At 72.3% G+C, this 56,205-nt stretch carries 52 protein-coding genes and 1 pseudogene (1 of these 53 cut by a window edge); 29 read left to right on the top strand and 24 right to left on the bottom strand.

Features of this window, described 5'->3' with window-relative positions; translation table 11 throughout:
• The first annotated feature begins 234 nt into the window (after positions 1-234).
• The gene (locus ACZ7G3_RS11090; RefSeq protein WP_470924807.1) at positions 235-945 is read left to right on the top strand and encodes an antibiotic biosynthesis monooxygenase family protein; all 711 of its coding nucleotides are present in this window, start codon (positions 235-237) and stop codon (positions 943-945) included.
• A 22-nt stretch (positions 946-967) separates the two neighbouring features.
• Here ACZ7G3_RS11090 and ACZ7G3_RS11095 read toward each other — a convergent pair whose 3' ends face one another.
• Positions 968-2,797 (bottom strand): endonuclease/exonuclease/phosphatase family protein, encoded by a 1,830-nt coding sequence (locus ACZ7G3_RS11095; protein ID WP_470924809.1) that lies wholly within the window; start codon positions 2,795-2,797, stop codon positions 968-970.
• A 316-nt stretch (positions 2,798-3,113) separates the two neighbouring features.
• Between ACZ7G3_RS11095 and ACZ7G3_RS11100 the strand changes: the two genes are divergently transcribed.
• The 3 genes from ACZ7G3_RS11100 to ACZ7G3_RS11110 all read left to right on the top strand — a co-directional run bounded on the left by ACZ7G3_RS11100 (position 3,114) and on the right by ACZ7G3_RS11110 (position 6,947).
• A complete protein-coding gene (locus tag ACZ7G3_RS11100) occupies positions 3,114-4,541 on the top strand; it encodes a hypothetical protein (protein ID WP_470924811.1) in 1,428 nt (475 codons plus the stop codon).
• Between the two features lie 220 nt (positions 4,542-4,761).
• On the top strand, positions 4,762-6,231 hold the full coding sequence (locus ACZ7G3_RS11105) for an alkaline phosphatase PhoX (protein ID WP_426599564.1): 1,470 nt from the start codon (positions 4,762-4,764) through the stop codon (positions 6,229-6,231).
• A gap of 143 nt (positions 6,232-6,374) precedes the next feature.
• Positions 6,375-6,947: a TetR/AcrR family transcriptional regulator gene (locus ACZ7G3_RS11110; protein WP_470924812.1), complete on the top strand. Its 573-nt coding sequence runs from the start codon at positions 6,375-6,377 to the stop codon at positions 6,945-6,947.
• 49 nt (positions 6,948-6,996) lie between these two features.
• On the opposite strand, the gene ACZ7G3_RS11115 is transcribed toward ACZ7G3_RS11110, so the two are convergent.
• From ACZ7G3_RS11115 to ACZ7G3_RS11145, 7 genes are all read right to left on the bottom strand, one after another.
• Positions 6,997-8,223 carry a TerD family protein gene (locus ACZ7G3_RS11115; protein ID WP_470924957.1) on the bottom strand — a complete coding sequence of 409 codons (1,227 nt, stop codon included), beginning with the start codon at positions 8,221-8,223 and terminating at the stop codon, positions 6,997-6,999.
• A 155-nt stretch (positions 8,224-8,378) separates the two neighbouring features.
• A complete protein-coding gene (locus tag ACZ7G3_RS11120; protein WP_470924813.1) occupies positions 8,379-9,368 on the bottom strand; it encodes a zinc-dependent alcohol dehydrogenase family protein in 990 nt (329 codons plus the stop codon).
• The gene (locus tag ACZ7G3_RS11125) at positions 9,365-10,249 is read right to left on the bottom strand and encodes a carbohydrate ABC transporter permease (RefSeq protein WP_470924814.1); all 885 of its coding nucleotides are present in this window, start codon (positions 10,247-10,249) and stop codon (positions 9,365-9,367) included. Before ACZ7G3_RS11125 ends, ACZ7G3_RS11120 begins: the two co-directional genes overlap by 4 nt.
• On the bottom strand, positions 10,246-11,190 hold the full coding sequence (locus ACZ7G3_RS11130) for a carbohydrate ABC transporter permease (RefSeq protein ID WP_470924816.1): 945 nt from the start codon (positions 11,188-11,190) through the stop codon (positions 10,246-10,248). The genes ACZ7G3_RS11125 and ACZ7G3_RS11130 overlap by 4 nt, the downstream gene beginning before the upstream one ends.
• Positions 11,187-12,557, bottom strand: a complete 1,371-nt coding sequence (locus tag ACZ7G3_RS11135; protein WP_470924818.1) for an ABC transporter substrate-binding protein — start codon at positions 12,555-12,557, stop codon at positions 11,187-11,189. The genes ACZ7G3_RS11130 and ACZ7G3_RS11135 overlap by 4 nt, the downstream gene beginning before the upstream one ends.
• 78 nt (positions 12,558-12,635) lie before the next feature.
• Entirely contained in the window at positions 12,636-13,406 is a 771-nt protein-coding gene (locus tag ACZ7G3_RS11140) for a DeoR/GlpR family DNA-binding transcription regulator (protein ID WP_426599558.1), read from the bottom strand.
• A gap of 272 nt (positions 13,407-13,678) precedes the next feature.
• Complete coding sequence (locus ACZ7G3_RS11145) at positions 13,679-14,488, bottom strand: NAD-dependent epimerase/dehydratase family protein (protein WP_470924820.1); 810 nt, start codon at positions 14,486-14,488, stop codon at positions 13,679-13,681.
• A 271-nt stretch (positions 14,489-14,759) separates the two neighbouring features.
• Between ACZ7G3_RS11145 and ACZ7G3_RS11150 the strand changes: the two genes are divergently transcribed.
• Positions 14,760-15,731, top strand: coding sequence for a 5-dehydro-4-deoxyglucarate dehydratase (locus ACZ7G3_RS11150; protein ID WP_426599556.1), 972 nt, complete (start codon positions 14,760-14,762; stop codon positions 15,729-15,731).
• Positions 15,728-16,897 carry a hypothetical protein gene (locus ACZ7G3_RS11155; RefSeq protein ID WP_426599555.1) on the top strand — a complete coding sequence of 390 codons (1,170 nt, stop codon included), beginning with the start codon at positions 15,728-15,730 and terminating at the stop codon, positions 16,895-16,897. Before ACZ7G3_RS11150 ends, ACZ7G3_RS11155 begins: the two co-directional genes overlap by 4 nt.
• 37 nt (positions 16,898-16,934) lie before the next feature.
• Here the strand turns inward: ACZ7G3_RS11155 and ACZ7G3_RS11160 are convergent, their stop codons facing one another.
• Complete coding sequence (locus tag ACZ7G3_RS11160; RefSeq protein ID WP_470924822.1) at positions 16,935-17,126, bottom strand: hypothetical protein; 192 nt, start codon at positions 17,124-17,126, stop codon at positions 16,935-16,937.
• A gap of 139 nt (positions 17,127-17,265) precedes the next feature.
• Here ACZ7G3_RS11160 and ACZ7G3_RS11165 point away from each other — a divergent pair, with 139 nt between their 5' ends.
• The 16 genes and pseudogenes from ACZ7G3_RS11165 to ACZ7G3_RS11240 all read left to right on the top strand — a co-directional run bounded on the left by ACZ7G3_RS11165 (position 17,266) and on the right by ACZ7G3_RS11240 (position 34,329).
• A complete protein-coding gene (locus ACZ7G3_RS11165) occupies positions 17,266-17,862 on the top strand; it encodes a TIGR03086 family metal-binding protein (RefSeq protein ID WP_470924824.1) in 597 nt (198 codons plus the stop codon).
• Positions 17,863-18,039: 177 nt separating this feature from the next.
• On the top strand, positions 18,040-18,708 hold the full coding sequence (locus ACZ7G3_RS11170) for a GntR family transcriptional regulator (protein WP_426599553.1): 669 nt from the start codon (positions 18,040-18,042) through the stop codon (positions 18,706-18,708).
• Positions 18,705-19,613 (top strand): dihydrodipicolinate synthase family protein, encoded by a 909-nt coding sequence (locus tag ACZ7G3_RS11175; protein ID WP_426599552.1) that lies wholly within the window; start codon positions 18,705-18,707, stop codon positions 19,611-19,613. The genes ACZ7G3_RS11170 and ACZ7G3_RS11175 overlap by 4 nt, the downstream gene beginning before the upstream one ends.
• Positions 19,610-21,358 carry an L-arabinonate dehydratase gene (araD, locus tag ACZ7G3_RS11180; protein WP_470924826.1) on the top strand — a complete coding sequence of 583 codons (1,749 nt, stop codon included), beginning with the start codon at positions 19,610-19,612 and terminating at the stop codon, positions 21,356-21,358. The genes ACZ7G3_RS11175 and araD overlap by 4 nt, the downstream gene beginning before the upstream one ends.
• A 106-nt stretch (positions 21,359-21,464) precedes the next feature.
• Positions 21,465-22,400: a carbohydrate ABC transporter permease gene (locus ACZ7G3_RS11185; RefSeq protein ID WP_426519262.1), complete on the top strand. Its 936-nt coding sequence runs from the start codon at positions 21,465-21,467 to the stop codon at positions 22,398-22,400.
• Entirely contained in the window at positions 22,397-23,296 is a 900-nt protein-coding gene (locus tag ACZ7G3_RS11190) for a carbohydrate ABC transporter permease (protein ID WP_426519264.1), read from the top strand. The genes ACZ7G3_RS11185 and ACZ7G3_RS11190 overlap by 4 nt, the downstream gene beginning before the upstream one ends.
• Positions 23,293-23,505: a hypothetical protein gene (locus ACZ7G3_RS11195; RefSeq protein ID WP_470924828.1), complete on the top strand. Its 213-nt coding sequence runs from the start codon at positions 23,293-23,295 to the stop codon at positions 23,503-23,505. Before ACZ7G3_RS11190 ends, ACZ7G3_RS11195 begins: the two co-directional genes overlap by 4 nt.
• Positions 23,502-24,662, top strand: coding sequence for a Gfo/Idh/MocA family protein (locus tag ACZ7G3_RS11200; protein WP_470924830.1), 1,161 nt, complete (start codon positions 23,502-23,504; stop codon positions 24,660-24,662). Before ACZ7G3_RS11195 ends, ACZ7G3_RS11200 begins: the two co-directional genes overlap by 4 nt.
• The gene (locus ACZ7G3_RS11205; protein ID WP_470924831.1) at positions 24,659-25,504 is read left to right on the top strand and encodes a DUF6807 domain-containing protein; all 846 of its coding nucleotides are present in this window, start codon (positions 24,659-24,661) and stop codon (positions 25,502-25,504) included. The genes ACZ7G3_RS11200 and ACZ7G3_RS11205 overlap by 4 nt, the downstream gene beginning before the upstream one ends.
• Positions 25,501-27,018 (top strand): glycoside hydrolase family 43 protein, encoded by a 1,518-nt coding sequence (locus ACZ7G3_RS11210; RefSeq protein ID WP_470924832.1) that lies wholly within the window; start codon positions 25,501-25,503, stop codon positions 27,016-27,018. Before ACZ7G3_RS11205 ends, ACZ7G3_RS11210 begins: the two co-directional genes overlap by 4 nt.
• A gap of 33 nt (positions 27,019-27,051) precedes the next feature.
• Positions 27,052-28,095 (top strand): annotated as a pseudogene (locus ACZ7G3_RS11215) (pectate lyase family protein); the annotation flags it as partial.
• 145 nt (positions 28,096-28,240) lie between these two features.
• On the top strand, positions 28,241-29,605 hold the full coding sequence (locus ACZ7G3_RS11220) for an ABC transporter substrate-binding protein (protein WP_426599545.1): 1,365 nt from the start codon (positions 28,241-28,243) through the stop codon (positions 29,603-29,605).
• Between the two features lie 148 nt (positions 29,606-29,753).
• Positions 29,754-30,554 (top strand): rhamnogalacturonan acetylesterase, encoded by an 801-nt coding sequence (locus ACZ7G3_RS11225; protein WP_470924834.1) that lies wholly within the window; start codon positions 29,754-29,756, stop codon positions 30,552-30,554.
• Between the two features lie 36 nt (positions 30,555-30,590).
• Entirely contained in the window at positions 30,591-31,925 is a 1,335-nt protein-coding gene (locus tag ACZ7G3_RS11230) for a pectate lyase family protein (protein WP_470924836.1), read from the top strand.
• A gap of 192 nt (positions 31,926-32,117) precedes the next feature.
• Complete coding sequence (locus tag ACZ7G3_RS11235) at positions 32,118-33,245, top strand: pectinesterase family protein (RefSeq protein ID WP_426599542.1); 1,128 nt, start codon at positions 32,118-32,120, stop codon at positions 33,243-33,245.
• The gene (locus ACZ7G3_RS11240; protein WP_470924838.1) at positions 33,229-34,329 is read left to right on the top strand and encodes a dienelactone hydrolase family protein; all 1,101 of its coding nucleotides are present in this window, start codon (positions 33,229-33,231) and stop codon (positions 34,327-34,329) included. Before ACZ7G3_RS11235 ends, ACZ7G3_RS11240 begins: the two co-directional genes overlap by 17 nt.
• Here the strand turns inward: ACZ7G3_RS11240 and ACZ7G3_RS11245 are convergent.
• From ACZ7G3_RS11245 to ACZ7G3_RS11290, 10 genes are all read right to left on the bottom strand, one after another.
• Positions 34,310-36,517, bottom strand: coding sequence for a glycoside hydrolase family 43 protein (locus tag ACZ7G3_RS11245; RefSeq protein WP_470924839.1), 2,208 nt, complete (start codon positions 36,515-36,517; stop codon positions 34,310-34,312). The two genes, ACZ7G3_RS11240 and ACZ7G3_RS11245, sit on opposite strands and share 20 nt — an antisense overlap.
• Positions 36,518-36,746: 229 nt before the next feature.
• Positions 36,747-37,580 carry a pectate lyase gene (locus ACZ7G3_RS11250; RefSeq protein WP_470924841.1) on the bottom strand — a complete coding sequence of 278 codons (834 nt, stop codon included), beginning with the start codon at positions 37,578-37,580 and terminating at the stop codon, positions 36,747-36,749.
• Between the two features lie 86 nt (positions 37,581-37,666).
• The gene (locus ACZ7G3_RS11255; RefSeq protein ID WP_470924843.1) at positions 37,667-38,518 is read right to left on the bottom strand and encodes a hypothetical protein; all 852 of its coding nucleotides are present in this window, start codon (positions 38,516-38,518) and stop codon (positions 37,667-37,669) included.
• Complete coding sequence (locus ACZ7G3_RS11260) at positions 38,515-39,081, bottom strand: SigE family RNA polymerase sigma factor (protein ID WP_426599537.1); 567 nt, start codon at positions 39,079-39,081, stop codon at positions 38,515-38,517. Before ACZ7G3_RS11260 ends, ACZ7G3_RS11255 begins: the two co-directional genes overlap by 4 nt.
• Positions 39,082-39,247: 166 nt before the next feature.
• Positions 39,248-40,702 carry a peptidoglycan D,D-transpeptidase FtsI family protein gene (locus tag ACZ7G3_RS11265; protein WP_470924845.1) on the bottom strand — a complete coding sequence of 485 codons (1,455 nt, stop codon included), beginning with the start codon at positions 40,700-40,702 and terminating at the stop codon, positions 39,248-39,250.
• A gap of 65 nt (positions 40,703-40,767) precedes the next feature.
• Positions 40,768-41,430 carry a response regulator transcription factor gene (locus ACZ7G3_RS11270; protein ID WP_470924847.1) on the bottom strand — a complete coding sequence of 221 codons (663 nt, stop codon included), beginning with the start codon at positions 41,428-41,430 and terminating at the stop codon, positions 40,768-40,770.
• A 439-nt stretch (positions 41,431-41,869) separates the two neighbouring features.
• On the bottom strand, positions 41,870-43,129 hold the full coding sequence (locus ACZ7G3_RS11275; protein ID WP_470924848.1) for a sensor histidine kinase: 1,260 nt from the start codon (positions 43,127-43,129) through the stop codon (positions 41,870-41,872).
• Positions 43,126-44,130, bottom strand: a complete 1,005-nt coding sequence (locus ACZ7G3_RS11280; protein WP_470924850.1) for a hypothetical protein — start codon at positions 44,128-44,130, stop codon at positions 43,126-43,128. The genes ACZ7G3_RS11275 and ACZ7G3_RS11280 overlap by 4 nt, the downstream gene beginning before the upstream one ends.
• A 77-nt stretch (positions 44,131-44,207) precedes the next feature.
• The gene (locus tag ACZ7G3_RS11285) at positions 44,208-44,678 is read right to left on the bottom strand and encodes a GNAT family N-acetyltransferase (protein WP_426599532.1); all 471 of its coding nucleotides are present in this window, start codon (positions 44,676-44,678) and stop codon (positions 44,208-44,210) included.
• Between the two features lie 3 nt (positions 44,679-44,681).
• Positions 44,682-45,455 (bottom strand): IclR family transcriptional regulator, encoded by a 774-nt coding sequence (locus ACZ7G3_RS11290; RefSeq protein WP_470924852.1) that lies wholly within the window; start codon positions 45,453-45,455, stop codon positions 44,682-44,684.
• Between the two features lie 138 nt (positions 45,456-45,593).
• Between ACZ7G3_RS11290 and ACZ7G3_RS11295 the strand changes: the two genes are divergently transcribed.
• The 5 genes from ACZ7G3_RS11295 to ACZ7G3_RS11315 all read left to right on the top strand — a co-directional run bounded on the left by ACZ7G3_RS11295 (position 45,594) and on the right by ACZ7G3_RS11315 (position 50,373).
• A complete protein-coding gene (locus tag ACZ7G3_RS11295) occupies positions 45,594-47,123 on the top strand; it encodes an aldehyde dehydrogenase (NADP(+)) (protein WP_470924853.1) in 1,530 nt (509 codons plus the stop codon).
• Positions 47,124-47,280: 157 nt separating this feature from the next.
• Complete coding sequence (locus ACZ7G3_RS11300) at positions 47,281-47,889, top strand: DUF1349 domain-containing protein (protein ID WP_470924855.1); 609 nt, start codon at positions 47,281-47,283, stop codon at positions 47,887-47,889.
• Between the two features lie 37 nt (positions 47,890-47,926).
• Positions 47,927-48,430, top strand: a complete 504-nt coding sequence (locus tag ACZ7G3_RS11305) for a GNAT family N-acetyltransferase (protein WP_470924857.1) — start codon at positions 47,927-47,929, stop codon at positions 48,428-48,430.
• Positions 48,431-48,505: 75 nt separating this feature from the next.
• A complete protein-coding gene (locus ACZ7G3_RS11310) occupies positions 48,506-49,219 on the top strand; it encodes a DsbA family oxidoreductase (protein ID WP_470924859.1) in 714 nt (237 codons plus the stop codon).
• 95 nt (positions 49,220-49,314) lie between these two features.
• Positions 49,315-50,373 carry an aminotransferase class V-fold PLP-dependent enzyme gene (locus ACZ7G3_RS11315; protein ID WP_470924861.1) on the top strand — a complete coding sequence of 353 codons (1,059 nt, stop codon included), beginning with the start codon at positions 49,315-49,317 and terminating at the stop codon, positions 50,371-50,373.
• A gap of 338 nt (positions 50,374-50,711) precedes the next feature.
• Here the strand turns inward: ACZ7G3_RS11315 and thpD are convergent, their stop codons facing one another.
• The 5 genes from thpD to ACZ7G3_RS11340 all read right to left on the bottom strand — a co-directional run bounded on the left by thpD (position 50,712) and on the right by ACZ7G3_RS11340 (position 55,482).
• A complete protein-coding gene (gene thpD / locus ACZ7G3_RS11320) occupies positions 50,712-51,611 on the bottom strand; it encodes an ectoine hydroxylase (protein WP_426599525.1) in 900 nt (299 codons plus the stop codon).
• A 6-nt stretch (positions 51,612-51,617) separates the two neighbouring features.
• On the bottom strand, positions 51,618-52,016 hold the full coding sequence (locus tag ACZ7G3_RS11325) for an ectoine synthase (RefSeq protein WP_217144727.1): 399 nt from the start codon (positions 52,014-52,016) through the stop codon (positions 51,618-51,620).
• Positions 52,017-52,106: 90 nt separating this feature from the next.
• Positions 52,107-53,378, bottom strand: a complete 1,272-nt coding sequence (gene ectB / locus ACZ7G3_RS11330; RefSeq protein WP_426599524.1) for a diaminobutyrate--2-oxoglutarate transaminase — start codon at positions 53,376-53,378, stop codon at positions 52,107-52,109.
• A 132-nt stretch (positions 53,379-53,510) separates the two neighbouring features.
• Positions 53,511-54,023, bottom strand: a complete 513-nt coding sequence (ectA, locus tag ACZ7G3_RS11335) for a diaminobutyrate acetyltransferase (protein WP_426599523.1) — start codon at positions 54,021-54,023, stop codon at positions 53,511-53,513.
• A gap of 328 nt (positions 54,024-54,351) precedes the next feature.
• A complete protein-coding gene (locus ACZ7G3_RS11340) occupies positions 54,352-55,482 on the bottom strand; it encodes a pyridoxal-phosphate-dependent aminotransferase family protein (RefSeq protein ID WP_470924959.1) in 1,131 nt (376 codons plus the stop codon).
• A 169-nt stretch (positions 55,483-55,651) separates the two neighbouring features.
• Between ACZ7G3_RS11340 and ACZ7G3_RS11345 the strand changes: the two genes are divergently transcribed.
• Both ACZ7G3_RS11345 and ACZ7G3_RS11350 read left to right on the top strand, forming a co-directional pair.
• Positions 55,652-56,152 (top strand): hypothetical protein, encoded by a 501-nt coding sequence (locus ACZ7G3_RS11345; protein WP_470924863.1) that lies wholly within the window; start codon positions 55,652-55,654, stop codon positions 56,150-56,152.
• Positions 56,153-56,196: 44 nt separating this feature from the next.
• Positions 56,197-56,205 carry the beginning of an amidohydrolase family protein gene (locus tag ACZ7G3_RS11350; RefSeq protein WP_426599521.1) on the top strand. 1,083 nt of this gene lie beyond the right edge of the window, so 9 of the gene's 1,092 nt are visible here — the first part of the coding sequence; its start codon is at positions 56,197-56,199; its stop codon lies off the right edge, out of view.

The raw sequence follows: 56,205 nt of genomic DNA on the forward strand, positions 1-56,205 counted from the left end.
CCCCATGCGAGCGCGGAGAGGGCGCGGAGCAACCCGGCTGCTGTCCCCCCCCCCCCCCCCCCCCTCCCCCCCCCCCCCCCCCCCCCCCCCCCCGTACCGGTACCGGAGCGGCCCCGGCGGGCACTTGACCTCGATCTCGGCTTGACCTCAACCTTGGTCGAGGCCAAAGGGTGGTGCGTGCACCCGGAACGCACCCGGCGTGCACCCGACGACCACCGAGCAGTGGAGGCCGGCATGACCCGCCGTACCGACGCACACCCCGAACTCGTCCGCCCGGACGTCCAGGCCCCCTTCTTCAGCACCTGGCGGGTGGGCACCCCCGAGCGGCAGCGGCAGACCGTCGACGCCATCGCCCGTACCTGGGAGCGCCGCCCCTGGCCCGCCGACGACCTGCTCGGCTACCACGTCTACACCGGCCACGACGGCAGCACCCTGCTGCACCACTCGCAGTGGGCGAGCGAGCAGGCCTACGAGTCCTTCGTCAAGACGCACCGGCAGGAACGCGTCGACGAGATCGACACCGCCGTGCCGGGCATCGAGCGGCTGGGACTCGGCCGGTACCGGCGCTACCGCAGCGCCACCCGCGCCGACAACGGGACGGCGCCCGTCCCGGGGTGCATCGTGATCGTCGACGTCGAGTTCGAGGGGCCCGACCCCGAGCGGCAGCGCGCATGGGTCGACGCCGTCCTCGAGGCCCTGGAGAGCGAGCCGGAGCCGCACCCCGGCGGCATCTCCGCCCACTTCCACCTCAGCACCGACGGCACCCGCGTCCTCAACTACGCCGAGTGGGAGAGCGCCCAGGCCCACATCGACGCCCTCGCCGCACCGGGCGACGGCGTCGGTTCGGGATCGGACCTGTGGAAGCGGGTGCAGAACTGGCCGGGCATGACCAGCGGCGGCGGGGTCAGCCGGTACGACCACGCCCTCGGCCTGGTGCCCCGCTGAACCCGCCCCCACCGGCGGTCGGTCACGGACGGAACCGCAGCACCTGAGGGTCGTGGTCGCTGATCTGGTCGTGGAACTCGGCGTTGACGTGCACGCTGTCGTACGACAGGTGTCCGCCGCGCCGGATCGACGGGCTGACCAGGATCTGGTCGAGGACCTGGCTGTTGCCCTGGTAGACGTACGAGTAACGCTCACTGCGCGGCAGCGACTTGACCGCCGACCACAGGGCGCCGTCGTCCTCCAGGATGCGGGTGGTCCTCGAGAACTCGAAGTCGTTGATGTCGCCGAGGACGACGACGTCGGCGTTCTTCTGGGTGGCGAGGACGTCCTTGACGAACGTGTTCACGGCCTTCGCCTGGAGGTGGCGCTGCGTCTCCGAGCCGCGCGACGGCGGCTGGTACTGGGCGGTCAGACCCTGGTCGCCGCCCTTGGAGTTGAAGTGGTTGGCGATGACCAGGACCGTCCGGCCGCGGAAGACGAACTCGCCGGCCAGCGGCTTGCGGCTGTCCTCCCAGGCGGGGTTCGCCGGGTCCACGCGGCCGGGGGAGTGGGTGAGCGCCGCCTTGCCCCGCACCTTCGTCACCCCGGTCGCGGTGGTCGCGTCGCCGGCCCCGCGGTCGGTGAAGGAGACCCGCTCCGGGTTGAACAGGAACGCCGCGCGGATGTTGCCGCCGGGCTGGCCGCCGTCCTCGCCGTCCACCGGGTCGATGCCCCGCCAGTCGTAGCGCGGGCCGCCCGCCGCTACGATCGCGTCGATCAGCTTGCCGACCGTCGCGTCGGCGGCCACCGTGCCGTCGTCCGTGGCGCCGTTGTTGTCCTGGATCTCCTCCAGGGACACGATGTCGGGCGACGCGAGGTTGTGCACGATCGCCTCGGCGTGCGCGGCGAAGGTGCCGTCGGACGGGTCGAGGTTCTCGACGTTGTACGTCGCCACCGCCAGCTCGCGGCTGCTCTGCCGGCGCGTCGTCTCGCGCTCCAGGCCCCCGCTCTCCAGGGTGCCGATCTCGCTCGCGACCAGCGTGTAGCCGCCGTACTGGTTGTAGTCCAGCGGGCCCGCGGTGGTGCCGGCGAGGGTGTCGCCCACGTGGGCGTCGGGGAAGTCGGCCGGCTTGCCCAGGGACTGGATCTGGAGGCGGCCGGTGTTCTGGGAGTCGTAGGAGCCGTACACCGTGCCGCCGCGGCGGTTGGCGTTCTCCCAGGGCTTCACCGTGACCCACAGCTCGGTGTACGGGTCGGTCGCGCCGGCCACGCGGGCGTCGGCGACGCGGACGTTCATGCCCTCCAGGGACTCGTAGAGGTCCAGGGCGTACTTCTCCGGCCGCAGCGTCAGGCCGTTGACCGAGCCGTTCGCGGCCGCGTCGCCCTCGGGGGCGTACGCGCGCGGCACGGACCGGGCGGAGACGGTCGTCGCGGCCGGGACCTCGTTGCCGCTGGAGACGACCGTGAAGGCCGGGCGGGTGATCTCGGTCAGCGACTGGTTCCCGGAGGAGGTGCCGCCCGGGACGTACTCCGAGACCGTGCCGGACACGGTGACCGCGTCACCGACGGCGACGCCCTTCGGGGTGGAGCCGGTGAAGACGAAGACGCCCTCGCTGGTGGCCGGGTCGGCGTCCGGCCGCGGATCCTGGATCCAGAAGCCTCTGGAGGAGCCGTAGCCGCGGACACCGGTGACGATTCCGGCCACGTCGGTGACCTGCTGGCCGGCGTACGGCGACAGCCGGGTGCTGCCCTGGATGTCGTGCACGCGCACGGAGTCGGCGTGCGCGGGCGAGGTGAGGACGACCGTGGACGCCGCCGAGCAGACGGCGGCGACGGTGAGCGCGGCGAGGCGCGTGGAGGACTTGCTGGCCAACGTGATCCCTCCGGGGACGTGACGGAGCGCCGGGACGAGGGTGGGGCGATGGAACGGGGGTGGGCGCGACGGAACGAGGGTGTGACGCGAGGGGCCGCAGCGCACACGTGGACCTGAGTGAACACTTGTCCCCCCACTTCTACGCGCGTCAATCTCCTGCCTGGCCAGTCCCGTTGTCAAGGTTTCGGCCATGTACTCCACCCGTCGGGGAGATGAACCGGGCGGCATGGGTGGAAACCCGTCTAGGCTGAGCTGTTGAGCCGTACGGCGTCCGGACGGCCGTACGGTGATCAAGGCGCGCGAGGAGAAACAGCCGATGTCAGACCGCTCCACCCTGCCGCCCGCACGGCTGCGTCCCGAGGCGGAGCTGGCCCGCGACGCGCTGTCCGCGCCGGTGCTCTCCCGGGCCGCCCGGCTCGCCCGCTGGGCCGGCCCGGACACCCGCGTCGACGCCGGGGGCGGACTCGTCGAGGAGCAGTTGCCGGCGGCGGCCGAAGAGCTCGGGCTGAGCGGGGAGGACGCCGCGGCGTACGCGAGCGAGGCGTGGCGGATCGCCGTGGACACCGGGCTCGTCGAGGTCACCGACGAGGAGACGGGCACCGTCGCGACGGGCGAGGACCTCGCCCTGCTCACCGGCGGCTCCCCGCAGGACGTGCTCGGGCTGTGGCTCACCGCCCTGGAGGCGGTGCTCGCCGACGCGAGCGTGCCCGACCTCGACGACCTGGTCGACGCGATGGCCGAGGGCGGCGAGGTCGACCTGTCGTCCCTCGACTGGAACCCGGAGGCCGAGGCGGAGTTCCTCGACGGCGTGCTCGGCAACCTCTACCTGCTCACCGCCGGCGAGGACCGCCCCGGTGACGCCGCGGTGCCGCTGCCCGCGCTGGCCGCGTCCGTGATCGTGCCCGACGACATGGGCGAGCCCACCAACGACGTGCTGGAGCAGGTGTCCGACGCGATGATGCGGCTGGACGACCAGTTCCGGCTGCTGGAGCCCATCGGCCTCGTCGAGTACCAGCCGGTCGACGAGGCCCTGATGGCCGACGCGGACGAGGAGCCCGCGGCCCCCGTGGACGAGGCCGACGTCGCCCGCTACGGCATGGTGCGGCTCACCCCGCTCGGCCTGTACGGACTGCGCGCCCGGCTGCTGGAGGCCGGCTTCGACGCCCCCGCCGTCGGCGACCTCGCCGACAAGGGCGCCGACGTCCTGCTCGACGCCACGGCCCCCTTCCCGCCGGCCGCCGCCCACGCCGAGACCGAGCTGTGGCTGGCCGGCCGGAGTCCGCTCGCCGCGGCCCGCGAACTGCTGGCGGCGGCCCGCGGGACGGACACCGGCGCGCCCCTGCGCCGGCTGCGCTGCCAGCAGGCGCTGTCCCTGGTCGGCGCCGAGGCGGAGCCCGCGCTGCGGGAGGTCCTCGACGACGGCGAGCTGGGCGGCCTCGCCCGGGTCTGGCTGACCGAGCACGGCGCCCGGGACGTGCCGGCCCCGCCGCAGGAGATGGTCTTCTGGCTGACCATCGACACCGTGGCCGCACAGCTCGCGGCCGAGGGCAACTCCGAGGAACTGCGCGCCCTGGTGGAGGGCCTGGCCCGGCAGCACGGCGGGTTCTTCGACACGGCCTGGCGGGTCGACCACCCGGCCACGCCGGACGTCCTGGAGGCGATGGGGCGGCTGCACCCCGACAAGAAGATCGCCAAGGAGGCGCGCAAGGCGGCGTTCAAGGCGCGGTCGCAGCACGGCGGCTGACGCCGGGCGGGGCGGGCCGTCGGGGAGGGGCCGGCGGCGCGGGCATCCACGCTCCCGTCCACGGGGCGCGTACGGGTCCGGTGCGCGCGTGGGGAGAGCTCTCCGCCAGTTCAACTCCCGTTCAGGCACGGGCGGGATTCCCGTTCAGACGTGGGCGGAACCGTGTCGCCGACCGAGGTCCGCCACCCTCCACGGCACGTCCACCGTCACAGGAGACACCATGTCGCTCACCCGCAGGGACTTCGCCAGCCGATCCGCGCTCACCGGCGCCACAGTCGTGCTGGCGGGCAGCGTCGGCTCCCTCGCCACCGCCCCGAACGCCCTCGCGTCCACGGACACCGAGAGCGCGGGGGAGGAGCACGGACGCGGCCACGGACATGGGCACGACCACGGCGGGGTCGGTTACGGACCGCTGATTCCCGACCCGGACGGCATCCTCGCCCTGCCCGCCGGCTTCCGGTACGAGATCATCACCTACTGCGGCCGGACCAAGCTCGAGTCGGGCGAGTACACCCCGTCCAACCACGACGGCACCGCCGCCTTCGACGGCCCGCGCGGCACCACCCTCCTGGTCAACAACCACGAACTCGGCGGCCACCGCGACGACTGGCCCCACCCCGTCCCGCTGACCGAGGGCCTCGTCTACGACCCGGCCGCCGCCGGAGGCTGCACCGTCGTCGAGGTCCGCCGCGGCGGCCATGTCGCCGAGTGGGTCGGCATCGCCGGTACCGCCACCAACTGCGCGGGCGGCAGCACCACCTGGGGCACCTGGCTGACCTGCGAGGAGACCGAGGACAAGGCCGGCGAGGAGGGGATGACCAAGGACCACGGCTACGTCTTCGAGGTCGACCCCGAGGACCGGCGCGCCAACCGCGACCCCAAGCCGATCAAGGCGCTGGGCCGCTACGCCCACGAGGCCGTGGTCATCGACCCCCGGCGCGGCCACGCGTACCTCACCGAGGACGCCTCCAACCCCAACGGACTCCTCTACCGCTGGGCCCCGCCGGAGGGCTTCCGGCACGGCCGCGGCCGGCTGCGCACCCTCGCCGACGACGCCGGCGTCCTCCAGGCGTTCAAGTGCTTCGACTCCGGCGGCAAGTTCGTCGACGACCTCTCCCGCGCGACGAAGACCGGCACCGTCTACGGCGTCGACTGGATCGACGTACCCGACCGCGACGCGAGGACCACCTCCGTGCGCAAGCAGTTCACCGACGGGCAGGTCACCCGCGCCCGCAAGCTGGAGGGCATGTGGTGGGCCGACGGCGGCGCGTACATCGTCTCCTCCTTCGCCCGTGACGAGAGCCCCGGCCGGCCGCACGACGGCCAGGTCTGGTTCTACGACCCGAGGCGCCGCACCCTCACCCTGAAGGTCCTCCTCGGCGTCAACCCCGACCCGTCGGCGGACGGCGCCTTCGACGGCCCCGACAACATCACCGTCTCCCCGTACGGCGGCATCGTCATCGCCGAGGACGGCGACGGAGTCCAGCACCTCTTCGGCGCCACCGACAGCGGACGCACCTACCCCATCGCCCGCAACGAACTGAACGTCGGCTCCGAAGACGAGCCCGAGTACAGCGAGTTCACCGGCGTCACCTTCTCGCCCGACGGCCGCACCCTGTACGCCAACATCCAGGACCCCGGCATCATGCTCGCCATCACGGGGCCGTGGAAGCGGCAGAAGCGCCGGTAACGCTTCGCCCGCCCGAGCGGTGGCCGCCCTCCTCCCGGTCGCCGCCCTCCGGACGGTTCCGCTGCTCGCCGCCCGGGAAGCCGACCGGCCCAGGCCGCGCGGTAGGGTGCGCGGAAGGTTGCCTGGTGGGCAGGAGTGACGGGATGGCGCAGGTCAGGGCCATGCGTGCGGACGCCCGGCGTAACCGTGAGCGGTTGCTCGTGGTGGCGGCACAGGCCTTCGCCGAGCACGGTGAGGGCGCCTCGCTGGACGACATCGCCAAGCGCGCCGGTGTCGGCGTCGGCACGCTGTACCGGCATTTTCCGACGCGGCAGGCGTTGCTGGAGGCCGCCTACCTGGAACGGATCGAGGCCATCGCGGCGCGTGCGGACGTCATCGCGGGGGAGCTGGCGCCGGGCGACGCCCTGGTCGCGTGGCTCGGCGAGCTCGCCGCCGGGATGCTCCAGGTGCGTGGGCTCAAGGCGCTGCTGGGCACGACCGTCACGGAGGGCGGCCCGGCGGCGGACCGGGCGTCGTGCGGCGACTGCGTCCGGGGCGCGGTGACGCGGTTGGTCAGGGCCGCGCAGGACGCGGGCACGCTGCGCGCGGACGTCGAGCCGATCGAGGTGCTGCGGCTGGCGCACGGGGTGGCGACGGCGGCCGAGTCGACGGAGGGGGAGCACGGGACGTCCGTCCGGCGGTACCTGTCGCTGATGTGGCAGGGGCTGCGGGCGTAGGCCGTCGGCGGGGCGTTCCCGGAGCCGGGGGCGCCCCGCCGACCGGCTGCTACAGCGCCTGGGCCGACGGCTTCACCATGCCCCGGACCGTGCGGGACTTGACGAAGTCGCCCATGGCGGTCATCTCCCACTCGCCGGAGTACTGACGGATCAGCTTCGCCATCATCACGCCGGTCTGCGGTTCGGCGCTGGTCAGGTCGAAGCGGACCAGTTCCTCACCGGTCGCGGCGTCCATGAGGCGGCAGTAGGCCTTGGCGACCTCCGTGAACTTCTGGCCGGAGAACGAGTTGACCGTGAAGACCAGGCCGCTGACCTCCTGCGGGATCCGGCCCAGGTCGACGGTGATCACCTCGTCGTCGCCGCCGCCCTCGCCGGTGAGGTTGTCCCCGGAGTGCTTGATCGCGCCGCCCACGATCTGGAGCTTGCCGAAGTAGCAGCTGTCGATGTGGTTGCGCTGCGGGCCGTACGCGATGACCGACGCGTCCAGGTCGATGTCCTTGCCGCGGTACGCCGGCTCCCAGCCGAGGCCCATCTTGACCTGGGAGAGCACCGGCCGGCCGCCCTTGACGAGGGAGACGGTCTGGTTCTTCTGGAGACTGACCCTGCCCTTGTCGAGGTTGATCTTGCCGGCGCCCGGGGCGGGGGCGGGCGGGGCGGCCGGTGCCGCCGGGGGAGCGGAGGGCATCGTCGGCGCGGCGGCGGGCGGCGGCGGGGTGGCCGCCTGGGACCGCTGCGGGGTCGGCGGGACGGCGGGCTGGGCGGCCGGGGCGGCCGGAGCGGCGGGCTCCTCCACCGAGACGCCGAAGTCCGTCGCGATGCCGGCGAGGCCGTTGGCGTAGCCCTGGCCGACCGCGCGGGCCTTCCAGACGCCGTTGCGCAGGTAGACCTCCACGATCACCAGTGCGGTCTCGGTGCCGAGCTGCGGGGGCGTGAAGGTGGCGAGGACGGAGTTGTCGTCCGCGTTGCGGATGGTGGCGGTCGGTTCGATGCCCTGGAAGGACTGCCCGGCGGCGTCCGGGCTGGCGGTGACGACGATCTTCTCGATGCCCGGCGGGACGGCGGAGGTGTCGACCACGATCGCGTCCGGGGCGGTGCCGCCGCCGGAGCGGTAGGTCACGCCCTGGCCGGTGGGCTGGTTGTAGAAGATGAAGTCGTCGTCGGAGCGCACCTTGCCGTCGGCGGTGAGCAGCAGGCCCGATACGTCGAGCCGCACGGGCGCGGCGACGTCCACCGTCACGCGGGCGGCGGAGAGGGGGATGTTCGAGCCGGGGGTCATAGCTGTCATGCCGGGTGAACGAGCGAGGCCGTTTTACCGTTCCCTTACCCGGGGGCCAATCGGGGAGCGCGGTGGTGGGGCGGCCGGCCCGGAGGGTCTCGCCCCCGCCGCCCCTTCCCTTCCCGTCCCCGGGGCTGCGCCCCCGGACCCCCGTGCTACGGCACGACGACGATCTTGCGGCCCACGCCCGCCGCGAACTGCTCCAGCGCCTGCGGGTAGCGGTCCAGTGCGATGCGGTCGCTGATGAAGACGTCCGGGTCCAGGACACCGTTCGCGAACAGCTCCGCCGCGCGCTCGTAGCTGTGCAGGACCGCCATCGAACCCGTGATGGTGATCTCCTGGTTGTAGATGCGGTACGGGTCGATCTGTACGCGCGTCGCGTAGTCGGCGACGCCGAACTGGAGGAAGGTGCCGGCCTTGGCGACCCGGTCCAGGCCGTCCTGGATCGCCGCCGCGTTGCCGGTGGCGTCGATGACGAGGTCCCAGCCCTGGGGGCGGTCCAGTTCGTCGGGGGTCGCGGCGGAGGCCGAGACGCCGAGGCCGCGGGCGGTCTCCAGGCGGGCCGGGTTGAGGTCCACCACGTCCACGCTGGCCGCGCCGGTCCGCTTGGCCAGCTCCAGCATCATCAGGCCCATCGTGCCGGAGCCGTAGATCAGGACGTGGGCGCCGAGGCGGGACTGGAGGACGTCGTAGCCGCGGACCGCGCAGGAGAGCGGTTCGATCAGGGCGGCGTCCTGGGTGCGTACGTGCTCGGGGAGCTTCACGCAGTTCGCGACCGGTGCGACCGCGTACTGTGCCGCGCCGCCCGCCGTCGTCACGCCGATGGCCGCCCAGCGTTCGCAGAGGTTGTTGTGGCCGGTGCGGCAGTAGCGGCACTCGTAGCAGTACAGGGACGGGTCCACCGCGACCTGGTCGCCGACGGCCACCTCCGTGACCTGGGCGCCGACACCGACCACCTCGCCGGCGAACTCGTGGCCGGGCACGATCGGGAGCTTGGGCGCGAACTCGCCCTGGAGGATGTGCAGGTCGGTGCCGCACAGGCCGCAGGCGGCGACCTCGACGACGACCTCGCGCGGCCCTGGCGTCGGGTCCGGGACCTCGGTGACGACGGCACGGCCCACGGACTCGATGACGGCGGCCTTCATTTCACGGCTCCCAACGACAGGCCCTGGACCAGTTTGTCCTGGGCGGCGAACCCCGCGGCGAGCACCGGCAGGGAGATGACGAGCGACGCGGCGCAGACCTTGGCCAGGAAGAGGCCCTGGCTGGTGATGAAGCCGGTCAGGAAGACGGGGGCGGTCTCGGCGACCACGCCCGTCAGCACCCGGGCGAAGAGCAGTTCGTTCCAGCTGAAGATGAAGCAGATGAGCGACGTGGCGGCGATGCCCGGCAGGGCGATGGGCGCGACCACCTTCGCCAGGATCGTCGGCAGCTTCGCGCCGTCCACGCGGGCCGCCTCGATGATCGCGACCGGGACCTCGGCCAGGAAGGACTGCATCATCCAGACCGCGATCGGCAGGTTCATGGAGGTGTAGAGGATGACCAGCAGCCAGATGTTGTCCAGCAGGTCCGTGTTCTTGGCGAACAGGTAGATCGGCAGCAGGCCGGCCACCACCGGCAGCATCTTGGTGGAGAGGAAGAAGAACAGGACGTCCGTCCACTTCTTCACCGGGCGGATGGAGAGCGCGTACGCGGCGGGGAGGGCCAGGACCAGGACGAAGAGGGTGGAGGCGACCGACGCCACCGCCGAGTTGATCAGCGCGGGCCAGGGGCTCGCGCCGCCGCCCGCGCCGAAGAACTCGCGGTACCCGTCGAGCGTCAGCGACGCCGCGAAGGACGGCGGGTTGGTGGCCGCGTCCTCCTCTGAGTGGAAGGAGGTGAGCGCCATCCAGGCGATCGGCAGGAAGAAGACGATTCCGGCCAGCCAGGCCACCAGGCCCAGGCCGGCACCTGCCTTGCGGCGGGCTCGTCCGGGCTTGGCCCCGGTGGTGCCGGTGGCGGCGGGTCGTACGGCGGTGGCGCTCATGCGCGGCCGGCCTCCTCACGGAACAGGGACGACACCACGCGCAGCGCGAAGGTGGCGATGACGATCGAGCCGATGACGACCAGGACGCCCGCGGCCGAGGCGAGGCCGTTCTCGTGGGCCTGGTAGAAGCTCTGGTAGACGGTGTAGGGCAGGTTGGCCGTGCCCAGGCCGCCGGACGTGATGGTGAAGACCGCGTCGAAGTTCTGCACGATGTAGATCGAGCCGAGCAGGGCGCCGAGTTCCAGGTAGCGGCGCAGGTGGGGCAGGGTGAGGTGGACGAAGATCTGCCAGTCGCTCGCGCCGTCCACCCGGGCGGCCTCGATCTGCTGCTGGTCGCGGCTCTGCAGGCCGGCGAGCAGGATCAGCATCATGAAGGGCGTCCACTGCCACACCAGCGCGGCCTCCACCGCGAGCAGCGGGGTGTTGGAGATCCAGTCCGGTTGCGGGCCGCCGACGTAGTGCAGCAGGCCGTTGAGCAGGCCGTACTCGGGGTTGTACAGGACGTGCTTCCACAGCAGTGCCGCCGCCACCGGTACGACGAGGAACGGGGCGATCAGCAGGGTGCGGACCACGCCCCGGCCCTTGAACCTGCGGTCCAGCAGCAGGGCGAGGGCCAGACCGAGGACCAGGCTGGCCAGGACCACGGCCACCGTCAGCAGGATCGTCGTCCACACCGACTTGCGCAGGGCCGGGTCGCCGAGGACGTCGCCGTAGTTGGCGAAGCCGGTGAAGTGCCGGGCGTCCGGGTAGAGGGAGTTCCAGTCGAAGAAGGAGATCACCAGGGTGGCCACGAAGGGCAGCTGGGTGACCGCGATCATGAAGATCAGGGCGGGGAGGAGGGGGGCCCGGGTGGCCCAGGCCCGCAGCCGGGAGGACGGCGGCCGGACGGTGGGGCGGGCGTGGTCGGGTGCGGCCGAGGGGGCCGTTGTCGTGGCGGTCATCGTCCCTCGTACTCCTCGGAGATCTTCTCGGCGAGCTGCTGGGACTTCTTCAGGGCCTCCTCGACGGACTGGCGTCCGGCGATGGCCGCGCTGATCTCCTGGGAGACCTTGGTGCCGAGGTCGGTGAACTCGGGGATGCCGACGAACTGGATGCCGGGTGCGGGGCGCGGCTGCACGCCGGGGTCGTTCGGCCTGGCGCCCTCGATGGCCTCGCGGGTCATCTCCTGGAAGGCGGCGGCCTCCGCGCGGTAGGCGGGGTTCTCGTACGTGGAAGCGCGCTTGCCGGCGGGGACGTCGGACCAGCCGATCTCGTCGCCGACGAGCTGCTCGTACTCCTTGCCGGAGGCCCACGAGACGAACTGCCAGGCCTTGTCGGCGTTGCGCGAGGCCTTCTGGATGCCCCAGGCCCAGGTGTAGAGCCAGCCCGCGGAGTCGGTCTTCTCCACGGGGGCGGGCGCGTAGCCCATCTTGCCCTTGACGGGGGAGTTCGCCGACTCCAGGGAGCCGGCCGCGGAGGTGGCGTCGTACCACATGGCGACGTTGCCCTGGGTCATGTTGTTCAGGCACTCGGCGAAGCCGGACTGGGCGGCGCCGGACTGGCCGTGCTCGCGGACCAGGTCGACATAGAACTTCGTCGCCTTCTCCCACTCGGGGGAGTCCAGCCGCGCCTGCCAGTCCTGGTCGAACCAGGTGCCGCCGAAGGTGTTCACGACCGTCGTCAGGGGTGCCATCAGCTCGCCCCAGCCGGGCAGGCCGCGCAGGCAGATGCCCTTCATGTCGGGCTCGGCCCCGTCGAGTTCGGCGGCGAGCTCGGCCACCTGGGTCCAGGTGGGGTGCTCGGGCATCGTCAGGCCCTCTTCTTCGAACACGTCCTTGCGGTACATCAGGAAGGACGATTCGCCGTAGAAGGGCTGGCCGTAGAGTTTGCCGTCGTCGCCGGTGAGGGACTCGCGCATCGGCCCCAGGACGTCCTTCTCGTCGTACGCCGGATCCTCGGCGACGTAGGAGTCCATCGGTCGCAGCCACTCGTTGCGGGCGTAGATCGGGATCTCGTAGTTGGAGAGGGTGGCGACGTCGTACTGGCCGGCCTGGTTGGCGAAGTCCTGGCTGATCTTGTCGCGGACGTCGTTCTCCGGCAGGACGGTGAAGTTCACCTTGATGCCGGTCTCTTCGGTGAAGTGGTCCGCGGTGAGTTTCTGCAGCTGGACCATCTGCGGGTTGTTGACCATCAGGACGTTGATGGCGTCGCCGCCGGATCCGGCCCCGCCCGCCCCGACCCAGCAGCCGGAGAGCAGCGGGGCGAGCAGCGTCCCTGCGGCGGCCGTGGCGAGCGTGGCTCGCGGCCTCCGTCGGCTCTGGGTTCGCATGGATCGCTCCTGAACATATGGGGAGGTATGGGGCAAGGGAGGGCGTGCGGATGGCCTGCGGGGAGGCGAGTCGGTTTCTCAGACGCGGATGACCTGCGGCCCGAGCAGGGAGTAGCGGTGGGCCTCGGCCGTCGGCAGCAGTGTGCTGGTGACGATCGCCTCCAGGGCGCCGACCTCCGCGAACCGGCAGAAGCTGACCGCCCCGAACTTGGTGTGCGTGCCCGCGAAGACGGTGCGGCGGGCGGCGCGGATCGCCTGGGTCTTGACCTCGCTGACCGCCGGGTCGGGGGTGGTGAGGCCGTGTTCGCGGGAGATGCCGTTGGCGCCGATGTACGCCAGGTCGATGACGAAGCCGGCCAGCATCTTCGTCGTCCAGTGGTCGACGGTGGCCAGGGTGCCCGGGCGGACCCGGCCGCCGAGCAGCAGGACGGAGGTGTCACCAGCCTCGGCGAGCGCGCCGGCGACCGGCAGGGACGCGGTGACCACGGTCAGCGGCCGGTCCCGGGGCAGGGCCTCGGCGATGAGCCGGGGGGTGAAGCCCTCGTCGACGAAGACCGTCTCCGCGTCGCCGAGCAGTTCGGCCGCCGCGGCGGCGATCCGGCGTTTCTCGGGCACGTGGCTGGTGGCGCGGAACTCCAGGGTGGTCTCGAAGCCGGCACTCTCCACCGGGTAGGCGCCGCCGTGGGTGCGGCGGACCAGGCCGTGGTCCTCCAGGGCGCGCAGATCCCGGCGTACGGTCTCCTTGGCGACGCCCAGGTCGGCGGCGAGCGCGGTGACGTCGACCGAGCCGGTGGCGCGGGCGATGCGTACGATCTCGCGCTGGCGCTCTTCCGCCGTCCTCGTGCTCATGCCGAACACCTGCCTCACCGCCTCGTGTGCCGCGTCCTTGCCCGTTCGGGCCGGTGCGGCCCTTGGGGGAAGTTCTACAGCGGCCGTGCGGCACTGACCAGGCCTGTTGCGGACCCGATACTGCCCGGTTGTGCCCGTTCCGGTCGCCGGGTGCCCGTCGCGGACCTGGGAGGCGGCCGTGCGGAGGGTGGGAACGGGCAGGGCGGATGCCCGGATACGGGAGCGGGCGGGCCCGTTCGGTGCCCGCCCGCCTGGTGATCGACCGGTTCCGGTCAGTACGGCCAGATCGGGGGGTCGGTCACGAAGTGGCCGCCGAGGCGGGCGTGCGCCGGGTTGTCCGGGTCGAGGTCGCCCTGTTCGGCGATGAGCTTGGCGGCGTACGGCTCGGAGTCGTCCTGCGGTGCGTAACCGAGCGCCCGCGCGGAGGTGAGGTCCCACCACAGGCGGGTGTTGGCGGAGGAGCCGTGGACGACGGTGTGCCCGACGTTCTCGGCGGTCAGCGCGGCGTGGAGGAGGCGGGCGCCGTCGGCGGGGCTCATCCACACCGAGAGCATGCGCACGCTGGTCGGCTCGGGGAAGCAGGAGCCGATGCGGACCGAGACGGTCTCCAGGCCGTGCTTGTCCCAGTAGAGCTGGGCGAGGTCCTCGCCGAAGCACTTGGACAGGCCGTAGAAGGTGTCCGGGCGGCGCGGCGTGTCGACCGGGATGAGCGGGTCGTCGCCCTGGGGGCGCGGGGTGTAGCCGACGGCGTGGTTGGAGGAGGCGAAGACGATGCGTCCGACGCCTTCCTCGCGGGCGGCCTCGTAGAGGTTGTAGGTCCCCTCGATGTTGGCCTTCAGGATCTTCTCGAACGAGGCTTCCAGGGAGATGCCCGCGAGGTGGATGATCGCGTCGACGCCCCGGACCGCCTCCCGCACGGCCGTCCGGTCGGCGAGGTCGGCGACGATCGCGTCCGGCTCGCCCTCGACCGGGCGCAGGTCGAGCAGGCGCAGCTCGTAGCCGAGGTCGGGGAGCAGGTCCCGCATCAGGGTGCCGAGGCCGCCGGCGGCGCCGGTGAGCAGGACGGTGCGGGGAGCGGGCATCCTCGGGACTCCTAGGTCTCCTGTGGGGCTGCTGGGTCTGCTGAACGTCTGCAGGTCCGCGAGGTCGGTGACCGTGCGTGGGGGCGCCTGCCGTTCATATGCGTGGACACGCTAAAGAACCGGTGGTGACGCGTCAAGGGGCCGCCTGCTTGACGGTGTTCGCGGGGCGGCTTAGCGTGGTCGCGTTCAGAAATATAGACGCAGATCACGAATGTGATGACGACCCTGCATGCCGACCCTGTCGGCCATGCACAAGAAATGGGGAGCGCCCGTGACCTCAGCCCCTCTCGCCGCCCGGCTCGCCGCCCCCAGCGGCCCGCTGTTCTTCCCCGTCACGCCGTACGGCCCCGGCGGCGAGGTCGACCTCGACGTCTACCGCACGCATGTGCGGCGCGGCGTCGAGGCCGGGGCCGCCGCCGTGTTCGCCTGCTGCGGCACCGGCGAGTTCCACGCGCTCACGCCCGAGGAGTTCCAGGCCTGCGTGCGGGCGGCCGTCGAGGAGACCGACGGGCGGGTGCCCGTCCTGGCGGGCGCGGGCTACGGCACCGCCCTCGCCGTGCGCTACGCCCGCCTCGCCGAGGAGGCCGGGGCCGACGGGCTGCTCGCCATGCCGCCGTACCTGGTCCTCGCCGGGCAGGAGGGGCTGCTGCGGCACTACCGGGAGGTGGCCGCCGCGTCCTCCCTGCCCGTGATCGTCTACCAGCGCGACAACGCCGTGTTCACCCCGGACAGCGTGGCCGAACTGGCCCGAACGGACGGGATCGTCGGCCTCAAGGACGGGCTCGGCGACCTCGACCTGATGCAGCGGATCATCAGCGCCGTGCGCACCGAGGTGCCCGGCGACGGCGAGGCGCCCGGAGGCGACGACTTCCTCTACTTCAACGGGCTGCCGACCGCCGAGCAGACCCAGCTCGCCTACCGCGCGCTCGGCGTCACCCTCTACTCGTCCGCCGCGTTCTGCTTCGCCCCCGAGATCGCCCTCGCCTTCCACCGGGCGCTCCGCTCGGACGACGAGGCCGTGGTGCACCGCCTGCTCGACGGCTTCTACCGGCCGTTCGTCGAACTGCGCGCCCAGGGCCGCGGGTACGCCGTCGCCCTGGTCAAGGCGGGCGTACGGCTGCGCGGCCTGGACGTGGGGGAGGTACGGCCGCCGCTGCAGGAGCCGACCGAGGACCACGTGAAGCGGCTCGCCCAGGTGATCGAGCGGGGTTACGCGGTGCTCGGCGAGGAGGGCGGCAAGTGAAGGCCTCCGCGTTCGTCTACCCCTGGGACGTCAACGGCGACCCGGAAGCGCCCGCGTTCATCGCGGGCACCGGCGTCGAGCAGGTGACGCTCGCCGCCGCCTACCACTCCACCCGCGCCCTCACCCCCCGCCACCCGCGCCACCGCGTCGTCACCGCCGAGTACGCCGCCGTCCTCTACCCGCCGGACGCCGCCCGTTGGGAGGGCCGCGAGCCGCGCCCGTACGAGGCCGGCGACTGGGCGCCCGGCGACGCCTGGGGCGAGGCCGCCGCCGCGCTCGCGGACGCCGGACTGGAGGTGCACACCTGGGTCGTCCTCGCCCACAGCTCCCGCCTCGGCGCCGAGCAGCCGCACACCTCCGTCGTCAACGCCTACGGCGACCGCTACCCCTGGGCGCCCTGCATCGCCCAGCCCGCCACGCGCGCCTACCTCACCGACCTGGCCGCCGAGGCCGCGGTGCGCCCCGGGGCACGCGGCACCGAACTGGAGTCCCTCGGCTGGTACGGGCTCGCCCACCTGCACGCCCACGACAAGACCGGTGGCGTCGGCCTCGGGGACGCCGGGCAGTACCTCATGTCGCTGTGCTTCTGCCCCCACTGCCGGGCGGGCTACGGCGGACAGGGCCTCGACCCCGACGAACTGGCCGCCGCCGTACGCGCCGCCCTTCAGCCGGTGTGGCGGGGCGCGGCGCCGTCGGACGGCGGCTGGGCGGGCGTGGAGAAGCTGCTCGGTGAGGCGCCGGCGAACGCCACGCGCGCGTGGCGGGACGACACCGCCCGCACCCTCCAGGAGGCGGCCGTCACGGCCGTGCGCGCCGCCGCGCCCGACGGCTTCCAGGTCCTGCTGCACGCCGACCCGGTGTCGTACCACTGCGGCGCCAACGCCGGCGTCGATCCCGCGCACATCCTGTCCGTCGCGGACGGCGTGGTCGTGCCCTGCACGGGCGGCGCGGGCCTGCTGACGCCGTTCGCCGAGCAGGACCGTGCCGGGGCCGTCCTCGCCGCCAACCTCACCGTGGTCTCCGGCATGGGGGGCCGGCCGGACACCCTCGCCGCGGACGCGGCACGGGCGCGTGAGCTGGGCGCGACGGAACTGCGGCTGTACCACGCGGGGCTGGCGTCGGACGGGGATCTGGAGGCGGTGCGGTCGGGGCTCGCGAAGGTGTGAACCGGCGGGCCCCGGGCGGCTCGGGCAGAGGGGCGGATCAGGCCGGCGCCGCGTCCGGGGCGGGCTCCGGGGCGCCACGTCCGGCGCCCGCCGAGGGCCGCCGGGCCGGCGCCCCCCTGGACACCACCATTCCGGCGAGATACAGGCCCGCGTTGCGGTCGCGCAGGACGCGGGCCTCGGGCCAGGGCCTCCACGTCGTCTTCCTCGTAGGTGCGGTCCTTGCCGTCATGCCTGGTCATCGTGGTCCTGAGGTGCCGGGGCGGGCATCGGGCAGATGCCTTGGGTGCGGGACCGGCGACCGATGAGTTTCGCGGCCGCGATCGGTCTGCCTCCATGGAGAGCCGGCCACGCGTCCTCGGGAGAAGCACATGAGCCACGACACCCCCGCCCTCGACCTCGGACCGCAGACGCGGATCCTGGCACGCCTCGCCGAGGGTGCCGGCGACGCGCGGCTCGCGGACCCGACCCCGTGCCCGGACCTGGCGGTCCGCAATCTGCTCGGTCATCTGACCGGCCTGGCCGTCGCCTTCCGCGACGCCGCGCGCAAGGACCTGGGCGTCACCACCGACACCGACCCCGGGGCGACCGTCCCGGACATCGGCGCCGGCTGGCGCGAGGAACTCGTGACGGTGCTCGGCGAACTCGCCGAGGCATGGCGCGTCCCGGACGCCTGGACCGGCATGACCCGGGCCGGCGGCGTCGATCTGCCCGGTGCCGTCGCCGGCGCCGTGGTGGCCGACGAGCTGGTGATCCACGGCTGGGACCTGGCCCGCGCGACCGGCCAGGAGTACCGCCCCGACCCGGCCGCCCTCCAGGCCGCGTACGGCCTTCTCGCCGCCGCCGAGGAGCCCGACCGGGACGTCGGCATGTTCGGACCCGTCGTCCCCGTCCCCGCCGACGCCCCGCTGCTGGACCGGGCGGTGGGACTGAGCGGGCGCGATCCGGGCTGGACGCGCCCCGCGTAGGCGCGGCGGCGCCGTCTCAACTTCCTTTGTCAGAACCATTGACGTGGCTTCGCGTCCCTCTTACCTTCAACGCGTCGTACTCCGTACGTCATATATGAGACGCGATACGCGAGATCGGATATCCCAGATCGGATGTCCGAGGTCCGCGCATCCGACGCGAGATTCCGAGAGGCGCGCATGACCTCTGTGCCCACGCCGATCCCCTCCCGCACGCAGTACGTGCTGGAGGAGATCAAACGCCGCATCCTCACCGGCCGGCTCACCCCCGGCCAGGCTCTGGTCGAGACCGACCTCGCCGCACAGTTCGGGGTCTCCAAGACACCGGTGCGCGAGGCGCTCAAGACGCTGGCCGGTACCGGACTGGTCGTGATGAGCCAGTACAAGGGCGTCACGGTGCGCATGGTGGACGCGGACATGGCACGCGAGGTCTACGACGTGCGGCTGCTCCTGGAGCCCGAGGCGCTCAAGCGCGCGGTGCGCCGGGGGGCCTCCCTGGACGCCGCCAGCGACGCCCTGACCCGGGCCGACCAGGCCACGGACACGGCCGAACGCTCCCTGGCCAACCGGGAGTTCCACCGCGCCCTGTACGTGCCCTGCGGAAACCCGCTGCTCGGCCGGATGCTCGACGAGGTCCGCGACCAGGCGGCCCTCGTCTCCGCCGTCGCCTGGGCCGCCGACCCCTCCTGGGAACGGGAGGCCGGCGAGCACCAGGAGATCCTGCGCCTCGCCCTCGCCGGTGACGCGGACGGCGCGGCACGCGCCCTGCACGCGCACATCGCGTCGTTCGTCGAGCGGGCCTTCCCCGAAACGGGAGCACAGGCCCAGGAAGAGGACGGTCAGGCATGACAGCGACGTTCGAGTCCCAGCGGGCGGCCCTGGCCGACGTGGTGGCGATCCCGGTGACCCCGTTCGCCGAGGACGGCTCCGTCGACCCCGCCACCTACCGGACCCTGCTGCGTCGTCTTCTCGACGGTGGCATCACGACCCTCACCCCCAACGGCAACACCGGCGAGTTCTACGCGCTCACCCCGGCCGAGCGCAGCCTCGTCACCGAGCTGACCGTCGAGGAGGCCGGCGACGGCGCGGCGATCCTGGTCGGCGTCGGCCACGACGTGCCGACCGCGGTCGCCTCCGCGGAGCACGCCCGCGACCTGGGCGCCACCATGGTGATGGTGCACCAGCCCGTCCACCCCTACGTCTCCCAGGGCGGCTGGGTCGACTACCACCGCGCCATCGCCGAGGCCGTGCCCGCGCTGGGCGTCGTGCCCTACATCCGCAACCCCCAGCTCACCGGCGCCCGCCTCGCCGAACTCGCCGACGCCTGCCCCAACGTCATCGGCGTGAAGTACGCCGTCCCGGACGCCGCCAGGTTCGCCGCCTTCGCCCGCGACGCCGGCCTCGACCGCTTCGTGTGGATCGCGGGGCTGGCCGAGCCGTACGCGCCCTCGTACTTCTCCGCCGGCGCCACCGGTTTCACCTCGGGACTGGTGAACGTCGCCCCGGCCGTCTCGCTGAACATGATCGAAGCGCTCCGGGCCGGCGACTACACGGCCGCCATGAAGGTCTGGGAGCAGATCCGCCGCTTCGAGGAACTGCGCGCCGCCAACGGCGCCGCCAACAACGTCACCGTGGTCAAGGAGGCCCTCGCCTCGCTGGGCCTGTGCCGCAGGGAGGTCCGCCCGCCGAGCAAGCCGCTGCCCGAGAGCGAGCGCGCCGAGGTCGCCGCCATCGCCGCGGGGTGGTCGATATGACGGGCGCGACAGGCGCGGCGGGCCGCAAGCGCCCCGAGGACCTCCGCAGCCACCAGTGGTACGGCACCGACGGCCTGCGCTCCTTCAGCCACCGGGCCCGCACCCGCCAGCTCGGCTACCTGCCCGAGGAGCACCTCGGCAAGCCCGTCATCGCGATCCTCAACACCTGGTCCGACATCAACCCCTGCCACGTCCACCTGCGCGACCGCGCCCAGGCGGTCAAGCGGGGCGTCTGGCAGGCGGGCGGCTTCCCGCTGGAGTTCCCGGTCTCCACGCTCAGCGAGACCTTCCAGAAGCCGACCCCGATGCTCTACCGCAACCTGCTCGCCATGGAGACCGAGGAGCTGCTGCGCTCCTACCCGGTCGACGGCGCCGTGCTGATGGGCGGCTGCGACAAGTCCACGCCCGCGCTGCTCATGGGCGCCGCCAGCGTCGACCTGCCCGCCGTGTTCGTGCCCGCCGGGCCGATGCTCCCCGGTCACTGGCGCGGCGAGACCCTCGGCTCCGGCACCGACATGTGGAAGTACTGGGACGACAAGCGGGCCGGCCTCATCGGCGACTGCGAGATGCAGGAGCTGGAGAGCGGCCTGGCGCGCTCGCCCGGCCACTGCATGACGATGGGTACGGCGTCCACGCTGACCGCCGCCGCCGAGGCCCTCGGCGTCACGGTCCCGGGCGCCTCCAGCATCCCGGCCGTCGACTCCGGACACGACCGGATGGCGGCGGCGGCCGGCCTGCGCATCGTCGAACTGGTCCACAAGGACCGGAAGCTGAGCGACATCCTCACCGCGGACGCCTTCGAGGACGCCGTCACCACGGTCCTCGGCCTCGGCGGCTCCACCAACGCCGTGATCCACCTGATCGCCATGGCCGGCCGCGCGGGCGTCACCCTCACCCTCGACGACTTCGACCGCGTCGCCCGCACGGTCCCGGTGCTGGCCAACGTCCGGCCCGGCGGCCAGACGTACCTGATGGAGGACTTCCACTTCGCCGGCGGCCTGCCCGGCTTCCTCTCCCGCATCCCGGACCTGCTCCACCTGGACCGGCCCACGGTGTCGCACGACACGATGCGGGAGCAGCTGGACGGCGCCCGCGTCCACAACGACGACGTCATCCGCCTCCGGGACAACCCCGTCGCGGACGAGGGCGGGGTCGCCGTCCTGCGCGGCAACCTCTGCCCCGACGGCGCCGTCATCAAGCACATCTCCGCCGAACCGCACCTGCTCAAGCACACCGGCCCCGCGGTCGTCTTCGACGACTACCGGACCATGCAGCGCACCATCAACGACCCGGCCCTGAACATCACCGCCGACAGCGTGCTGGTCCTGCGCAACGCCGGCCCCAAGGGCGGCCCGGGCATGCCCGAGTACGGGATGCTGCCCATCCCCGACCACCTGCTCAAGCAGGGGGTGCGGGACATGGTCCGGATCTCCGACGCCCGGATGAGCGGCACGAGTTACGGCGCGTGCGTGCTGCACGTGGCCCCCGAGTCGTACGTCGGCGGGCCCCTGGCCCTGGTGCGTACCGGCGACCCGATCACCCTCGACGTCGAGGCGCGCTCCCTCCAGTTGGGCGTGGACGACGAGGAGCTGGAACGCCGCAGGGCCGCGTGGACGCCGCCGCCCGCCCGCTACGAACGCGGCTACGGCGCCCTCTACAACGAACAGATCACCCAGGCCGACACCGGCTGCGACTTCGAGTTCCTGGCCCGCCCGGGCAAGGTGCAGGACCCGTACGCCGGCTGAACCGCACACCGACCGCAGGACCGCGCACACCCCTGCACCCGGAGAAAGCGCTTCCCGAACGAACCGCGCACCACCCACGCATGACGCACCAGAACGGAGAACTGTCATGGCCCAAGCCGCAGCCGTGGCGAAACCGCCCGCGCCACCCCGGCGGCGCCGTGCCTCCGCCACGCCGCGCAGGCTCCCGTACCTGCTGATCGGACCGGCCGCCCTGCTGATGCTGGGCTTCATCGCCTACCCGGTCATCAGCGTCTTCTACTACAGCCTGCAGGAGTACAACCCCACCAAACCGTGGCGGAACGGCTACGCGGGCTTCGACAACTTCGTCAAGATCTTCACCGACGACCCCATCTTCTGGGACACCCTCGTCTTCAGCGCCAAGTGGGTTTTCGTCGAGGTCGGCCTGCAGCTGCTCTTCGGCCTGGCACTGGCGCTCATCGTCAACCAGACCTTCGTGGGCCGGGGCATCGGGCGAGCCCTGGTCTTCTCCCCGTGGGCCGTCTCCGGCGTGCTGACCTCCGCGATCTGGGTGCTGCTCTACAACTCCCAGACCGGCATCACCCGTTACCTCGCCGACATGGGCATCGGCGACTACGGCACCAGCTGGCTGTCGGACACCTCGACCGTGTTCTCCGCGGCCGTCGTCGCCGACCTGTGGCGCGGCGTCCCCTTCTTCGCCATCCTCATCCTCGCCGACCTCCAGTCCGTCTCGAAGGACCTGTACGAGGCCGCGGAGGTCGACGGGGCGAGCCGGTTCAAGCAGTTCTGGCACATCACGCTGCCCCACCTGAAGGACGCCATCATCCTGTCCACGCTGCTGCGCGCGGTGTGGGAGTTCAACAACGTGGACCTGCTCTACACCCTGACCGGCGGCGGACCCGCGGGAGTGACCACCACACTGCCGCTGTACATCGCCAACACCAGCGTCGACGCCCACGACTTCGGTTACGCGTCGGCCCTCACCACGGTCGCGTTCGTGATCCTGCTCTTCTGCTCGATCGTCTACCTGCGGCTGAGCAAGTTCGGAGGCGAGAACAAGTGATCACCAAGGAGGCCACCGCGCCCGCCCCCGTGCCCGCGCGGGCCGACCACGAACCACCGCGGCCGGCGAAGAAGCGCCGCCCCGCCTGGGACGAGGTCCCCCGCTGGCAGATCTACCTGCCGCTCGGCATCTACCTCGTCTTCACCCTGATCCCGTTCTACTGGATCCTGCTCTTCGCGCTGCGCCCGGCCGGCTCCACCTCGCTCGTGCCCTGGCCGATGACCTTCGACCACTTCGAGAAGGTGTGGACGGACCGCAGCTTCGGCACCTTCTTCGAGAACAGCGTGTACGTCGGGCTCGCCACCCTGGTGATGACGACACTCGTCGCCCTGGCCGGCGGCTACGCCCTCGCCCGGTTCGACTTCAAGATCAAGCGGGCCTTCATGCTCGCCCTGCTCTGCTCCCAGTTCGTGCCCGGCGCACTGCTGCTGGTCCCGCTCTTCGAGATCTTCGCCGAACTGCAGATGATCAACTCGCTCGGCAGCGTCATCATCGCCGAGACGGTCTTCCAACTGCCGCTGTCGATCATCCTGATCAGCAACTTCATCAAGAACGTGCCGTACTCCCTGGAGGAGGCCGCCTGGGTCGACGGCTGCGGACGGATGCGGGCCTTCCTGGTCGTCGTCCTGCCGCTGCTGCGGCCGGGCCTGATCGCCGTCGGCTCCTTCGCCTTCGTGCACTCCTGGAACCACTTCCTGTTCGCCCTGATGTTCCTCAACAACCAGGACAAGCAGACCATCCCGGTCGGCCTCAACACCCTGATGAGCGCGGACAGCGTCGACCTCGGCGCGCTCGCCGCCGGCGGCATCATCGCGGCCGTACCCGTGGTGCTCGTGTTCGCCTTCATCCAGAAGTGGCTGATCACCGGCTTCAGCGCGGGGGCGGTCAAGGGATGAGACTGCGTCAGGCGGCGGTGGCCGCCACCCGGCCGAGCCTGCTCCGCGTGCCGGCGCGGGCCGACGACCCGGGTGACACCGGGCACGAGGTCCGCGGCACCGGCCGGGCCCCCCACGGCATCGGCCGCGACCCCCTCGTCCCGGTCGAGGACACCGCCGCGGCCGACCGGGCGGTGGCGAGGGGCGCGGGCGCGGGGAGGCCGCGATGAGGACACCGCTGCCCGTCGTCCTGGCGGGCGCCCGCGGCCACGGCCGCTGGCACGTCGCCAACATCCGCCGCCTGGAGCGGGCGGGGCTGGTCCGGCTGGCCGGCATCTGCGAGCTGACGCCGCTGACCGAGGAGGAGGCCGGCGGGGAGCTCCCCGAGCAGTCCGCCGACTTCGGCGCCCTGCTCGACTCCACCGGTGCCCGGATCGCCGTGATCTGCACGCCGATCCCCACCCACACCGACCTCGCGCTGACCGCCGCCCGCCGGGGTGTGCACCTGCTGCTGGAGAAGCCCCCGGCACCGTCGTACGCCGAGTTCCGCCGGATGGCCGACGGGGTCGCCGAGGCCGGCGTCGCCTGCCAGGTCGGGTTCCAGTCGCTGGGCTCGCACGCCGTGCCGGCCATCCGCGACCTGGTCGCCGAGGGCGCGATCGGCGAGGTGGTGGGCATCGGCGGGGCCGGCGCCTGGGTGCGCGACGAGGCCTACTTCCGCCGTGCGCCCTGGTCGGGCCGGCGGCGCCTGAACGGCGTCGACGTGATCGACGGCGCGCTGACCAACCCCCTCGCGCACGCCGTCGCCACCGCCCTCGCGCTCGGCGACAGCAGCCGTGCCGAGGACGTCACCGGCATCGAGACCGAACTCAGCCACGCCAACGACATCGAGGCCGACGACACCTCCTGCGTACGCGTCACCACCACGCGCGGCCTGCGCGTCACCGTCGCCGCGACCCTGTGCGCGGAGCGGGCGGACGAGCCGTACGTCCTGCTGCACGGCAGCAGGGGACGCGTCACCTTCTGGTACAAGCAGGACCGCGTCCTGCTCCAGCGCGGCGGCCACGGCCCCGAGGAGTACCAGTACGGCCGCACCGACCTGCTGGAGAACCTGGTCGCCCACCTCACCACCGGCGCCGGCCTGCTGGTCCCGCCGGACGGGACGGGCGCCTTCATGCGGGTCGTCGAGGCGATCCGCCGGGCCCCCGACCCGGACCGGCTGCCCGACGCCGCCTGGCGCCACGTCCCCGGTGAGAACCGCCGCGTGGTCCCCGGCATCGACGGCCTGGTGGCCGCCGCCGCCGACACCCTCTCCCTCTACTCCGAACTGGGCGCGCCCTGGGCGCCGCGCACGGAGCACCCCCTGAACGAGGTGAGCACACGATGACCGGCAACGACTCCCCGGTGCTGCGCGTGGCGGGCCGCCCCGTCGGCCGGTACGTCACCCGGCCGGAACTGCCCGCCCGGCTCTCCCCGCGCCCCTGCCTCCACCCCGTCACCACCCTGGCCGGCACGGCCGTGACCGAGTTCAGCCCCGCCGACCACCTCCATCACCTCGGCGTCGGTGTCGCCGTTCCCGACGTCGAGGGGCACAACTTCTGGGGCGGGCGCACCTACGTCCGCGACCAGGGGCCGACCGAGCTCGACAACCACGGCGCCCAGCGGCACACCGCCTTCCAGCTCCGCGACCCCGACGGCTTCGTCGAGGAGCTGCGCTGGGTCGCCGCCGGCACCGAGCTGCTGCGCGAGCGCCGCACCGTCGCCGCCACCGGACTCACCGCCGCGGCCTGGGCGCTGGACTTCACCTTCTCCCTCACCAACGTCACCGCGGACCCGCTCACCATCGGCAGCCCCGCCACCAACGGGCGCCCCGGCGCGGCCTACGGCGGCTTCTTCTGGCGCGCCCGCAAGGAGAGCGCGGCCCCCCGGGTCTTCACCGCCGGCCGCGAGGGCGAGCGGGACGTGCACGGCAGCCGCGCCGACTGGCTCGCCCTCACCGGCGACACGTGGTCGCTGGTGTTCGCCGGGGCCACGGAGGAGACCCGGCGCGACCCCTGGTTCGTCCGCACCGAGGAGTACCCGGGGGTGGGTTCCTCCCTGGCCCACGACGAACGGCTGGCTCTCGCCCCGGGCGGCACCGTCGTCCGCCGGATCGTCACCGTCGTCGCCGACGGCCGCCTCGACGCCGACGGCGCCGCCACCCTCGTACGAAAGGCGGTGAGCCCGTGACCCCCGAGACCGCGCGCACGTACACCAACCCCGTCCTGAACGCCGACTGGTCCGACCCGGACGTCGTCCGCGTCGGCGACGACTTCTACCTGACCGCCTCCAGCTTCGGCCGCGTTCCCGGCCTGCCGCTCCTGCACTCCCGCGACCTGGTCAACTGGACCCTGGTCGGGCACGCCCTGCCCCGCCTGGAACCGGCGGAGGCGTTCGCGACGCCCCGCCACGACTGCGGCGTCTGGGCCCCGTCCCTGCGCCACCACGCGGGCCGCTTCTGGATCTTCTGGGGCGACCCCGACCACGGGATCTTCCAGGTCAACGCCCCCGACATCCGGGGCCCGTGGACCGCGCCCCACCTGGTGAAGGCCGGCAAGGGCCTGATCGACCCCTGCCCCCTGTGGGACGACGAGACCGGCGAGGCGTACCTCGTGCACGCCTGGGCCAGGTCCCGCTCCGGGATCAAGAACCGGCTCACCGGCCACCGCATGCACCCCGACGGCACCGGCCTCCTCGACGAGGGCAAGGTGATCGTCGACGCCGACCGCCTCCCCGGCTGGTTCACCCTGGAGGGGCCCAAGCTCTACAAGCACGACGGCTGGTTCTGGATCCTGGCACCCGCCGGGGGAGTGGAGACCGGCTGGCAGGGAGCCTTCCGCTCCCGCGGCTTCTTCGGGCCGTACGAGGAGAAGGTCGTCCTCGAGCAGAAGGACACCGACGTCAACGGCCCCCACCAGGGCGGCTGGGTGCGCACGGCGACCGGCGAGGACTGGTTCCTGCACTTCCAGCAGCGCGGGGCGTACGGGCGGGTGGTCCACCTCCAGCCGATGAGGTGGGGTGCGGACCGCTGGCCGGTACTGGGCGACGACGGCGCCCCGGTCGCCGAGCACCCGCGCCCCGGCCTGCCGCCGCAGCCGCCCGCCGCGCCCGCGACCGACGACGACTTCCCCGGCGGACGGTTCGGCCGCCAGTGGTCGTGGACGGCCAACCCCCGCGACGGCTGGGCCACCCAGCACACCGGGGACGGGCTCCGGCTCGCCTGTGTACGCTCGGCCGACGCGCACGACCTGCGCAGACTGCCGAACGTGCTCACCCAGCGGCTGCCCGGCGACCCCGCGGTCATCGAGGTGGAGCTGCGCCTGGACGCCGGGGAACCGGGCGCGCGGGCCGGTCTCGCGGTGCTCGGCGACGCCTACCGCTGGATCGGGCTCCAGCGGGGCGCGGACGGGACCGTGCACCTGGTGCACCGGTTCGCCGAGTCGGTGGCCGAGACCGAGCGGGACGCCGACCACCCCCGCCCCGTACCCGGGGGACGGGTAAGGCTGCGGGTCGAGGCCGGTGCCGGGGCCCGCTGCCGGTTCTCCTACGACCTCGGCGACGGCCCGCGCCCCACCGGCCAGGAGTTCGCCGCCACCCCCTGGCGCTGGGTCGGTGCCCTGCTCGGCCTGTTCGCGCTCGCACCCGCCGGCCAGGGACACGCCGGCGCGGCCACCTTCACGCACTTCCGGATCGGACCCCAGTAACCCCCCTCACCCGTACGCCCGTTGGGAGCCGCAATGACGCACTTCCGTCGCAAGCGCTTGCCGGGATCCGGCAGGATCCTGGCCTCCGTCCTCGGTCTGGTCGCCGCCCTGGCCCTCGGAACGGCCGGGGAGGTCCAGGCCGCCCCGGCCGGGGAGACGGGGACGCCTCGCCCCACCGGCCGGGCGCACGGCTTCGCCTCCCTCGCCGGCGGCACCACCGGCGGCGCGGGCGGCGAGGTCGTCACCGTCACGGACCAGGCCGCGCTGGCGAAGTACGCGGCGGCCGAGGAGCCGTACGTCATCCGGGTGGCGGGCACCATCGCCGTCGCGCCCTTCGGCTCGGACATCGTGGTCGGCTCCGACAAGACGATCATCGGCGTCGGCGACACCGGCGAGATCGTCCACGGCGAGCTGCACCTGAACCCCGGCACGCACAACGTGATCATCCGCAACCTGACGATCCGCGGCAGCTACGTCGAGGGCGACTGGGACGGCAAGACCACCGACTTCGACGCCATCCAGATGGACTCCGTCCACCACGTCTGGATCGACCACAACCGCCTCACGCACATGGGCGACGGACTGCTCGACATCCGCAAGGACAGCGAGTACGTCACCGTCTCCTACAACCGGTTCGAGAACCACAACAAGGCGCTCGGCATCGGCTGGACGGACAACGTCCGCACCCAGATCACCATCGACCACAACTGGTTCACCGGCACCAAGCAGCGCAACCCGTCCGCGGACAACTGCGCCTACGCCCACCTGTACAACAACTACCTCTCCGCCCAGGTCGACGACGGCGACCCGCAGTGGACGTACGGGAACTGGGCGCGCGGCGCGACCCGGATGGTCATCGAGAACAGCTACTACGACGGTGTCCAGCACCCCCACCAGGCGGACGCCACCGCGGAACTGGTGCAGCGCGGATCGATCCTGAAGGACACGACCGGCCGGCACGACGCGTGGGGCGACGCCTTCGAACCGGGCGACTTCTACGACTACCGGCTCGACCCGGCGGCCGCCGTTCCGGCCCTGGTCAAGCGCTTCTCCGGGCCGCAGAAGCACCTCGGCACGCACTGAACCACGCACCGGCCCGTGTACCGGCCCATGTACCGGTCCACGCACTGCACCGGGCCACCCACTGACCCCCCCACGTGTTCAGCACGTTTCACCGCACCGTTCCACCGCACCGTTGGATCCAGAAGAAGAGAGCCGACCAATGAAGATCAGCAATCGCAGCAGCAGAAGCACAGGCGGGCGCCGGGCATCCGCCGCCGTAGCTCTGGGGGCCGTGCTCGCGCTGACCGCCACCGCCTGCGGTGACGACGGCAGCGGGGCGGGCGGCGACAAGGGCGCCGAGGGCAGCGGCACGGGGAAGATCGTCTTCTGGGACAACAACGGCGGTATCCGTACGGCCGTCTGGAAGGAGATCATCGCCGACTTCGAGAAGGCGAACCCGGACATCGACGTGGAGTACGTCGGGATCGCCGCCACCGAGTACCAGTCCAAGGTCGACACCGCCATCCAGGGCGGCGGCCTGCCGGACGTCGGCGGTGTCGGCGCGGCGATGCTCGCCGGGTTCTCGGCCCAGAAGGCCCTGGAGCCGCTGGACGACCGGCTCGCCAAGTCCTCGCTGAACGGCAAGCTCAACAAGGACATGGTCGAGTCCCTGAAGGCGGCCGGCGGTGGCGACGGCACGCTGTACTCGGTGCCGACCTCCGCGAACAACGGCGTCCTCTACTACCGCACCGACCTGTTCGAGAAGGCCGGGCTGGACGCGCCGACGACGTGGGACAAGTTCTACGAGGCCGCCGAGAAGCTGACCAACGAGGACAAGAACGAGTTCGGCTACACCATCCGCGGCGGCTCCGGCTCCATAGCCCAGGCGCTCGACGCGATGTACGGGCAGTCCGGCATCACCTCGTTCTGGGACGCCGGCAAGAAGAAGACCACGGTCAACGACCCGAAGAACGTCGAGGCGCTGGAGAAGTACGCGGCCCTCTACAAGAAGGTCACGCCGGCCGCCGACGTCAACAACGACTTCGCCAAGATGACCGCCCAGTGGGACACCGGCACGATCGGCATGCTGAACCACAACCTGGGCTCCTACCAGGACCACGTGAAGGCGCTCGGCGTCGAGAAGTTCCGCGGCATCCCGCAGCCGGTCGGCGCCTCCGGCAAGCGGGTGCAGGTGTCCAACCCGGTCGACGGGCTCGGCGTGTTCAAGAGCTCCAAGAACAAGGAGGCCGCCTGGAAGTTCATCGAGTTCGCCACCTCGCCCGAGCAGAACTCGAGGTTCAACGAGTCGGCCGGGCAGGTGCCGTCGAACACCGAGGCCTCGAAGGACGCGTGGATCCAGAAGGCCGAGCCCACCAAGCTGGCGGCCGAGGCGCTGAACGACGGGTCCACGACCATCGTCCAGCTGCCGTACTACCTGCCGGACTGGAACACGCTGTCCAAGTCGGAGAGTGAGCCGCAGTTCCAGAAGGTGCTGCTCGGGGAGATGAGCGCGAAGGACTTCCTGGACTCTCTGGCCGACAAGCTGAACGAGGCGCAGACCGAGTGGACGGAGCAGATGGGCTGACCGTCCTGTGCTGGAAATCGCCGTGGGGCGGTCTGCGGTGTGCGGGCCGCAGGCCGTCCCTGGCTGGTCGCGCCCGCGCGGCCGAGCCGACAGGGATGCAGCCCCGCGCCCCTGGCCGGCCCTCTCGCCTCTGCTGAAAGGTGTGCCGATGTCCGTCACCCGAAGACAGGTCACTACCGCAGCCCTTGCCTCCCTCCCCCTGGCGTTCGCCGCCACCGGTACCGCGCAGGCCGGCGGACGCCGCCCCCGCACCCTCTACATCGCCGGCGACTCCACCGCCGCGCAGAAGTACGCCGACGCCGCGCCCGAGACGGGGTGGGGGATGGCGCTGCCGTTCTTCCTCCGCAAGGACCTCCGCGTCGCCAACCACGCCGTGAACGGGCGGAGCTCCAAGAGCTTCGTCGACGAAGGACGGCTCGACGCCGTCCTCGACGCGATCCGGCCGGGCGACTTCCTGCTCGTCCAGTTCGCGCACAACGACGAGAAGCAGGCCGACCCCACCCGTTACACCGAGCCGTGGACGACGTACCAGGACCACCTGCGGCTGTACGTCGACGGGGCCCGGGCCCGCGGGGCGCGGCCGGTGCTGGCCACACCCGTGGAGCGGCGGCGGTTCGACGCCGCGGGCGACGCGGTGCCCAGTCACGGGGAGTACCCGGCGGCGATGCGGGCGCTCGCGCGGGAGGAGGGCGTGGCGCTGCTCGACGCGCAGGCGCTGTCGCTCGCGCTGTGGCAGCGGCTCGGCGGGGAGGGGACCAAGGCGTACTTCAACTGGACCGCCACCGAGCAGGACAACACCCACTTCAACCCGCCCGGCGCGATCGCGGTCGCCCGGCTCGTCGCGCGGGAGCTGCTGCGCACGCGGGTGCTGGCGCGCCGGGACGTGCGCCGGCTGGACGAGGAGATCCCCGAGTCCTGGATCAGCTGGCCGGCGCCGGCCACCGCGTAACACCACCTCCACCCCCGAGAAAGGGAGAGCCGCACCATGAGCACACGCAGATGGCATGGGCATGCCATGGGTAGAGCCGCCGCGCTCGCCGGCTGCACCGCCCTCGTGCTGAGCCTGACCGCCGCCACCGCGCAGGCCCGCCCCGACCACCACCGCCCCCGCGACACCGCCCGGCAGACGCTGCCGGCGAACGACGGCTGGGCCTCCCACGGCACCGGCACCACCGGCGGGTCCGCCGCCGACGCGGAACACGTGTACACCGTCACCACCTGGGCCGAGTTCAAGGCCGCCCTCGCCGCCGACGGCGACGCCCCGAGGATCATCAAGGTGAAGGGCACGATCGACGCCGTCTCCGAGGGCTGCGAGGCCTTCGCCGTGCCCGGCTACGACTTCGACGCCTACCTGGAGAAGTACTCCCCCGAGAACTGGGGCCTGGAGACCGACCTGAGCGACGAGCCCGACGCCAGCCCCGAGGGCCTGCGCCGCGCCTCCGCCGCCCGGCAGGACCAGGCCATCAAGGCGAACATCCCCGCCGACACCACGATCATCGGCGTCGGGCGGAACGCCGGCATCAAGGGCGCCAGCCTGCAGATCAAGGGCGTCGACAACGTCATCGTCCGCAACCTGACGCTCGAGAGCCCCGTGGACTGCTTCCCGCAGTGGGACCCCACGGACGGCGACAAGGGCAACTGGAACTCCGAGTACGACAGCGCCGTCGTCCACGGGTCGACGCACGTCTGGCTGGACCACAACACGTTCACCGACGGCGAGCACCCCGACAGCGAGGCGCCCACCTACTTCGGCATGCTGTACCAGCAGCACGACGGCCAGCTCGACATCGTGAAGGGCGCCGACCACGTCACCGCCTCCTGGAACGTCTTCACCGAGCACGACAAGACGATCCTGATCGGCAACAGCGACAGCGAGTCCACCGCCGCCGGTGACCGCGGGCACCTCAGGACGACCTTCCACCACAACCTCTTCAAGGGCCTCGTCGAGCGCGCGCCCCGGGTGCGGTTCGGGCAGGTCGACGTCTACAACAACCACTTCGTGGCCGGCGAGGACTACGCCTACAGCTTCGGCGTCGGCAAGGAGTCCCAGCTCGTCGCCGAGCACAACGCCTTCACCCTGCCGGACGGCGTCGGCCCCGAGAAGGTGCTGAAGCGGTGGAACGACTCGCCGCTCACCGCCGCGCACAACCGCGTCAACGGCCGGAGCGTCGACCTGATCGCCGCGCACAACGCGGCGAACCCGGACGCGCCGCTGCGCTCCGGCGCGGGCTGGACGCCCACCCTGCGCACCAAGGTCCTCCCGGCCTGGGCGGTCCCCTTCGTCGTCGGCCACGGCGCGGGCGCCGGCCGCCTGCGCTGACACCCCCCGAACCGAGGGCCGGGGCGCCCGCACCGCCCCGGCCCTCTCCGCACCGCAACACACCCGCACCCGCAACACACCCGCACCGCATACGCCCCCGCAACGCGCGCACACGCGTACCGAAACGCCCCCGCAACGCACGCACCCGCAACGCACGCGCCCCCGCAACCGCGCACCCGAAGGAGCACCGGCATGCACCGACCCGCCCTGTCCCGCAGAGGCTTCCTCCTGACGACCGCCGGCGCGGGCGCCGCCCTCGGCCTCGCGGCCGGCCCCGCCGCCGCCGGCACCCGGCCGCGCCCGCGGCCCTTCGGCAGGTACGGCTCACCGGCCGCCCGCCGCACCCCGAAGACCCTGTACGTCGACCCGCACGGCCGCGGCGACTTCACCTCCGTCCAGGCCGCCGTGACCGCCGCCGAGGGCCCCGGCTGGACGCTCGTCCTCGCCCCCGGCACCTACCGCGAGACGGTCTCCGTGGACGCCGACCGCACCGGGGCGACCTGGATCGGCGCGGGTGCGGACCCGCGCGACGTCGTCATCGTCTTCGACAACGCGGCAGGAACGCCCAAGCCCGACGGCTCCGGCACCCACGGCACCAGTGGATCCGCCACCACCACCGTGCGCGCCGACGGCTTCACGGCCCACCGGATCACCTTCGCCAACGACTGGCTGCGCGCCGACCACCCCGACTTCACCGGCACCCAGGCCGTCGCGATCAAGGTCCAGGGCGACCGCTCGGCGTTCCACCACTGCCGCTTCCTCGGCCACCAGGACACCCTCTACGCCGACAGCCGCGACCTCGGCCACTTCGCCCGCCAGTACTACGCCCACTGCTACGTCGAGGGCGACGTCGACTTCGTCTTCGGCCGGGCGACGGCCGTGTACGAGCGCTGCCACTTCCGCACCCTGGTCCGCACCGACCTGTCCGGCGCCCCCTACGGTTTCGTGTTCGCCCCGTCCACGGCGGGCGCCAACCCGCGCGGCTACCTCGTCACGCGCGGCCGGATCAGCAGCGAGGCCCCCGACGGCTACTACAAGCTGGCCCGCCCCTGGGTGCCCAGCTCCGACACCACCGCCCGCCCGATGCTCACCGTGCGCGAGACCCACCTCGGCGCGGGCATCGACGCGGTCGCTCCCTACGCCAACATGCGGGACGCCCACCCCTGGCAGGAGCAGCGGTTCCGGGAGTACCGCAACACCGGCCCCGGCGCCGCGGTCACCGTCCCGGAGAACCGGCCCCGGCTCACCCGCGCCGAGGCCGCGTCGCACACCCGGGAGGCGTACCTCGGCGACTGGCGGCCGTATGACCGCCGCCGGTGACCCGCCCGACGGCACGGCCGCTGCGCTGCCCGGGTTCCACCCGGCGCTCAAGGACGAGCTGACCTTCCCGCTCGCCTGGGGCACCTCGCCGGTACGGGACTTCGAGGCGTGGCGGCGCACCGCCCGCGCCACCGTGGAGGCCCACCTCCTCGTCGACCGGCAGGACGACACCCCCTACGCCCCCGAGTTCACCGCCCGCGACGACGGCGAGGGGTACACGCGGGAGCTGGTCACTCTCTCCCTCACCCGCTACGGACGGGTCCGCGGCGCCCTGCTCACCCCGCACGGCGCCGGGCCCTTCCCGGCCGTGCTGCTCCTGCACGACCACGGCTCCCGCTTCGACATCGGCAAGGAGAAACTGGTCCGGCCCTGGTACGACGACACCCGGCTCGCCGCCGCCGACGACTGGGCGGACCGGCACTTCGACGGGCGCTTCCCCGGCGACGAACTGGCCCGACGCGGCTACGTCGTGTTCTGCGCCGACGCCCTGGGCTGGGGCGACCGCGAACCGCTCACCTACGAGCGGCAGCAGGCCCTCGCGAGCAACCTCTTCCACCTCGGCAGTTCGCTGGCCGGGCTGCTGGCCCGCGAGGACCAGCGCGCCGCGGGCTTCCTGGCCGGCCTCGACCGCGTGGACGCCCGCCGGGTCGCGGCGGCCGGCTTCTCCATGGGCGGCTACCGCGCCTGGCAGACCGCCGCCCTCAGCGACGACGTCGCCGCCGCGGTGAGCGTGTGCTGGATGACCGGCCTGAAGGGGATGCTGGTGCCCGGCAACAACACCCTGCGCGGGCAGTCCGCGTTCCACATGCTGCACCCCGGGCTCGCCCGCCACCTCGACCTGCCCGACGTGGCGAGCATCACCGCACCGAAGCCGATGCTGTTCCTCGGCGGTGGACAGGACCCCCTGTTCACCGCCGAGGGCGTCCGCACCGCCTACGCCCGGCTGCGCGCCGTCTGGCACTCCCGCGGCGCCGCCGGCCGGTTGCGTACGGAGACCTGGCCGGACGTGGGGCACGCCTTCCCGCGGCGTATGCAGGACGAGGCGTTCGCCTGGCTGGAGTCGGTCACCGCCGCACCGGACTGACCGACCCGAGGGTCGGCACCACCGGCTCGATCGTGCCGTCCGCCGCGAAGCGCAGCCGGTCGACCGTGGTCTCCCGGTGCGTGCCGTCCCCGCCGGGCCTGCCGGGGCCGTTCAGGGCGAACCGGTGGTAGACGATGTACCAGTCGTCGGTGCCGGGGGCGTTGACCACGGAGTGGTGGCCGGTGCCGAGGATGCCGTACTCCGGGCGCTTGGACAGGATCGTGCCCCGCTTCGTCCACGGGCCGAGCGGGGTCGGGCCGGTCGCGTAGGCGACGTGGTAGTTCTCGCTGCGGGTGTCGTCCTCGGACCACATGAAGTAGTAGGTCCCGTCGCGCTTCACCACGAAGGACCCCTCACGGAAGTCGTCCGGGGTGATGTCCTGCACGCGCGTCGCGTCGAACGACACCATGTCGTCGTTCAGCGGGGTGACGTAGCCGCGCCCGTTGCCCCAGTACAGGTACGACGTGCCGTCGTCGTCCGTGAAGACGGCCGGGTCGATCATCTGGCCTTCGAACCGCCCCTTCGCGACCAGCGGTTCGCCGAGCGCCTCCGTGAAGGGGCCGGCCGGGGAGTCGGCCACGGCGACGCCGATCTGCTGCTCCGCGCTGAAGTAGAGGTAGTACTTGCCGCCGCGCTCGGCGATCGCCGGCGCCCAGGCGTTCTTGTCGGCCCAGCTCACGTCCGGCCCCAGGTCGAGGACGACGCCGTGGTCCTTCCAGTGGACCAGGTCCTTGGAGGAGAACGCCTTGAACCGCGTGCCGCTCCAGCCGGGGAAGCCGTCCGTCGTCGGGTAGATCCAGTACCGGCCGTCCATGTACCGCACGTCGGGGTCCGCGTACAGGCCGGGCAGGACCGGGCTGCGGGTGGGCACCGCCTCCACCGTCCAGGTGCGCTTCGTGCCGTCGGCGGCCGTCACCGTGTACGTCTGCGGCCTGCGGAAGTCGCGGCGCGTACCGGGCCTCGGGGTGACCGTCGCGCCCTCGCCGACGTACAGCCTCGGCGCGAGGTCGCGCAGGTTGGCGCGGGGTTCCATCGGCAGGACGACCTTGCCCGTCTCCTCGCTGACGACGGCCCAGCCCTTCTGTCCGCGTGCCGTGGCGTCCACGACCGAGGCGGGGCTCGCGGGGTAGGCGGCCAGCAGCCGGTCGTACTCCGCCCGCGTCACCGGGATCACCGTGCCGTGCCGGGGGCTGGCGGGCAGCTGGTAGTCGGTCGACGGCGTCCACTCGCCCGAGTCGAGGTCGGTGGTCTCGAAGGGGAGGTAGCCCCGGCCGCCGTACTCGTCGACGAACAGGTACCACTTCTCCTCGGTGTTGGACTTGAACACCGTCGGCCCCTCGCCGCGGTCCATCGCGCCCCGGCCGATGCAGTCGGAGACGAAGTCGTACGAGGTGTCGGTCAGCGAAGCCGACTTCTCGCCGGTGATGAACTTCGAGCAGGGCGAGCCGGAGGACGGGTCGCGCTCGTCCTTGGTGTAGCGGTAGTACGTGCCGTCGTGCTCGACGACCGTGGAGTCGATGACCGAGTAGCCCGGGTCGTTCCAGACCTTCGGCTCGCTGAAGGTGCGGAAGTCCTTCGTGGTCGCGTACAGCATCTTGTTGTACGTCGAGCCGGTGTGGTCCGGGTCGTCGTCGGCGTAGAGCTTCGACGCCCAGAAGACCACGTACGCGTCGAGCTCGTCGTCCCAGTAGGCCTCGGGCGCCCAGGTGTTGCCCGCGTTGTCCGGGGAGACCTTCACCAGGCGCTGGTCGGTCCAGTGGACCAGGTCGGTGGACTCCCAGACCATGATCGACTTGCTGCCGTGCCGCTGGACCTCGTCCCAGCTGCCGCTGCTGCCCCGGTACATGCGCAGGTCGGTGGCGATCATGTAGAACCTGTCGCCCTCGGGGGAGCGGATCACGAACGGGTCGCGCAGGCCCTGCTCGCCGATCGTGGAGGTCAGCACGGGCTTGCCCGCGTTCAGTTCGCGCCAGTGCAGGGCGTCGTTGCCGCGGCTGAGGGCGTAGCGGATCTGCTCGCCGTCGGCGGTCCCCTCGCCGGTGAAGTAGGCGAAGAGGTAACCGGCGTAGGGGGTCTTCTGCACGGGTGGCGCTCCCGGGTGTGCGGTGCCCGGCGGGGCGGCGAGCAGGGCGAGGAGGAGGGCGAGGAAGGGGACCAGGAGCGTGCGACGGGCGGTGTGACGGCGCATGACACTTCCTGTGGGAGTCTGAGGGTTTCTGTTGGATGGCGTGCCCTCGGAGTGTCACCAGTGCGCGTCGGGGCGTCAACGGGACGGCAGTGCCCGAAAGTTTCGGGACGGACGGGGAACGCCCCCGCCGGTCGTCACCGGCGGGGGCGTTCGACGGGCCGGCCGAGGGGGGCTCGGACGGCGCGCACCGGCCCGGGGGGCGGGCCGGTGGTCCTGACGGCTCGGACGGTTACTTGTAGCTGATGTCCGAAGCGGTGAAGTCGCACGTCTTGCCGTACGGGCCGGCGGGGGAGAGCTTCTTGGGCTCCTTGCCGCTGCTGTTGCCCTCGAAGCGGACGCAGGTCTCCATCTTCTTCTTGCCGTCACCGTGGATGCGGACGTTGCGCAGGGCCGCCGTGTCGCCGTAGTTCTGGTTGATGCCGACGATCGACTTGCCGGGCGCGGTGATGTCCACGTCGTTGATGATGATGGTGCGCTTGTACTGCTTCTTGCAGTTGCCGCAGGAGCGCACCAGCTTGCCGAAGTTCTCGACCCGGAACTTCGAGACGACGAGCTTGCCGGCGCCGTTGAACTGGAGCACCTTGTCGTCGGCGTTCTTCGCGCCGCCGCCGTACACCGTGTACACCGCCGAGGGCGAGGTGCCCTTGAAGCTGGCGGCGTCCTCGCCGACGTCCAGCCACCACACGTTCTGCAGCGTGCAGGAGCCCTTGCAGTGGACGCCGTCGGCGGCGGGGGTGCCGATGATGACGTTCTTCAGCGTGGCACCGTCCGCCAGCTCGAAGACCGGGTCCTGGCCCTCTTCCTGGCCGTCGCCGCCCAGGTCGCCGGTGCCGTAGAACTTCTTCATCCCGCCGTCGTACGTCCCCTTGACCGGGATCGTCGACGAGACGGGCTTGCTGCCGGTGTCCTCGGGCCAGGACGACGCGGCACCCGCGGTGGACAGCATCGTCGTGGTGACGATCGCCGCTCCGGTGAGGCCGAACGCAGCGGTTCCGGCGATCACCGCCCGCCGCTTGGTGATCCGGCGGCGGTGGCGGACGCGCTGTTCAGCTCGTGCAGTCATGCCCATGTTCCTTGCGTGGGGAGAGGATCTTTACGCTTCCTGGTCGCCACCGGTGCGGAATGGGTTGCCGCGTCTTCGGATCTTTTTCACGAACCGTCGTCGCGGGGTGCGAAGTCGCCCTTCACCGAGAGCCGTTCGGACCCGGCGGTGGCCGTCGCGGAGTAGTGGTCGCCGCGCGCGTCCCGGCCGCCGTGCTCGTGGTTGTACTGGCCGGCGAACACCCACTCGCCCGCCGGGACCGTCCGGCCCTCCTTGAGCGTCCACCGGTGGACGAGGAAACCGTCCCGCTCCTCGAGCGTGAGCGTGAAGTCGTCCTCCGGCAGCGACCGCCAGGCGCCGGTGGAGGTGACACCGCCGGTCTGCGCCACCCTGAGCTCGACGGTGAGCGCGGTCAGCGGCTCACCGGTCTTCAGGGTGACGTTGCTCTGTGCCCAGAAGTCGTTGCTGTGCGGGTCCACCGAGCCGTCCGACCACAGCGGGCCGTCCTCGACGCCGGAGGCGGGCGGCCGGGCCGTTTCGCTGCCGGTCGGCGGCCCGGAGGACGCGGGGGTCTCCGGGGCCGTCGGCTCGGGCGGGGCGGTCGGCGTCGGGTCGGCCGGCGGGGCGGGCGTCCGGCTCGTGGCGGCGTCCGGTGACGGCGCGGGGGTCGGAGAGGCGGTGACCGAGCGCTGCGGGGGAGCGTCGTCCTTCACCGCCGACGCGACCGCGTATCCGCCGACCGCGAGGACTCCCGCCACCGCGGCCGTGGCACCGGCCACCCGCGCCCAGCCCAGCAGCGGCGGACGCGCCGCCCGGTGCTGCCCGGGGCGGTCCTGGCCCTGGCCTGCCATGCCGCGCTCGACCCGGGCCAGGATGCGCGCCCGGTCGGGCTCATGTGCCCCGGCCGCCTCGTGCAACCGGGTGCGCAGCTCCTCGTCCCGGTCCAGCTGCCCGGTCATCGGTTCCTTCCCGCGGCCTCACCACTGCGCGCGACCGCCGCGTGCACCTGTTTCTGAGCTTCCCGTGTGCCGAGCAACCGCTGCAGTTCGGCCATTCCCTTCGACGTCTGGCTCTTCACCGTACCCACCGAGACGCCCAGGGCGAGCGCCGTGTCCTTCTCGGAGAGGTCGAACGCGTGCCGCAGCACGACACATGCCCGCTTGCGGAACGGCAGCCGGCGCAGCGCCTCCTGGACGTCCACCACACCCGCGACGTCCGGGTTCTCCGTCTTCTCCTCGCGCTGCGACCAGAACAGGGCGATCCGTCTGCGCTCGCGCACGGCGGTGCGGATGCGGGTGCGGGCGAGGTTGGCGACGACACCGCGCGCGTACGCCGCCGGATGGTCGGCCGCGCGGACCCGGTCCCAGCGGTGCCACAGGGCCAGCAGGGCGTCCGCGGCGAGGTCGTCGGCGGCGTCCGGCTCGCCCGTCAGCAGGTGGGCGAGCCGGGAGAGTTCGGCGTAGTGGCGCTCGAAGAAGGCGTGGAACTCCACGGAGGCGGCGTCGTCGACGACTGTCTCCACAGGCGGACTCTCCTCGCAGCGGCTTCCCCGGCGTCGAACAGCCGTGCGCCGGGCGGGAATCCGGAACTGTAGCAGCGTCCGACGTACCGACCGTACGGTGAGCCGAACGCCGTATGACGGAGCGAACCCCGCCGGGGGTCCGTCGGCCTGGTCCGAACGACACCCCCTAGCTCTTCAGCGCCGCCTCCATCATCGCCTTGGCCACCGGGGCCGCCAGGCCGTTGCCGCTGACCTCGGAGCGGGCCGCGTCGGACTGCTCGATGATGACCGCCACGGCGACCTCCTCGTCCGACGAGTCGGACTTGGCGTACGACGTGAACCAGGCGTACGGGGTCTTGCTGTTGTTCTCGCCGTGCTGGGCCGTGCCCGTCTTGCCGCCCACGGTCGCGCCGGAGATCTGCGCGTTCGACCCGGTGCCCTTCTCGACGACGGTCTCCATCGCCGACTGCAGCTGCTCGGCGGTGGCGGAGCTGACGATCCGCTTCGAGTCCGCGTCGCCGTAGTCCTCCAGGACGTCACCGCCGCTGTCGGTGATCTGCGACACCATGTGCGGGGAGACCAGCTCGCCGCCGTTGGCGAGGGCCGCCGACACCATCGCCATCTGCAGCGGGGTCGCCGTCACGTCGAACTGGCCGATGCCGGTCAGGGCCGTCGACGACTTGTTCATGTCCTTCGGGAACACGCTGGTGTAGGCCCGCACCGGCACGTCCTGCGTCTCGTCGTTGAAGCCGAACCTCTCGGCCGTCGCCCGCAGCTCGTCCTGACCGAGGTCGACGGCCATCTTCGCGAAGACGTTGTTGCACGAGTACTGCAGCGCGGTGCGGATCGTGGCGTTCTCGCAGGGCGCGTTCGGGTTCTCGTTCGTCAGGTCGGTCACGGTGCCCGGCAGCGTGTACGGGTCCGGGCTGTCGGTCCGCTCGTCCACCGACCCGTACAGCCCGTCCTCCAGCGCGGCGGCGGCCACGACCAGTTTGAACGTCGAGCCCGGCGGCAACGGCTGGCGCAGCGCGCGGTTGGTCAGCGGCTTGTCCGGGTCGCCGGTGAGCTTCTCCCACGCCTCGCCGGCGGTGTTGGCGTCGGTCAGCGAGCCCGGGTCGTACGACGGGGTCGACACGACCGACAGGATCCGGCCCGTCCTCGGGTCGATCGCGACGGCGGCGCCCTTCGTCCCGCCCAGCGCATCGAGCCCTGCCTTCTGCACGTCCGGGTCGATCGTCGTGACCACGTTGCCCGGCTCGGCCCGGGTGCCGGTGACGGTGTCCATCACCGTCTTCAGCCGCGGGTCGGTGCCGTTGAGCAGGTCCTGGTAGATGCCCTCCAGCTGCGTCGGCGCGTACGCCTGTGAGGCGTAGCCCGTCACCGCCGCGTACAGGCTGCCTTCCTCGTACGTGCGCTTGTAGGCGAGGTCACTCCCCTCCGTCCGCGCCGAGCCGGTGACCGACCGGCCGGCCACGATGATGTTCCCGAGCGGCTCCGCGTACGTCTCGATCGCGTTGCGCCGGTTTTCCTTGTCGTCCGCGAGTGCCCGGCCGTCGTAGAACTGCACCCAGGTCGCCCTGATCAGCAGAGCGAACACCAGGAGCAGCGTGAAGACCGATGCACGCCTGATCGTCTTGTTCATCCCGGTGACAGGACGAACGGGCGGGAGCGAATCGTTCCCATGCGCCCTGCTTTCTCATCTTCCGTTCATGAAGCCGGCTTCGTGAAGCCCGCCTCGTAGGCCCGGATCACCGCCTGGGTGCGGTCCCGGGTGCCGGTCTTGGCCAGCACCGACGCGACATGGGTCTTCACCGTGGCCGGCCCCACCCGCATGCGCTCGGCGATCTCCGCGTTGGTCAGCCCGGTCGCCATCAGGCGCAGCACCTCGCCCTCGCGGTCGGTGAGCCGGGCCACCCAGGCGGGCGGGGCGGGGTTCGCACGGGCGTGCTCGGCCGCCAGCCCCCGCACCGCCGACGGGAACAGCAGCGTGTCGCTGCGCGCCACCAGCCGTACGGCCTGGACGAGCGTGTCGGCGTCGGCGCGCTTGAGCAGGAAGCCGGCGGCCCCGGCGCGCAGGGCGTCGTAGACGTAGGAGTCGTTCTCGAAGGTGGTCACGACCACGATGCGGGGCGGTTCGGCGAGCGTGGCGAGGATCTGCTCGGTGGCGCGGATGCCGTCGACCTCGGGCATGCGGACGTCCATCAGGACCACGTCCGGCCGGGTCTGCCGCACGACGGAGACGGCCTCGGCCCCGGTGGCGGCCTCACCGGCGACCTCCAGGTCCGCTTCCGCGGAGAGGATGGCGCGCAGGGCGGTGCGCACCATGCGTTCGTCGTCGGCGAGGACGATCCGGATCGGCGGGCGGGTCATGGGGTCCTCCGCGGGTGGGTCGTGCGGGATCGTTTCGGGTGGGGTGCTCGGGTTCTTCGGGTGGGTCGTGCGGGATCGTTTCGGGTGGGGTGCTCGGGTTCTTCGGGTGGGTCGTGCGGGATCGTTCGGGCGGGGCGTTCGGGTTCTTCGGACGGTGCGTGCGGTTTCGTGCGGCTTGTGCGGCAGGGGTGCCCGGTCCCGCACCGGCAGGCCGTGCGGCCTCCTCCGGGTGGGACGCCCGGCCTCCCGCCGGCGGGCCGGCCCTCCACGGGGGCTGCGGGACGATGCTCCACGGACGGGCCGCGGGCCGGCCCTTCACAGGGCTGCGGGACGTTCCTCCGCAAGGCGCGGGGAACGATGTCCCACGGGCGGGCCGCGGACCGGTCTTCCCCGGGCGGGCCACCGGTGGCGGGCGGGGCGCCCGGTCCTGTCCGGCCGGTCACGCGCCGCCCCTCAGCGGCAGCCGCACGTGGAGCCGCCACACCCCCTCGACGGCGCCCGCCTCGGCCGCGCCGCCCAGCAGGCGGGCCCGGTCGGCGATGCCGCGCAGGCCGTGCCCACCGGCGGGGCGCGGGGCGCGGGCCTCGCCGGTCCCGCCGAGGGGGTTCTCGACGGTGATCCGCAGGTGATCGTCCAACACATCGACGCGCAGCGCCACGGCGACCCGCCCGCCCGCGTGCTTGAGCGCGTTGCTCAGCCCCTCCTGAACGATGCGGTACGCCTCGCGGGAGACCAGCGGCGGAAGCGCACCGGGGTCGGCGGCGACGGTGGCCGTCACCCGCAGTCCGCCCGCACGGACGCGGCGCAGCAGGCCGTCGAGGTCGGCGGCGAGCGTCGGCGCCGGCGCGGTGCCGGGCGCGTCGCCGTCCCGCAGCACCCCCAGTACGGCGTCGAGTTCACCGACGGTGCGGCGGGTGGTGTCCTCGATCGCGGCGAGGGCCTCGCGGACGAACTCCGGGTCGGTGTCCAGGACCCGGCGGGCCGCGCTCGCCTGGAGGGTGACCGCGCTGAGGGCGTGGCCGACGGAGTCGTGCAGCTCGCGCGCGAGCCGGTTGCGGACGGCGAGGTCGGCGGCGCGGGCCTCGGCCGCCGCGACGCGGTCCTCGGGGGACGCGCCGAGCAGCGCGGGCGCCCAGCGGGCCAGCAGCGTGCCGCAGGCGGCGGCGCATCCGGCGAGCGCGACCAGCATCGCGGCACCCGCGACCGGCGCGAGCGCGAGCGCCCAGGAGTGGTGGAGGACACCGGGCGGCTCCGCCCAGTCCTCGCGCAGCGCGGGCACGAACGGCAGCGCGACCAGCGCCACCGCGAAGGGCGGCACCGTGAGGGACATCCCGGCGATGATCCCGCCGAAGCCGAGGTGCAGCGTGAACCAGGCCGCCGTACGCCCCTTCTCGCCCGTCGTCCGGGCGGGTCCGAAGGCGAGCCGGTCCGCTTCGACGCCGCACAGCCACCGCACGACGCCGGACTCCAGGGGGCGGGTCAGCGGGAACAGCGAGGTGACGGCCGCGAGCGGCAACCCGAGGGCGAACGAGGCCAGTTGCAGGGAGAAGGAGCCGAAGACGTTCGTGACCCCGGTGGCCGGGCCGACGACGACCGAGCCGACGAGGACGTACGGCATGGCGAGCGCGCCGCCGAGGATCAGATGGATCCACCGCAGGCGCGCCCGCCGGCCGAACAGGAACCGGGCGAGTGCGGTCACGGCCGCGTGCGGGCCGTCGCCGACCGCCGGGCGAGGAAATGGGCGTCGACTGAGGCGAGGAGGAGGCCGACGATCATCTGGCCAGCGTAGGCGAGCGTCATCAGCCGTGTCGGGCTGTCGGCGGAATCACCGGCCGGCAGCAGCGTGGCGAGCAGGACCCAGCCGCCCCAGCAGGCCGCGGCGCCGGAACAGACCCACGTCGCGGCGAGGGGCACCGTGACCGGCAGGGCGGGGGCTCGGCGGAAGGCGAGCAGCAGGGTGCCGGTGACCGCCGCCGCCAGGAACGCGACGTGCATGCCTTCCAGCGCCTGGAAGCCACTGATGCGGTCCGCGGCACCGAGTCCCGCCGTGCCGCCGCACGCCCAGTACGCCCGGACGGCGAGCGGGAACGACGCGAGGACCGCCCCGGCCAGGGCGACGGCCTTGTACGGCGTCCCGACGACGCCGGCCGGCAGCTCCCACACCCGCCCGCGCCACAGATGACCCCAGCGGTCACGTGCGTAGGACACGAACAGCGCCCCGAGGGCGAGTCCCTGCACGATGAACCCGGTGTACACGACCCCGAACACCCATGCGTCGAGGAAGGGCTCGCGCCCCTGGCCGGACGCCGTCGCGGTGCCGCCGCCGAGCGCCCGGGTGAGGAGCTGCAGCGGGAACCCGGCCATGATCGGCGCGAGCAGCCCCCCGGCGACCCACACGGGGAACGCCAGCAGCCACGCGGGCACCCGTAGGCCCCACGGCCGGGTCAGCACCAGGACCAGCACGATCACACAGCTGTCCAGCAGCAGGGTGAGCCCGTTGGCCAGGGCCATGGTGACCCGGTGGTCCAGCAGGACGCTGCCGTCCGGTATCCCGACCCGACTCCCCGCGATCCAGGCGACCTTGAGCCCGAGATAGGGCAGGCAGGAGAGCACGGCCACGGCGCGCAGGAGCCGGCGGGCCCGGGTGGTACCGGGCGCCGGGGCGGGGATGGCCCCTCGGGATGCGAGCGTCTGCGTCATGCCTCCACGCTCCCGCGCGGACGCCCCGGGCACGTCCTGCGCACCGACGATCCGCCTCCGCCGCGCGGCGGAGCGGGTCAGTCCGCGAGGTGGAGCACGAGCTCGTCGATCTCCTCGCCCCGGGCCCGGGCGAACCCGCGGGCCCGGGCACTCGTCTCGAAGCCGCACTTCTCCAGCACGCGCCGCGAACCGTCGTTGTCGGCCGCCGTCCGCGCGTACAGCGGGCGGTCCTTCACCTCGGCGAGCAGCGCCCGCAGCGCCGCGGTGGCCACCCCCCGCCCCCAGTACGCCCGGTCGACCCAGTACGTCACCTCGCGCTCGCCCGGCTCCCCGTACACCGCCGCGCTGCCGATGACGTCACCGTCGCCGAGGATGGTCCGCACGACGTCGGAGGACGCGCGGATCTTCGCCCAGTGGGCCTCGAAGGCGTCCCGGTCGGCGGGATCCTCCGGGGTGAAGGCCGCCATGCGCAGGGCCTCCGGGTCGTTCATCTGCCGGAAGAAGACGGGCAGGTCGCTGTCGTGTACCTCGCGCAGAGCGATGTGCATGGCTCAGAGCCTACGCGTGGCCAGCATCAGCCGGTCCCGCGCGTCGAACAGCGCGTCCTTCACCATCTGTTCGTGGGCGGGCGTCAGCCGCGCCACCGGCACCGAGCAGCTGATCGCGTCCCGGGCGGGCGTCCGGTAGGGGACCGCGACGCCGAAGCAGCGCAGCCCCAGCGTGTTCTCCTCGCGGTCCACGGCGAAGCCCTGCTCCCGCACCTGGTGGAGCTCCTCGATGAGCTTCTCCCGGTCGGTGATCGTGTGCTCGGTCAGCGCGGGCAGCGTCTCCGGGAGCATCTTGCGGACCTGCTCGTCGCCGTACGTGCTCAGCAGCGCCTTGCCCAGCGACGTCGAGTGCGCGGGCAGCCGGCGGCCGACCCGGGTGAACGGCCGCAGGTAGTGCTGCGACTGGCGGGTGGCCAGGTAGACGACGTTCGTGCCGTCCAGCCGCGCCAGGTGGATGGTCTCCGTGGTGTCGTCGGAGAGCCGGTCCAGCGTCGGCCGCGCCGCCGCGACCACCTCGTCGCCGTCGATGTACGACGTGCCGACCAGCAGCGCCCGCACGCCGATGCCGTACCGCGTGCCGGTCGCGTCGGTCTCCACCCAGCCCAGCTCGACCAGTGTGCGCAGCAGCATGTAGAGGCTGGACTTGGGATAGCCGACGGCCTCCTGGACCGACGCGAGGGAGTGCATACCGGGGCGTCCGGCGAAGTACTCGAGCAGTTCAACCGTCCGTACGGCGGACTTGACCTGCGCTCCGCCTCCCGTCTCGCCAGTCGACATCGCCCTTGACCCCTTCGTTCGACGAGAAGCTGAAGATATAGTCTCCAACAGCATATTCATCATCAGAGACAGCGTTCAGTATATCGAACGAGTCCGATGCGCAGCACGTCCGACGCAGAGCACGTGGAGGGACCCGCGGTGGCAGCAGCACCAGTCTGGAGTGTCGACCCCCGAACCGGGAAGCAGCGCGAGCAGGTCGCGGTGGAAGCCACGGCCCAGGAGGTGGACGCCGCCGTCCGGGCCGCGCACGCCGCCCGGGACGCCCTCGCCGACCGCACCGTCCGCGCGGCCTTCCTGCGCACCGCCGCCGACGAGCTGAAGGCGGCCGAGAGCACCCTCGTCGAGGCGGCCGACGCGGAGACCGCGCTCGGCCCGGTCCGGCTCACCGGCGAACTCGCCCGCACCTGCTACCAGCTGCGGGCCTTCGCCGACATCGTCGACGAGGGCGAGTTCCTCGGCGTCGTCATCAACCACCCCGACGACACCGCGACCCCGCCGATCCCGGACCTGCGCCGCTACAAGGTGCCCCTGGGTGTCGTCGCCGTCTACTCGGCCTCCAACTTCCCCTTCGCCTTCTCCGTCCCCGGCGGTGACACCGCGAGCGCGCTCGCGGCCGGCTGCCCGGTCGTCGTCAAGGCACACCCCGACCACCCGGCCCTGTCCGAGCTGGTCGCCAAGGTGCTGCGCCGGGCCGCCGCCCGGCACGACCTCCCCGAGGGCGTCGTCGGCCTCGTGCACGGCTTCGAGGCGGGCATCGAACTGATCAAGCACCCGCTGGTCGCCGCCGCCGGCTTCACGGGTTCCGTCCGCGGTGGCCGCGCGCTGTTCGACGCCGCCGCCGCGCGGCCGGTCCCGATCCCCTTCCACGGCGAGCTCGGTTCGCTGAACCCGGTCGTCGTCACCCAGGCGGCGGCCACCGAGCGGGCGGAGGCGATCGGCGCCGGGCTGGCCGGCTCGATGACGCTGGGCGTCGGCCAGTTCTGCGTGAAGCCCGGCCTGGTCCTGGTGCCGTCGGGCGCCGCCGGTGACGGCCTGGTCAAGTCCCTCACGGACGCGGTCGGCGACACCGACGCCGGCGTGCTGCTCGACCACCGCATGCGGGACAACTTCGTCGCCGGCGTCGCCGAACGCGCGGCGCTGCCCGACGTGGACTGCCCGGTGACGCCGGGCTCGGGAGGCGAGCACTCCGTCGCCGCCGGGTTCCTCACCGTGCCGGCCGGGCGGCTGACGGAGCAGGGCGAGCACGACCTGCTCCTCGAGGAGTGCTTCGGACCGGTCACCGTGGTGGCCCGCTACGAGGACGAGGCCGAGGTGCGGGGAGTCCTGTCCCGGCTGCCGGGCAACCTCACGGCGACCGTGCAGCTCTCCGCCGAGGAGGCGGCGGGCCAGGGACGCGGGGCGGAGATCCTCGCGGAGCTCACGCCGCTCGCGGGACGAGTGCTGGTGAACGGCTGGCCCACGGGGGTCGCCGTGGCGGCGGCCCAGCAGCACGGGGGCCCGTACCCGGCGACGACGTCGACGTCCACGTCGGTGGGCGGTACGGCGATCGAGCGGTGGTTGCGGCCGGTCGCGTACCAGGGGACGCCCGAGGCGCTGCTTCCCGCCGAGCTGCGGGACGGCAATCCGCTGGGGCTGCCCCGCCGGTTCAACGGGGTGCTCGAGCGGTAGCGCCGTCGGGGCGCGGGTGGTGCGCGGGCCGCGGCACCGTTTCGCGGGCCGCGGCACCGCGGTGGCCGCTCGCGCCCACGCGGCGGAGCCGCGGCCCGACGCGGCCCCGCGCCTCCGCGCCCCCGAGCAGGTACACCCGCCCCGAGAGGATCGACCGATGGACCTGGAACTTCCCGAACTGCCCTTCCCCCTCCGCGCCTACGGCCCCGACGGGGCCTGGTCCTACGAGAACGGTGTCCTCACCGGATCGGCCGGCCCCCGGCAGGACCGCTTCGTGCCGCCGACCGGGGAGGCACTGGAGCCCACGTCCGACGCGCCGAGACTGCTGGGTCCGCCCGACGGGGACTTCCAGCTGATCGCCCGCGTCACGGTCGGCTTCAAGGGCGCCTTCGACGCCGGCGTCCTCTACGTCCACGTCGGCGAACGGGCCTGGGCCAAGCTGTGCCTGGAGTACTCCCCGGACGTGCCCACCGTCTGCACGGTGGTCACCCGGGGGCACTCCGACGACGTCAACTCCTTCACCGTGGACGGAAACTCCGTCTGGCTGCGGGTCAGCCGCACCGGACGGGCCTTCGCCTTCCACGCCTCCCTCGACGGCGAGCGCTGGACCTTCGTCCGGCTGTTCACCCTGGGCGACGAGGAGGAGACCGGCGCGGCCCTGGTCGGCTTCCTCGCCCAGGCGCCGGTGGGGGAGGGGTGCGAGGTGACGTACGACCACCTGGAGTTCCGGCCGGCCTGGCCGGCGGACCTGCGCGACGGCAGCTGACGCAACCGCGAGGCCCGGCTTCCGCGTCCTGCGTTGCATGATCAGCGAACGTGTGACCGGAAGCCGGGTGATCCGTACCGTCCTGCCCGCCGAGGCGGAGACCGTCGCCGCCCTGCACGCCCGGGCCAGGGCGACGTACTACCCGGACGGGCTCCCCGACGACGGCGTCGACTGGGTGGCCGTGTGGCGCAGTGCCGTCGAACGGCCCGACGGGCACGTGCTGTGCGCCGTGGAACGGGGCGGCCTCGTCGGCATCGCCTCCTTCCGGGTCCCGGACGACGGCCCGGCGGACACGGTCAAGCTGTTCCAGTTCCACGTCGACCCCGACCACTGGCGCACCGGCATCGGCACCACCCTGCACACGGCCTGCGTCGAACAGTGGCACGCCGACGCCAGGCGGACGGCCGTCCTGGACGTACACGTCGACAACCGGCGCGCCCAGGCCTTCTACGCCCGCCGGGGCTGGGTCCCCGACCCGGAGAACCCGCCCGCCGAGGGCGACCACCACCTGTTCCTGCGGTATCGCGTGCCGGGGGAATGAGCCCCGCTGCTTGAACGTTCACGTACGAGGCGGAGAGGGCCTCCGCACCCGTACGACCTGGAGAAGAGCCGAGACATGCGCGTCGAGATCTGGAGCGACATCGCCTGCCCGTGGTGCTACGTGGGCAAGGCCCGCTTCGAGAAGGCGCTCGCGGCCTTCCCGCACCGTGACGGCGTCGAGGTGGTCCACCGGTCGTTCGAGCTGGACCCCGGGCGGGCCAAGGACGACGTCCAGCCCGTGCTGACGATGCTCACCGCCAAGTACGGCATGAGCGAGGCCCAGGCACAGGCCGGTGAGGACAACCTCGGTACGCAGGCCGCCGCCGAGGGACTGGACTACCGCACCCGGGACCGCGACCACGGCAGCACCTTCGACATGCACCGGCTGCTGCACCTCGCCAGGGAGCAGGGACGGCAGGAGGCGCTGCTGGACGCGCTCTACCGGGGCAACTTCGCCGACGAGCGCTCCGTCTTCAACGACGACGAGCGGCTCGTGGAGCTGGCCGTCGCCGCCGGGCTGGACGTGGACGCCGCCCGCGCGGTGCTCGCCGACCCCGCCGCCTACGCCGACGAGGTGCGCGCCGACGAGCGCGAGGCCGCGGAGCTGGGGGCCACGGGCGTGCCGTTCTTCGTGCTCGACCGGAAGTACGGCGTGTCCGGCGCCCAGCCCGCCGAGGTCTTCGCCCAGGCGCTGACGCAGGCGTGGGGCGAGCGCACACCGCTGAAGCTGATCGACGACGGGGGCGCCGAGGCGTGCGGTCCGGACGGGTGCGCGGTGCCCCGGAACTGAGACTCCAGGTGGCGGCAGTCGCATAAGCGTTCCTTGGAGGAACCGCGTAGGAATACGTGATGGACGGGTAGGTCGCCGGGCGGCACAGTGGCCTCATGGAGAGCTTCGAGAACCTCGTCCGTGCCGAGTTCGCCCCGGAGACCACGTACCTGAACACCGCCAGTACCGGCCTGCTCCCCGCCCGGACCCTCGTCGCGATGCGTGACGCGGCGGCGTCCGCGGCGGCCGGGCAGCCGCTCGACATGTTCGCCGACGTCGAGGCGAGCCGGTCCGCCTTCGCCCGGCTCCTGGGGGTGCCCGCCACCCGGGTCGCGGCCGGTGCGTCCGTCGCCACGTTCAGCGGGCTCGTCGCGGCCTCGCTGCCCGCGGGCGCCGAAGTCCTCACCGCGGAGGCCGACTTCAGCTCCCTGGTGAACCCCCTGTACTCGCGCGGCGACCTGAAGGTGCGCAGCGTGCCGCTGGAGCGGATCGCGGAGTCGGTCGGTCCGCAGACCGCGCTCGTCGCGGTCAGCTCCGTCCAGTCCGCCGACGGGCGGATCGCCGACCTGGCGGCGCTGCGGGACGCCGCACGGACGCACGGTGCTCGGACGCTGGTCGACGTCTCGCAGTCCAACGGGTGGCTGCCGCTGGCCGCGGACGACTTCGACTACGTGGCCGCCGTCGCCTACAAGTGGGTGCTCTGCCCGCGCGGCGTCGCCTTCCTCGTCGTACCGGAGGACCTGGGAGAGTCGGCCGGACTGACGCCGCTGTTCGCCGGGTGGGCGTCGGGTGAGCGCCCCTGGGACAGCTGTTACGGCCCCGTCGAGGAACTCGCGCACTCCGCACGCCGCTTCGACGAGAGCCCGGCCCTCTTCTCCTACACGGGCGCCCGGCATTCCCTGGCCCTGATCGAGGAACTCGGCGTGGACGCCGTACACGCCCACGACACCGCTCTCGCCGACCGGTTCCGGCAGGGGCTGGGCTCCCTGGGGCACGAGCCGGTGCCCGCGCCGGGCTCCGCGATCGTCTCCGTGCCCGGGCTCGGCCACCGGCAGGGCGAGTTGAGCCGGGCCGGCGTCCAGGTCTCCGACCGGGCGGGCCATCTGCGGGCCGCGTTCCACCTCTACAACACGGCGGCGGACGTCGACCGGCTGCTGGACGTGCTGGCGGGCTGAGACGGCCGGGCCGGAGGCGGCAGGGAAGCCGGGCCGGGACAGCATCGGGCAGGGGCCTCCCGTCCCACACGAGAAGGCCCCTGCCCGGGTTCGGACGGGGGTCACCGGACCGGGGTGAAGTCCCGCGCCCTGATGCGGTGTTCTCCGGGGGACGCCCCCCGGACCGCCGGCCGAGCGGGGTCACCGGACCGGGGTGAAGTCCCGCGCCCCGATGCGGTGTTCTCCGGGGGACGACCCCCGGACCGCCGGCCGAGCGGGGTCACCGGACCGGGGTGAAGTCCCGCGCCCCGATGCGGTGTTCTCCGGGGGACGACCCCCGGACCCCCGGCCGAGCCGGGTCACCGGACCGGAGTGAAGTCCCGCGCCCCGATGAACTCCGGCCGCCGGATCGGTGCCGCGAACGGCTCGACCGCCGTGTTCTCCACGCTGTTGAACACGATGAACACGTTGCTGCGCGGGAACGGCGTGATGTTGTCGCCCGACCCGTGCATGCAGTTGCAGTCGAACCAGGTCGCCGAGCCGGCCTTGCCGGTGAACAGCTTGATGCCGTACTCGGAGGCCATCTTCGTCAGCGCCTCGTCGGACGGCGTCCCCGCGTCCTGCATCTGCAGGGACTTCTTGTAGTTGTCCTTCGGCGTGGCCCCCGCGCACCCGAGGAACGTCTTGTGCGACCCCGGCATGATCATGAGACCGCCGTTGGTGTCGTAGTTCTCGGTGAGCGCGATCGAGACCGAGATGGTGCGCATGTTCGGCAGGCCGTCCTCGGCGTGCCAGGTCTCGAAGTCCGAGTGCCAGTAGAAGCCGCTGGCCCCGAAGCCCGGCTTGACGTTGATCCGGGACTGGTGGACGTAGACGTCCGAGCCGAGGATCTGCCGGGCCCGCCCGACCACGCGCTCGTCGCGCACCAGCTTGGCGAACACCTCGCTGATCCTGTGCACCTCGAAGACCGACCGGATCTCCTTGGACTGCGGCTCGACGATCGAGCGCTCGTCCGCGCGGATGGCCGGGTCCGTGGTGAGCCGCTCCAGCTCGCGCCGGTAGACGTCGACCTCGTCCGGTCCGATGAGCTGGTCGACGGCGAGGAAACCGTCGCGGTCCAACGCCTGCAGGTCACCGGCCGAGACCGGGCCGGGCGTGTCCGGGGAGCCCCAGACGACCGGGTCCTGCCGGGGGGTTGCCACCTCGGTGGCGCCGCGGGTGGGATAGAGGTCGGTGACGTTCGTGGTCGTGGTGGTCACGGTGACTCACACCTCCTCGGTGAGCAGCGGGTAGACGCCGTTCTCGTCGTGATCCTCCCGTCCGGTCACGGGCGGGTTGAAGACGCAGATGCAGTGGAAGTCCTCCTTGACCTTGAGCGTGTGCCGCTCATGGCCGTCCAGGAGGTACATGGTCCCCGGCGTGATGTGGTACGTCTTCCCCGTTTCGCGGTCGGTCAGTTCGGCGTCGCCCTTGGTGCAGACGACGGCCTCGATGTGGTTCGCGTACCACATCGACGTCTCCGTACCCGCGTACAGAATCGTCTCGTGGACGGAGAAGCCGACCTTCTCCTTGGCCAGGACGATGCGCTTGCTCTCCCAGGTGCCGGACGCCGACTTCACGTGCCGGTCGGTGCCTTCGATCTCCTTGAACGAACGGACGATCACGGTGTTGCGATGCCTCCTAGGTGAAGGGTGTGCAAGGGTCCCCGGCGCCCTCGGCCGCGCGGGCCGAAGGCGCCGGAAGCAGTGGTGCCGTCAGGCGGTCTCGCGCACGGCCCGGGCGAGGGTCTTCATGCCCTCGTCCAGCTCGTCGGGCGTGATGGTGAGCGCCGGGAGCAGCTTGACGACCTCGCTCTCGGGGCCGGACGTCTCGATGAGCAGCCCGAGTTCGAAGGCGCGCGCCGCGACCTTCCCCGCGCGTTCCTTGTCGTGGAACTCCAGGCCCCAGACCAGGCCGCGGCCCCGGTACTCCTTGATGTCGGCGAGGTTCTCCTCGGTGATGGCGATCATGTGCTGCTCGACCTGCTCGCCGCGCTTGCGGGTCTGCTTCTCCATCGCCGACCCGTCGGCCCAGTACGCCTCCAGCGTGGCGGTCGCCGTGACGAAGGCCGGGTTGTTGCCGCGGAAGGTGCCGTTGTGCTCGCCCGGCTCCCAGACGTCCAGCTCGGGCTTGAACAGGGTCAGCGCCATGGGCAGGCCGTAGCCGCTGATCGACTTGGAGACGGTGACGATGTCCGGCGTGATGCCCGCCTCCTCGAAGGAGAAGAAGGCACCGGTACGGCCGCAGCCCATCTGGATGTCGTCGACGATGAGCAGCATGTCCTGGCGTTCGCACAGCTCGGACAGGGCGCGCAGCCACTCGGCCCGGGCGACGTTGATGCCGCCCTCGCCCTGCACCGTCTCGACGATCACGGCGGCCGGCTTGTTGAGGCCGGAGCCCTGGTCCTCCAGCAGCCGCTCGAACCACAGGAAGTCCTCGACGGTGCCGTCGAAGTAGTTGTCGAACGGCATGGGCGTGCCGTGCACCAGCGGGATGCCGGCGCCGGCCCGCTTGAAGGCGTTGCCGGTCACGGCGAGCGAGCCCAGCGACATGCCGTGGAAGGCGTTGGTGAACGACACGATCGACTCGCGTCCCTTCACCTTCCGCGCCAGCTTGAGCGCGGACTCCACGGCGTTGGTGCCCGTCGGGCCGGGGAACATGACCTTGTACGGCAGGTCACGCGGGCGGAGCACCAGGTTCTGGAACGTCTCCAGGAAGCGGCGCTTGGCGGTGGTCGACATGTCGAGCCCGTGCGTGACGCCGTCCCGCTCCAGGTAGTCGATCAGCGCGCGTTTCAGCACGGCGTTGTTGTGCCCGTAGTTGAGCGAGCCCGCTCCGGCGAAGAAGTCGAGGTACTCGTGGCCGTCCTCGTCGTACATGCGGCTGCCGAGCGCGCGGTCGAAGACGGTGGGCCAGCCGCGGCAGTAGCTGCGCACCTCGGACTCGACGGTCTCGAAGACACTGAGGTCGGGCTGGGTGATGGTCACGACGAAATCGCTCCTCGTGGGATGAGGGTGGGAGAGGAAGGTCGTACGGATCCGGGGGACCGGTGAGGTCCCGGCCGGGAAGTCTCAGGGCCGGACGGTCAGGGGTGCCGGGCCGTCCGGGCAGCCGGTCGGTCAGCGGGCTGCGGACAGGGGGCCGATGCGGTACAGGACCTCGGGCTCGTGCGGCCCGTCGGGGAACAGGTCGGTGCCGAACAGCACCTCGCGCTCCAGCCGGGCGCCGTGTCGCTCGGCGAACGAGGTGAACAGCCGCTGGGACGCGGTGTTGTCGGGTGAGATGGTGGTCTCCACGGTTGTCATCCCGCGTTCCGCGACGGTCCGGGCGGCCAGTCCGTCGAGCAGAGAAGCCGCGAGCCTCCGTCCACGGTAGGCACGGTTCACCGCCACCTGCCACACGAGCAGGGTGTCCGGCCGGTCCGGCCGCATGTAGCCGGTGACGAAGCCGACCGGCACGCCGTGCCCGTCGCGGGCGACGGCCGAGGTGGCGGCGAAGTCCCGGCACCAGAGCAGATAGCTGTAGGACGAGTTCAGGTCGAGGACCTCGGAATCCCTCGCTATCCGCCACAGAGCGGCCCCGTCGGCCACTCTCGGACGGTCGATTTGCAGGTCTGCTTGCGCGGCAGTCATGCGAATTGAATTTACCCAGGGAAATTCGAAATTGCATCGCCGGACGGGGTTACGTATGGGCGCGTCATGTGTTATCACGCGGGCGCGTGCTTCCGCGCGAGAAGGCGGCGATATGGGCGGTTTGCACGTGTCAAACGCCGCAAAACGGGCAGCATGTGGATCGGGTCACAATCACGTAACCCGTGCGAGAGCTGCCCGAAATGCGAGAGTCGAGGCCCGTGAAGTCGTTGTGTTTAAGACCCGGGAAAGCGGGCAGGAGAATACGGGAAGCTGTGCTGAGTGTAATTCGTTAATTCTGTTTGTGTGAGCTTCGGTAATTCCCTTGAGTTCATGCTCCCGAAAGTCCGGGGCCGGCCGGCCGGACCCAGGCGTCCTCGACGGCCCGCCGTGCCGCCTCCAGGTCGGCCTTCAGGCACTTCTCGGCCAGCGCGGCACCCAGTGCCGCCAGAGAGCCCTGGACGGCTCCGCGCGTCGCCTGCGGACCGTAGTGGTTGACGCGGATCATCTCCCCGGCGAGCGCGCCCCCGCCCGCCGCCAGCGGCAGCGCCGGATCGGACTCCAGGGCCCGGGCCACCAGCTCGGACGCGTCGACGCCGGACGGCGTCCGCAGCGTCGTCGCGACCGGCGCCGCGTCCTTCGCCTCGTACACGTACGGCTCCAGGCCGCCGCCCAGCGCGAGCGCGCCGGCCCGGGTGGCCGCCGCGGCCGCCGCGTGCCGCGCCGTCACCGTCTCGAGGCCCTCCGCCTCGATGCGCTCCACGCACGCCTCCAGGGCGAGCATCTCCAACTGCGCCGGCGCGTGCGGCAGCGCCTTGCGCCCGCCGTCGATCCAGCGCTCCCTCCAGTCCAGCAGGGAGAGGTACGACCGGCGCGGCGCCCCGGGGTTCGCCGCCATCCGCGCCCACGCCCGCTCGCTCACCGACACCGCCGACACCCCCGCCGGACCGCCCATCGCCTTCTGGGCCCCGATGACGCACAGGTCCACGCCCCACGCGTCCGGCAGGACCGGCTCGGCGCCCACGGAGGCCACGGCGTCCAGGTAGAAGAGCGCGCCGTGCGCCCGCACCACCTCACCGATCTCCGCGACCGGGTTGGTGTTCCCGGTCGCCGCCTCCGCGTGCACCAGGGAGACGAAGTCGATCTCCGGGTGCTCGGCCAGGGCCCCGCGGATCTGCTCGGCGGTCACCGCCGTGTGGAACGGCACGTCGAGGTCGTGCACGGTCGCACCGCAGTCCCGCAGCCAGTCCCCGAACGTCTGCCCGTACGGCCCCGTGACCACGTTCAGCGCGACGGTGCCCGGCCCGGCGGCACCGCGGATCGCACCCTCCAGCGGCAGCAGCGCCTCGCCCTGCATGATCACGACGTCCTGGCCGGTGCCGAGCAGGCGCGCGACCCGGTCCTCGATCGCGGCGAAACGGCCGGCGCTCAGCGGGGCGAGGTCCAGGAAGGGGTGGGTCACTGTGGTGCTCTCTTCGCTCACGGGCAGGTGTACGGCGCGTACGGAGTCGAGAGTAACCATGGCCTCCGCCGCCGCTCGCGCCGGAGGCCGTCCGTTGCGACACCCCCACGCCCGGAATTGTGGCTTCCGCCACAGCCGTCGTGATCGCCGAGCTGATGAACTCGTACTCGTGTTCGCTCTCCTGCTGCTCCTCCTCGTCGCGGTGGTGACGGCCGCCCTCGTGAGCCGGGGTCCCGGCACGTACCCCCGCGCGCAGCCGGCACCGACGGCCGCCGTTCCCGCGCCGCGCAAGCCGGGCGCGCCCTTCCGCGTCGTCGCCGGGGTCGCGGGCGGGGCCGCCGCCCTGCTGTACCTCTGGGGTCTGCTGTGCGTGGGCTTCGCGGCCATGGAGGCGGAGGACGGCGGTACGGGCTCCGCGCCGCTGCGGCCCTGCCGTGCCGGCGTGTCCCCGGAGCTGTCCGGGCGGGTCATCGACTACTCCGTCTCCTACCTGCCCCTGCGCTTCAGCTGCGAGACCACCGACGGTGACGCCTACGACTCCGCCGACGTCCCCGGCTACGTCAACCCCGGCGTCGCCGTCCTCGCCCTGACCGCCGTCGCCGGTGCCGTCGCGGCCGGATACGCGACCGAGTTGCGCGCCCGAGCGGCAGCGCGCGACGGCGGCCGGTGACCGGGCCTTCGAACACCCCCGCGGGCCGGTCTAAGGTGCGGGGCATGAGCGAT

Source organism: Streptomyces sp. NPDC037271 (genome assembly GCF_055603605.1).

What these genes read in the sequence shown, in the direction of transcription:
- ectA (WP_426599523.1), bottom strand. Translation starts at nt 54,023, where the DNA reads ATGACTGCCGCGCAAGCAGACCTGCAAATCGACCGTCCGAGAGTGGCC.
- ACZ7G3_RS11245 (WP_470924839.1), bottom strand. Translation starts at nt 36,517, where the DNA reads ATGCGCCGTCACACCGCCCGTCGCACGCTCCTGGTCCCCTTCCTCGCC.
- ACZ7G3_RS11105 (WP_426599564.1), top strand. Translation starts at nt 4,762, where the DNA reads ATGTCGCTCACCCGCAGGGACTTCGCCAGCCGATCCGCGCTCACCGGC.
- ACZ7G3_RS11300 (WP_470924855.1), top strand. Translation starts at nt 47,281, where the DNA reads ATGGACCTGGAACTTCCCGAACTGCCCTTCCCCCTCCGCGCCTACGGC.
- ACZ7G3_RS11090 (WP_470924807.1), top strand. Translation starts at nt 235, where the DNA reads ATGACCCGCCGTACCGACGCACACCCCGAACTCGTCCGCCCGGACGTC.
- ACZ7G3_RS11160 (WP_470924822.1), bottom strand. Translation starts at nt 17,126, where the DNA reads ATGACGGCAAGGACCGCACCTACGAGGAAGACGACGTGGAGGCCCTGG.
- ACZ7G3_RS11225 (WP_470924834.1), top strand. Translation starts at nt 29,754, where the DNA reads ATGTCCGTCACCCGAAGACAGGTCACTACCGCAGCCCTTGCCTCCCTC.
- ACZ7G3_RS11140 (WP_426599558.1), bottom strand. Translation starts at nt 13,406, where the DNA reads ATGAGCACGAGGACGGCGGAAGAGCGCCAGCGCGAGATCGTACGCATC.
- ACZ7G3_RS11170 (WP_426599553.1), top strand. Translation starts at nt 18,040, where the DNA reads ATGACCTCTGTGCCCACGCCGATCCCCTCCCGCACGCAGTACGTGCTG.
- ACZ7G3_RS11195 (WP_470924828.1), top strand. Translation starts at nt 23,293, where the DNA reads ATGAGACTGCGTCAGGCGGCGGTGGCCGCCACCCGGCCGAGCCTGCTC.
- ACZ7G3_RS11145 (WP_470924820.1), bottom strand. Translation starts at nt 14,488, where the DNA reads ATGCCCGCTCCCCGCACCGTCCTGCTCACCGGCGCCGCCGGCGGCCTC.
- ACZ7G3_RS11250 (WP_470924841.1), bottom strand. Translation starts at nt 37,580, where the DNA reads ATGACTGCACGAGCTGAACAGCGCGTCCGCCACCGCCGCCGGATCACC.
- ACZ7G3_RS11200 (WP_470924830.1), top strand. Translation starts at nt 23,502, where the DNA reads ATGAGGACACCGCTGCCCGTCGTCCTGGCGGGCGCCCGCGGCCACGGC.
- ACZ7G3_RS11130 (WP_470924816.1), bottom strand. Translation starts at nt 11,190, where the DNA reads ATGACCGCCACGACAACGGCCCCCTCGGCCGCACCCGACCACGCCCGC.
- ACZ7G3_RS11230 (WP_470924836.1), top strand. Translation starts at nt 30,591, where the DNA reads ATGAGCACACGCAGATGGCATGGGCATGCCATGGGTAGAGCCGCCGCG.
- ACZ7G3_RS11310 (WP_470924859.1), top strand. Translation starts at nt 48,506, where the DNA reads ATGCGCGTCGAGATCTGGAGCGACATCGCCTGCCCGTGGTGCTACGTG.
- ACZ7G3_RS11135 (WP_470924818.1), bottom strand. Translation starts at nt 12,557, where the DNA reads ATGCGAACCCAGAGCCGACGGAGGCCGCGAGCCACGCTCGCCACGGCC.
- ACZ7G3_RS11290 (WP_470924852.1), bottom strand. Translation starts at nt 45,455, where the DNA reads ATGTCGACTGGCGAGACGGGAGGCGGAGCGCAGGTCAAGTCCGCCGTA.
- ACZ7G3_RS11100 (WP_470924811.1), top strand. Translation starts at nt 3,114, where the DNA reads ATGTCAGACCGCTCCACCCTGCCGCCCGCACGGCTGCGTCCCGAGGCG.
- ACZ7G3_RS11120 (WP_470924813.1), bottom strand. Translation starts at nt 9,368, where the DNA reads ATGAAGGCCGCCGTCATCGAGTCCGTGGGCCGTGCCGTCGTCACCGAG.
- ACZ7G3_RS11165 (WP_470924824.1), top strand. Translation starts at nt 17,266, where the DNA reads ATGAGCCACGACACCCCCGCCCTCGACCTCGGACCGCAGACGCGGATC.
- ACZ7G3_RS11305 (WP_470924857.1), top strand. Translation starts at nt 47,927, where the DNA reads ATGATCAGCGAACGTGTGACCGGAAGCCGGGTGATCCGTACCGTCCTG.
- ACZ7G3_RS11115 (WP_470924957.1), bottom strand. Translation starts at nt 8,223, where the DNA reads ATGACCCCCGGCTCGAACATCCCCCTCTCCGCCGCCCGCGTGACGGTG.
- ACZ7G3_RS11175 (WP_426599552.1), top strand. Translation starts at nt 18,705, where the DNA reads ATGACAGCGACGTTCGAGTCCCAGCGGGCGGCCCTGGCCGACGTGGTG.
- ACZ7G3_RS11220 (WP_426599545.1), top strand. Translation starts at nt 28,241, where the DNA reads ATGAAGATCAGCAATCGCAGCAGCAGAAGCACAGGCGGGCGCCGGGCA.
- ACZ7G3_RS11235 (WP_426599542.1), top strand. Translation starts at nt 32,118, where the DNA reads ATGCACCGACCCGCCCTGTCCCGCAGAGGCTTCCTCCTGACGACCGCC.
- ACZ7G3_RS11110 (WP_470924812.1), top strand. Translation starts at nt 6,375, where the DNA reads ATGGCGCAGGTCAGGGCCATGCGTGCGGACGCCCGGCGTAACCGTGAG.
- ACZ7G3_RS11315 (WP_470924861.1), top strand. Translation starts at nt 49,315, where the DNA reads ATGGAGAGCTTCGAGAACCTCGTCCGTGCCGAGTTCGCCCCGGAGACC.
- ACZ7G3_RS11280 (WP_470924850.1), bottom strand. Translation starts at nt 44,130, where the DNA reads ATGACGCAGACGCTCGCATCCCGAGGGGCCATCCCCGCCCCGGCGCCC.
- ACZ7G3_RS11125 (WP_470924814.1), bottom strand. Translation starts at nt 10,249, where the DNA reads ATGAGCGCCACCGCCGTACGACCCGCCGCCACCGGCACCACCGGGGCC.
- ACZ7G3_RS11270 (WP_470924847.1), bottom strand. Translation starts at nt 41,430, where the DNA reads ATGACCCGCCCGCCGATCCGGATCGTCCTCGCCGACGACGAACGCATG.
- ACZ7G3_RS11240 (WP_470924838.1), top strand. Translation starts at nt 33,229, where the DNA reads ATGACCGCCGCCGGTGACCCGCCCGACGGCACGGCCGCTGCGCTGCCC.
- ACZ7G3_RS11285 (WP_426599532.1), bottom strand. Translation starts at nt 44,678, where the DNA reads ATGCACATCGCTCTGCGCGAGGTACACGACAGCGACCTGCCCGTCTTC.
- ACZ7G3_RS11255 (WP_470924843.1), bottom strand. Translation starts at nt 38,518, where the DNA reads ATGACCGGGCAGCTGGACCGGGACGAGGAGCTGCGCACCCGGTTGCAC.
- araD (WP_470924826.1), top strand. Translation starts at nt 19,610, where the DNA reads ATGACGGGCGCGACAGGCGCGGCGGGCCGCAAGCGCCCCGAGGACCTC.
- ACZ7G3_RS11265 (WP_470924845.1), bottom strand. Translation starts at nt 40,702, where the DNA reads ATGAACAAGACGATCAGGCGTGCATCGGTCTTCACGCTGCTCCTGGTG.
- ACZ7G3_RS11205 (WP_470924831.1), top strand. Translation starts at nt 24,659, where the DNA reads ATGACCGGCAACGACTCCCCGGTGCTGCGCGTGGCGGGCCGCCCCGTC.
- ACZ7G3_RS11185 (WP_426519262.1), top strand. Translation starts at nt 21,465, where the DNA reads ATGGCCCAAGCCGCAGCCGTGGCGAAACCGCCCGCGCCACCCCGGCGG.